The sequence below is a fragment of the Commensalibacter sp. Nvir genome (assembly GCF_963921845.1).
In the GTDB taxonomy this organism is placed as follows: Bacteria; Pseudomonadota; Alphaproteobacteria; order Acetobacterales; family Acetobacteraceae; genus Commensalibacter.
The window spans coordinates 1-45265 of sequence record NZ_CAWUGZ010000137.1; the positions used below are offsets into that span (position 1 = coordinate 1).

Sequence of the window (45265 nt, forward strand, 5' to 3'; positions counted from 1 at the left end):
GATTAAGGGTATTAAATTAATTTACAATTATTTTTAAAATATTTTTTTAATTTTGATTTCATAATTTACGATGCTTTTCATAACTCGGTAGGGCATCAAAAGGTTTGATTTTATTTAAGAAGAATACAAGTCATGAATGGACAAGATGAAACAAAGAATACTCGCTCCAAAGCATGGATTTTTGGTGGTACCTCGGACATAGGTCGGGACATTATTACCGCACTTAGCGCACAAGGGTTTAATGTAAACTTTACTTGGAACAGTAATGAAGAGCAAGCATCAAGAATAGTGCAAAAATACCCTAATTCAAAGTCATATAGGCTGGATTTAGGGAATAAAATGGATGTGAATGAATTTTGTATTCGGTATGAGAAATTGCTTTATGGAAATTTATTTGTTTATTGTGCTGGAGTAAATAATGCAACGTTGTGCGATGAAATGGAACCAGAAAAACTCGAAGTTGTTACGCACATCAACTTTATTTCAGCGGCTAAGATATTTAATGTTATAGCTAGGCAGTCAAAATCAGACAAATCAAGTCCCACAAAGTTAATTTATATTAGCTCTGTAGCTGCACGAAAAGTTAAGCCTGGAAACACATTATATGGTGCAACCAAAGTGGCAATGGAGCGATATATGTCTGGGATGACGGCTGAACTTTCCCGATTCAATATTCGAACACTTTGCATAAGTCCTGGCTACATAAAAACCAAAATGTTGGACGCGTATTGTAAGGATAGAGGTATTGAAGTAAGGGATATTTTAAAGAACATTCCTTTAAGAAAAATTTTAACCGTAGACGATATAACAAATGTAGTTATTGCATTTCAGAAAGGCAATATTACTACAACCGGAACAGTAATTGCACTGGGTAATGGAGAGGAATTTGTATAATGACGACACTTGAAAAAACGATATCCGTATTTAAAGAGGTGATGTACCTCGATGAAAATGAAGAAGTAGATGTAAATAAGTCGCTTTTCCTCGATTACGATATGAATTCGATAGATTTTATCGATTTTGCTTTTGAAATTAAAAAAGCATTTTCTTTGTCTGTAGGAACGGATGATCTCTGGCCTGTTGGAAAATTGGCTACGATGTCAGAATACTATGATGGCACTAGCCAAACTTGGACGGAGGAAGGGATAAAGCAACTGAAACTTGTGTTAGCTTGCTCTGGACAGCCAGTCGAACTGGATCCAAAAACAAATGTGCGTTCGCTGTATAAATATTTTTCATTAGAATTTGTCTCGCGAAAGATTAAGGAACTCCAAAATACGGAGGCTGTTGGATGAGTGGGGTTTTTCTAAAGAGTATAGGAGTTTACCATCAGCATGCCAAAAATTTTCAAGAATTATCTGAGCTCGTCGCATTAGGAATTGCTCTTGATCCGGAGGAAAATGATTTATATCAGGTTATAGCGCCGGAAATACTTAATAAAAAAATGATTAAAAGGGAAGATCGTGCGGTACTGAACTTTAATTCAAAAATAGTATTGAATGCACTTTCAGATTTGGGCGAAAGACAAGCTTTAGACGCTTTGTCCAAAGCAACCCTCTACTCTGTATGCGATCCTTCAGAAAGTGATTATTCTGATATACGTGAGGTTCTTACTAAATATCCTGGCAAGTTCATGGAAAATCTTTCAGAATTAAAGTTACTCAACAACCCGCTTGACTTGTTACGTCTCCTACCAACCAATCCTCTATATCACGTATCAAAAGTACTTGAGAATCATAGTGAAGGTACACCACTCCGTGCAGCATCCTCGGGTGGACTTACAGCATTAAAACTGGCGCACGCTGATATTTCCTATGGTACAGCCCAAAATGGGGCTTTGATCATTAATAGCGCGAATATGCTTGCTTTTAACAAAATCGTAATGTTTAAAAAGTTTGGTGAGCTTAGACAAAAGAAAGCACAGCAATCTGGTATAATTCCTACTTGGGGAGGGGTGGTTGCTTATCTTGATCACGATTGTGAGCACTCCTTGGCCGAAGTGCTTACCGTAACTCAAATTTATCAACCCGCGCCAAGATATGAAAAACATGAATGGCTTAGGTTGTTTGGTCAAATAAGCGATGCCTATGGGATTCCAGATGTGGTTATAAGTTACGAGAATGGTATTTTATCTCAAGGTAAGGCTGAACGAGAAGCAATAGCTGTTGCTTTTCCCGATGTACCAGTGTTCAACTATAAAGCGCTTACGGGCTATGGTGGCGCAATTAATAATTTTACCGATATTGCATGTGCAGTAAGCGATGCCCGGATTCCTGCGGGCGCTCGGGTATTGTTCAATGGGGCTGGTGTAATGCATGGTCTTGGGGGAGCACTCTTGAAAATAAACAGGGAATTTAAGTAATGAAAACTGCTGATTACACTGATCGCATTTGTATTACTGCATATGGTGCCGTTACACCTTTAGGCAATACCATCAAAGATATTTTTGAAAATCTTCGGGATTCTAAAAGTGGAATAACTGAGATAAAAAAATTTGATCATTCTTCTTTAAAAACCAGTCATGCAGGTGTTCCAGTCGAAGGAAATGATCTGATCCATTGGCCAAGAAAGAATCGCTTTCGTAGTGGTGATATCACGTATGCTCAAATTGCCGCTCGCCGTTTGCAAGAGCAGCTAAATATCAACGAAATATATCGACCTGAGGAGATAGGGTGCATTGTTGGAGTTGAAGAGCCCGCACCTGATGTTGATCATATATTAGAGTTGAACAAAAATAAACCTATAAAGGCCGATCGGTGCTCTCAGATTGACGAAGCTATTTCCTATTTTCGCGTTGTTGATTGTCTTGATACAGATACTATTTCCATAATCAATAGTGTTCATGACATTATTTCATTTAGTGGCACAACGTATGGACATCTTGGCCTTTGTTGCGCATCAACTCAAAGTGTTGGGTTGGCAATGCGTTCGATTGCCCGGGGTGAAATAAAAGCAGCAATATGTGGAGGCATCGGAGCAAAAGTAACCCCAGTAACTCTGGCTCGCATGGAGGGTATAGGGGTAATATCAACAGACGAACAATTTATGTTTAAAAATCGTTCTCGGCCTTTTGATAGAAGGCGTAGTGGGTTCATGCTTTCAGAGGGTGCAGTGCTATTCACTTTGGAAAAAGAATCTAACATTAGAGCTAGAAAGGCAAAACCGCTTGCTCTTTTGAAGGGGTACGGGGGGGCATTATGTGCTCAGAATATTTTAACTCCGCATACCGACGATCTGGAAATGATATTATCAATGCAGCGCGCGATTGATGATGCGGGATTAGAGCCAGCAGATATTGGTATGATTAATGCTCATGCAACATCCACTGTGCAAAATGATTTTCATGAAGCACGAGCTATTTCACGAGTGTTTAATAAACCTTCCCCTCCAGTGACAGCAACAAAATCCAATCATGGTCATATGATGGCCGCTGCAGGGGCGATGGAAATTCTTACCATACTGGCAAGTTTCCAGAATAATTTTATTCCTGCCATTATTAATCTAGATGAACCAGATCCTCTATTTCCTCAAGGGGTCTCGTTCGTCAGGTCGACAACATATAAACCAATACGATATGTTTTAAAAAATTCTTTTGGTATGGGAGGTGGTGCTGCATCGTTGATTCTGGAAAATCCTGATTTTTAGGAGGGATTTAACAAATGATACGCTTTGATTCATTGTTGCAAAATTCTTGGAGAGTTAAGGATGCGCGAAAAGAAATGGCTGCGAAAGACGTATGCGTTTTGGTAAAAAGATTAAGCGATGAATTAACTCTTCTTTCCTATCAACAAAAAATTAATTCAACTAGGCTTTTTGTGTTTTTGATTAGCAATAATATGGAGGGGGTTCTCAGTTATTTTATTGCTTCCAGACTAAAATTGCGTGCAATTTTACTTGGTGTTAATGCTTTAACATCATTATTTGAGACCATGAATACAGAGCATTTCGCTGCATTTATAAATTTTGATCGTTTTCGAAGGCTGGAAGGACATGAAAAGGTTAAACTAATTTCTCTCACTGGAAAGGCTACTATTACAAGTGATCCTGTGCCAGTGTTGGAAACTGGGCTTTATAAAGAGGCACTTTTTTTCTTTATGACATCAGGTACAACTAGTCATCCAAAATTGGTTCAGTATAGAGAGTCTGTATTGGTCGAGAATGCTATAGCTGTTACAAAATACTTGGCTCTTAGCCCAGAAGACAAAACGCTTTGTTTCTTTCCCGTACAGTACATGTATGGTCTTTCATCTATGCTTTGTACTTTTGTTAGTAATGGTCTAATTATATTTGAAAATTTCCAGCTAAGTTTTGCGGTCGATAGTATTGAGCAATACAATATTACAACGTTACCACTGATAGGTGATTTAATGATTCCCCTTAGTAGAGCATTGAAGGGAAGAAGCTTTCGATTAAAACGTATCCTTAATGCTTCGGATCGCCTTCTAGTCTCCCAAGCATTAAGTATAATACCGCATTGTGAAACGCTCTGGAATAATTTTGGACAAACAGAATCGGGTCCTCGTATATTTTGCTTATGTCTTGATTCAGTAAATGATGTTGAAAAATACAGTCGATATGGGGTGGTTGCACCTGGCTTTTGTATGACACCAGATATTAAGATTGAACTGAAAGCTCCGGATAGCGAAAGTTGTTATAGTGAAATGTACTATAGAACACCTTATGCCGCTGATGGATATGTAGATAAAGATTTTACTCTAAAAAAAATGGATGTATGGCAACAATCTGGTGACTTATTTGAAACAGATGGTAATGGTTGTTATTACTGGCTGGCAAGAACTGCTAATGAATTCAAATATAAGGGTCGTTTTGTACCTATTCAAATGATATCCGATCAAATCATGAATCAGACAGGAATTCGACATTTCTTTAGCCGTTGCGAGGCGGGAGGGATTAATGTCAACGTGTTAGAATTTACGGATGAGTCTTCGCTGGAAAATATACGTTTTCTTTTGTCAGAAAACTGGAATATTTATTCATGTAAAGTCAAAATTGTTTCTGAATTTCCACTAACACCGAGTGGTAAAATAAAACTGGTATCAAATCCGGCATAACCGTTCACTTTAATATCTGATTTAGTAATGATGCTATGATTTCATTATAGACTAATATTATTTATAAAAAATGAGATAAAAAATTATAAAAGTGATGACTAATTATAAGAAAAAATTAACATATTTTACCATATGCTCTTCCTTAGCTATTGATCAAAACAGTAAGGGAGCTGTAGCAACAATATCACCTGAAAATTGGTTATTTAGTCATAATCACTTGACTGAAATGGTCATGCTTGAGGGTATGAATCAGTTCGCATCCAGATTGGTGGAAGAACTTTATCCTCCTGATAATTTGTCATTTTATTTGCCAGGAATGATTGAGCATTTTCAGACTACCCTGAATAAAACGTCGGCTAAGATGATTATTTTTGGCAACTGTGAGTTAATAAATAATAATTTCAGAGTTACAAGTAGTGTAACAACTGAAAGTGGTGAAATAATAGCAACATCAATTAATATCGTCACCAAATCACTTTACTCTGGGATACAAAAAGTTCTTCGTGGAGCAGATAATCCAAATGTTCCAGTTTGGGAGATAGACTGTGGCTCACAAAATGCATCAATTGTTCATCCTGTTCAAGTCCGGTTTTATAAAGACCATCCGGTGTTTGATGAACATTTTTTAAATCTTCCGGTTGTTCCTGGTGCTATTCAGACCGAAATCGTACTAAAGCGACTATTATCATTTTTCCCCAATACTCATACGGTTGTGTTTGAAAAGGTAAAATTTATACATGCTATGCGCCCTGATATGTCGTATTTGCTGTGCCTACTGAGTTTGCCAAAAACATCAACAATGTCATTTTCATTTTCTTTTATGAGGGATGAAACCCGTGTAACTACGGGAAAAATACGGCTGGATCAGGCAGGATCAACTTGATTGGGATAATTAAAAACATAGGAGTCCCTCATATATAAGTTGCTGAGAGGAAATATCGCTGAATTAGAAAAACAGGCCGAAGACCTTATACCAGTCATTTTTCAACATGCACCAAACGATCATCGACGAAATGAGTGGCTGGCTGGAAGGGTTTTGCTTAGTCAGGCCCTTTATCCTCTTTCTTTACCAGAGATTACGTATAACCGATATGGAAAACCGGAGTTTAATGGTGGATTATCTTGTTGGTTTAACATTAGTCACAGTGGCAATCATATAGCTCTTTTGCTCAGTGATGAAGGGGCGGTGGGATGTGATATTGAAATTCTCCGACCAAGAAATAACTGGCAAAGACTAGTTGAAAAAATATTCAGTAAAGATGAAAAAAAAAGAATATATATGGAACCTGACGATAGAAAGTTGGCTATATTCTGGCGTATATGGACGCTTAAAGAAGCGATGTTGAAACAAAAAGGGGAATCTTTGTCTCGAATAATTAATAACGATACTAGCCATCCTGAAAAAGTTTTTCTCGAGCATTGTTATCTAGATGGATTAAGCTTAGCGATTTGTACACCAACGTACTGTTCTTTGCTATTGTGATGGTAAGTTAATACTATTTATCCCACAAAATTATACTATAAAAACAGAACTTTAGATTGGTTTGGCGCTAGATTGTGATTAATACCATTTAAACTAAACGCTGTTGTAATATCCTGTGATGTTGGGGGTAATTGTGAGTTGGGCTTGCTGGTTAGTCTTTCATCGCTATTTATTCAGTCTTCATGCTCTGCAAGAATCGTTTAAGGTTATAAAAATAAAAAATATTTTATAAATTTATTTACTATAGGAGTGGCTGCCAGAAGCGCAATATTGATGAATGGTAAAGTCATTAATGATAATAATTTTTAAAAAATTTATTCATTTTTCAAATATGTGTGTTTAGTTAGGTAATCTAAATTTTTAGGAAATTGTTGAACTAAATCATTATTATTTTGGTGTCTATTTTCTGTGGTATTATAAGAATTTAAGATCATCAATTAGCCTGGCCTACTTACAACATTTCTCTGAAACAATGTGGTTTTTTGACTATATAGCTTAATGAATTAGTTATTGCTGCATGGAAAAAATGTTCTGTGAACACCAAGGGTGCCACTTTAACTACTTTGATACACAACTAGTATTATAGTGTTGATAGTGAAGTGCTTCTTAGTTTATTGTTAAAACATCGTAAAAACTTGTGGACTTGATTTTTACACTCATGCAATTGTTGTATTGTGCTATATAGCTTACTACTTAGCTAGTGGATAGGCAAAAAATATCACTATAAATACACTGATTTAAGGTAAAATCTTGCATCGGGTCATCAATAGTGGTGGTTTAAAAATCTTTGGCGTAAACGTGATACAATTTCGATAGATTAAAAAAGTGTGGCACAAAGTTAATCTGAAAGCAGACAAGTGCAGCATGTAAGATTGATCGTTTGTTGTTCAGCGGTAGGACGAATGCATAAGCAACATTAAAGCTGATTAAAGTAGGTTTATGGTAAAATCATGTAGTGACTGTTTAATTATGTAGGACCATGAGGTAAAAATGGTAAAGCTATGAAAAGGATTAATATGTTGGACTGAATGGCAGTATTAAGTATGCTGAAATCCCCTTATTGTATTGAAAAAACTCCATAGGAGTAGCTTATTAGCTTACGCTTATTTATTTAATAAATATCGAAAAATAAGAAAATTTTTTAAATATAGAATTTTATTTTTAAATTAAACACATTTCATATTGTTTTATTGATAAGAACGCACGTATGTTCTCAAATATGTTAAAAAAATATTGTAATTCAAAAATTAGTTTACCGATAGTTTATGTTGAAAGATCTTTTATAGAAACGAGTGCTTTTTATGCTAAAAATCGAGACGAACACTATAATTTGATTTGTGCCTACGTAAATGATTGTGAGGATCTAATCCGGACGCAGCGCTTTATTGGTATATGAGAAGAGTGGAAAAAGAGAAGATTTAAATTATACCGATAGATAAATAATCCGTTTTGCCTCTGAAGATGTAGGTTTGGCTTTATTAAGTTTACTCACACTGGCAATTGCAGCCTGGCAAACTTATGAGCGTTTGAAGTTTCCCGAAGGAATTGCATTGTCAGAGCAGGTAGTATACTTAGCTACCTATTTTAAATTAATTTCTGTCTGTAAAGCTTGTGACATTGTAAAACAATGAAAAGCCTCATGCCATCAAAGCATATTTTAAATGCATAACTGCGATAATGAAAAATTTAAGATATAATAAAGGGTATCAATATAATCATGATATAAAAGAAGGTGTTTCAGGTCAAAATTACTCTTCATAGGCTTTGGGAAAGCAAAAGATTTACTCTTTTTTTTAAAAATATGGAGGAAGCTATTTTTCAAGAGGTAAATTATTGGAATCAGTTAAGGAATAAAAAGTCGTCATGAAAATTTTAACACTTCGCGTAGAAAATGGCGATGGTGAAGTACGTCTAGATCGCTGGATTAAACGACAAAATGCTCAATTTACACAAGGAATCATTCAAAAACTTTGTCGTACAGGTCAAATAAGAGTAAATGGTAAAAGAGTTCAAGCTTCAGTGCATTTGTTTCCTGAAAATATCGTTCGTTTTCCAGAAATAATGAATGACCCATCCTCGTCATTAGCGCATAAAACTAGACCTATTCCCAATATTTTACAAAATGAAATTGCTCAGTGGATACTTTATGAAGATGAGGACGTATTTGTTTTAAACAAACCTTCAGGTATAGCGGTTCAGGGAGGGAGCAATATATTACACCATGTAGACGGCGCCTTAGAGGTGCTGCAAGGTAGAAGTAAATTTAGACCAACCCTAGTCCATCGTCTTGATAAAGATACTTCTGGTATATTGCTTATTGCGAAGCATCCTGCTGCTGCTTCTAAGCTAGCGGCTAGCTTTAGAGGGAGGAATGTAAAAAAAACCTATTGGGCTGTCACTATAAGACGTCCTTCTCCTTTGTCTGGTCGTATTGTATTGCCTTTGGTCAAAAAAGAATCTCAATATGGATCCTTTATGCAACCAACCAGCCAAAAAGACAAAGATGGACTTTATGCGGAGACGGAATACCAAGTTAAAGAGTTTGCCGCACGAAAATTCGCATGGGTAGAACTTTATCCTTTGACAGGGCGGATGCATCAGTTGCGCGTACATTGTGCAGAAATGAATACTCCTATTTTGGGAGACAAGAAATATTGTAAAGATGTGACTGTGATTGATGGATTTCCAGATAAATTACATCTTCATGCACGAATGATTGAAATTCCTCATCCTTCAGGGGGACGGTTGATTGCCGAAGCCCCTTTACCTCGACATATGAAAGACACGTTCCGTTGTCTTGGGTTTACCTGTCCAGAACTTAAAAAAGCCTACAGAGTAAACAGATGAAAAAAAAACGCATTATTTTTTACTTGTTTCTGGGAATTTTAGGAGCATTTGGAATAAGTTTGGTTTTGACTAATCATTTTATTGATCAAAAACTAGTGCTTTCACGATTATACGATTCGGTTGAAAAGCAAACAGGAAAAAAGTTAATTTTGAATCAAGTTGAATTTCATCTTTTTCCTTGGCCGCAAATTACAGCTCAGAAAATTTTTTTGTTTAATTCTGCAAACATAAAAGAGATTCCTTTTATGACGGCGGCACGATTGAAAACCACAATTAATTTGGTGTCGTTACTAAAAAAAGATGTTCATTTTGACTCACTTTATCTTGATAACGTCCAAGTGCACCTCGAGGTTGATGAAAAAGGGAATAAAAATTGGCTTTTTTCAACTTTAAAAAAAGATAATTTTATACCGATAAAAATCGAGGAAAAAAAAGATAAAATGAAATGGCAGATGCGTCTAGATGCGATTCAGCTGACGAACGTAAATTGTACATTTGATGATAGGGTTCGACATAAATGGGCTCAAGTGCATTTTAATAATGTAAATATAAATCTTTCTGATATTGGCAAAACGCATTTCGACTTAGAAGGAGATAAGCATCAAGCTTCATTTAAAATTACAGGTAGATTAAATTGGCAGGATGAAGAAACTGTATCGAAATGGACACCAAACCATGTGCCTGTTAAGTTACAAATTAATTTAAATGAATATATTCATAAACAAAATGTTGCAAGTTTGCACCTTAATGGGTATGTTAAAGATTTTTTTAATTTTAAAAAATACGATTTGTTTTTACGGGGCACCGTATTGGATTTAAATGATATTAATTTTTTATTCCCCCGTGCAAAATTGCCCCCAATCCAAAATGTTACCTTTACTTCAATGGTAAACGATACCTACTTTGATAAAGATGGAAAAGCTCATCCTCAATTTCAAAACCTTCAATTTAATTCTGGGCAACTGACAAATCAACTTAATTATAAAGTCGAAAATATAACTTTGTCGTCAAATTCTCTAAAAGGCCCATTGACTGCTAATGTTAAGGGAAGCATTGATAATCGACTATTTAAAGTAAAAATTCAATTTGATTCATTTGAAAAATTTCAGCAATTGTTATGGCCTGGTACATCTGTGTATACCCCTGTAGCTGGGAGTGTTGAGTATGGTAATATTTTGACTGATGTAAAAGGGATTTTATATAAAGATAAAATAAAATTGGTTATAGATTCCCATTTGAATAAATTTACATATTTTTCGAATTCGTTAGGGATATTAAAAGGGGATTGTACTGAATTTAAAGGTAAATTTTTATTAAATCTTTCATCCTATAAAAAACTTTTTTTGTATACAAAGGCTAATTTTTTACAAAATGTAAATTTAAGCGGAACCATAAAAAGTTCAATGATCGCCATTGATACTTTTAATTTTGATCGGTTTATTGCCCCTATAAAGCTTGAAAATGGAATTTTATCCTTAAAACAATTTGCTTTAACCAATGCCCACGATAAAATTTACGCTTCTATTGTTTTCCCTTTATTTCCATCGAATGGACAAATTTTAATTCAAATTCATCAATCTCTTATTCCAATGAAATGGATTGAAAACTATCTCAATCTACCCTCGCTTTATTCTGGACATGTAGAGCTTTCCGGTAAAATTATTGCTAAAAAAGGCAGTCCCAAACAAATTGCTCCTAGAATAGATGGGCAGTTGGCGTTTGTGGGTTCAAAAGGAAAGTTAAATGTAGCAGGAATTAAACATTTTATAGGAAAGACATCGGAAAATTTGCCTTTTGGTGAAGGAGTTGATGCAAAGTGTTTAGCCATTTTGACCACAGTTCAAGGAAATCTGATTAAATTTGAAAATTTTATTTTGGATACTGATCAATTTACCTTGAGCGGTACGGGCAAAGTAAACATGGATTATCACACTCTTAATTTTCATTTTATACCTAGGGTATATTTGGGACTATTTAACGTTTCTACTCCTATTAATTTAACGGGAACCTTTTCAAACCCTATGGCTAAATTTGAGAAAAATAAAGAGAAGATGTTTTCTTTAATGATAAATAGTATGCAAAAGGCAAAGCTTAATAGACCAGACTATTGCTCAGATGCGTTAACTAAGGAAAGAGCTTTAGGTCAATAAGCATTAGGCTTAATTACTTGATATTGAAGATTATAAAGGCATTACAGTGGTTATAACGTTGAAAAAATTTTGGGAAACCGTGCATGTTGAAAAAGTGCATAGTTGTTTTAGAATATTGTTGGATAAAAAACCAATTGTCTTGCCAGGAAAAACAATATTGGAGGTTGATACTCTTAAAATGGCCAATTGTATTGCGCAAGAATGGAGAAATGTAGCTAAAACCAAAGGAGATGTTGTTAGTTATCAAAAATTGCCGATGACAAGAATTGTTGGTACAATGATTGAAAAAATATCTCCAAAGCGAGACATTTACATTAACGCCTTGATTCCTTATTTTAACAGTGATTGTCTTTGTTATTTTTCGGACAACTCTGCTCAATTATTAGCAAGACAAAAAGAAGCATGGTTACCAGCCATAAAGTTGTTTGAAAATAAATTTGGATTTAGTGTTAAAACAACCTTAGGTGTTATGCCTATTATTCAAGATTTCGAAGGTATAAAACAAATAAAAAACTATCTTATGAATTTAAGTGATGCTAAGTTAACTGCAATGACTCTTTTGGTACCGTCACTTGGTAGTTTTATTCTCTCAATACTTATTGTTGAACGAGTATACTCTCCGAGTGAAGCCTACACCATAGCTTTTTTTGATGAATTGTATCAATCTAAAGTTTGGGGTCAAGATCGTGAACAAGAGAAAAAGCACACGGAAATAAAAACAGATATAGAAGACGCTTATAGTTTTTTGTCTATACTTTGTTAGTTTCCTATTTTTTGAAATGATGTGTAAAGTAAGATCAATTCACTTAAATAGATTTCATCCATTTTAATTTGAGATAAAAGTAAAATTATGTATGGTTAGTTTTTATTCTAAAATTATAAGCTAATGGATAGTGTAATAAACGGAGATGTTGTAAAATTAATTTGTGTTGTCAGGTATAAGAATTGATGCGATAGCATGGCAAGCTATGCCTTCCTCTCTACCAGTAAACCCAAGTTTTTCTGTTGTTGTAGCTTTAATCGATACCCGGCCAATGTTTATTTTTAATAAATCTGCGATTTTTGTTCTCATTCCATCCACATAGGGTCGCAATTTTGGACGTTCGCATATAAGCGTTATGTCTAAATTAATAATATTGCCCTCTCTTAGTTTAAGTCTCTCGCGGGCATGTATTAAAAACTGTTTACTGTCTGCATTTTTCCACTGTGCATCCGCAGGAGGAAAATGTGTACCTATATCGCCCTCAGCTAAAGCACCATAAATGGCATCACAGAGTGCATGCAGCCCTACATCTGCATCAGAATGCCCCATTAATCCTCGTTCATAGGGTATTTTTATTCCGCATAAATAAAGAGGTCTGTTGTCAACAAAAGCATGAACGTCAAAACCCGAACCCATTCTTGGATATAATGATTTTTTCATAAAACATTCCAATCTTTTTAAATCATTTGGATAGGTTAGTTTAATATTACTTTCGTCACCTTCTATAATCTTTACCGGTAAACCAGCTTGTTCAAACAAAGAAGCATCATCCGTGGCATTCAAACCTGTGACTTGGCGATGAATGTGTAATAAAGGTTTAAAGTGAAAACCTTGTGGGGTTTGAGCTCTAAATAAATTTTCCCTAATAATGGTACAATCAATAAAACCATCTCGATTTCGTTTTAATGTTTCTGCAACTGGGACTGCCGGAATAACAGCTGAAACGTTTTGTAATGTTTTAATTATATTTTGAATAAGGTACGGGGGTACGTTTGGTCTGGCCCCATCATGTATAAGTACAATATCGGGTTGCTGTAAACGGGGTAGTTTAGAAAGGGCTTCTACTCCTGCATAGACGCTATGTTGTCGTTCAATTCCGCCGCAAACTGTAGGTAAAATTTTACTACTGCTTAACTTGGACATTAATTTATTAAGGATAGTGGTATCGCCTACAGGTTGTATGCAATCTACATGCGGCAAAAAAGCTTGAGCGGCATGATAAATTACCGGGTGCCCAAGTAAGTTAATAAACTGCTTGGGAAGCTCTGAATTTTCACTAAATCGTTTGCCTGAACCGGCAGCAAGAAGTATAACGGCTATACGCATAACAATTGGAAATGCGATTTATTTACTCTTACGTCAAGTGTTTTTTCCAAAAACGACTTAAAAGTGTTATTTTTGTTACTTAGTGTATGTAAATTGTTTAATAATTTTTAAATTTGGATCGTTGTGAAAGAAAATAACTCTAAACCTTTAAGAATAAAGCCAATTATTCTTGAAAATAATAAAATTATAGAAGTGCCTATTATGTTGGCCCCTATGGCAGGAGTAACAGATTACCCTTTTCGTCAGTTGGTAACTGACTTTGGCGTAGGATTGGTTGTCTCGGAGATGATAGCCTCTTGGGCAATGATACGTAAAAATAAAACTACGTTACAGATGGCTGAGCCGATTACTGCTGGACTTAATTCTATTCAATTAGCAGGCTCAGATCCACAGGCTATGGCAGAAGCTGCCAAAATTGCAGAGGGAAGAGGAGCAGATATTATCGATATCAACTTTGGATGCCCAGTAAAAAAAGTTGCGGTTGGTCAACAAGCTGGCTCTGCATTGATGCAAAATGAAGCCAAGGCAGCTTTAATTCTCGAAGCTGTTGTCAAAGCCGTTAATATCCCTGTTACTTTGAAAATGCGTATGGGGTGGGATTATGATCATTTGAATGCTCCTCATCTTGCGCAAATTGCCCAGCAAAGTGGGATTAAAATGATTACGGTTCATGGCAGAACTCGGAATCAACTTTATAAGGGTGTTGCAAATTGGGCATTTGTTAGAAGAGTTAAAGAAGCTGTTTCGTTACCTGTGATTGTGAACGGGGATATTGTAGACGTTAAAACGGCTACGATTGCTTTAGAACATTCTCAGGCAGATGGGTTTATGGTTGGGAGAGGTATTTATGGAAAACCTTGGCTGTTGGGGCAGCTAATAAAGTATTTTCAAAAAGGTACATCGGTTCAAGAGCCAAGTTTATTAGAGAAAAAAAATACGCTTTTACTTCATTTAGAGGCTATATTAAATTATTATGGTAATGAATTCGGCCTTCGTTTAGCTCGTAAACATATTGCTTGGTATTCATCTGGTTTGTCGGGTTCTGCATCATTTAGAGCGGCAATTAATTATATGAATAATTCTATTGAAGTTAAAAACGCTATCCATCAGTTTTTTGATTCCAAAATAGAATTGGATACTCCTATCTAACTTTTTTTAATAATATTATAGTAAGAAAACACTTTTTTACGTAATCTTAATCGCATTAATCTCTTAGATTTTGCGTCTATACTTAATATGTGATTCATCGACCAATTAATAGGATTTAGGTTAACAATTAAGTGAAACAAAATCAGAAAAAAATTGTTTTTGTTAATTTTAAATAAAGATAACGATGATGGTATTGAAAAAATATTAAATTAAAAATCATTTATTTTTTTTGCCAGCATGATGCTCTTTGTAAAAAATTAAGCTTTGTTTTGAATGCAAAAATTACTAATAACTACAAGGATACCATTAATAGTGTCAGTAAAAATAATAAAATGAATGCTAATATTTATCTTTCTTTGAAAGTTTAAAGTCTTAAAAATCATAGGGAATTAATGACCAGTCGAGCTAAAATTCTTCTCATCATAAATGATGATCGTTCTGTTCGTATTTTATTAGAACAGGCATTAACTCAGGCTGAATATCATGTACTTTTAACTGATAGTGCAATCGAGTTGTGCGATTGGATAGAGGCTGGGCAAGGTGACGTGGTTATAACAGATGTGAGTAAGCCTGAGATTATATTAAAAATCAAGCGTTTAAATCCATCACTTCCCATTCTTACCCTTAGAGCTTTATCGAATTTTGCAACGGATTTAAGAATAGAAAAAGAAAATTTTCTTGAATATATGTCAAAGCCTTTTGACCTTGATAAACTTATTCTAGCAGTCCGTCATGCAATTCACAGTAGACAAGAAAAAAATAATTTGAGTTTAATAAAAGATTTTGATGAGAAATTACCTTTGATAGGTAAATCATTATTTATACGAAATATTTATCAAATTATCGCCAGATTAACAAATTATGATTTAAATGTTCTTTTGTATGGGGAGGGTGGCACAGGTAAACACTTTATTGCTAGAATATTACATGATCATAGTCCTAGGAACTCCTATCCTTTTGTATCTATTAATCTATCTGTTCTAGATGAAAAAGAGGTTCAGCAATTTTTTTTTCCGGATACTCATAAAAATTTAATTCAATCTAATATATTTGAGCGGTGTGAAAATGGAACTTTGTATTTAGAAAATATTGAATTGCTGCCATTGATAACACAAAAAAGAATAATACATTGGATCGAAAATCAGTCAAAATTTAATAGACTGAGAAGAAATGAATTTTCAACTCGAATTATTTCAGCTACAGAGGTAAACTTACTTCATCTTGTGCAACAAGGAAAATTTAGAGAAGATTTATATTACCATTTGAACAGCGTTCCTATTAATGTTCCTTCTCTGCGCGAGCGCACTGAAGACATTCCATCACTAGTGTGTTTCTTTTTATCAAAATATAATTTTATCACAACGGTTACAGATGGGGGTATTGATGCTCTTAAACGGTATTCATGGCCAGGCAATATAAAAGAGCTCGAAAATTTTATTCGACGTTTATCGATATTATACCCTAATCAAATCATTTCTGAAGATTTGGTTAGGACTAATTTAAATATTAAGTTATCTTTAAATTGTGATAGAGATATTAATAAATCCTTGCCACTTTCTCTATTGATAGAGCGCTACATTCGTCGCTATTTTTTGGAAAGTAAGGGATTGCGTGTGAGCAAACTATATGCACAAATGATCGCTGAAATTGAAAAACCATTGATTGAGCAAACGTTATTAGAAACTCAGGGTAACCAAATTAAGGCATCTGCTATACTGGGCATTAATAGAAATACGTTACGAAAAAGAATAAGAGAACTTAACATTTTATTTAAGTAAGAGTCTTCATTCTGTGTTTAGGCAGTTTAAAAAAAATAAATTAAAAAATTTTATTGAGAAGCTTTCAGGTCCAAAATGTACTTTGAGTTTGGTTGCGCTTGCTCTTTTTTTTGGTATTGCAACCTTTATCATTCTTTCAGGGGGAATTGTTACCTCACACAATCATTTGATACAGCTGATTATTCCTTTAATTAACTTTGTCGTTCTTATTCTTTTAGTCTCGACCTTATTTATGCGTATCATGCGTTTAATTTCAGAGCGAAGACGAGGATTGGCTGGTTCGAAAATTCATATCAAATTAGTCATGTTGTTTGGAATTATTTCTACTATTCCAACAGTATTGGTAGGTATTTTTGCAACCGTTTTGTTTCATTATGGCATACAAATTTGGTTTAGTAATCGGGTCAGTACTGCATTGAGCGAAGCGTTACAAGCCTCGAAAGGCTATTTACAGGAGCACAATGCTAATATTCGTACAGAAGCCTTTTCCTTAGCGAATTATATTCAAAGTATGCAAAATAATTTAGCTCAGGCTGGTCAGGATTTGCTTGATGATCCTAATATCTTGGATCAAATTTTGGATTCTCAGGCAACTTTAAGGGGATTGAATGCTGCAATTATTTACAATCCGTCAACACAAAATATTATTGCTTCGGGTGGTTTGTTAAATAACATTTCTTACATCAAACAATTACCTAGAGCGACGCCATCATTAATGTCCCATAATGATGTGGCTATATTAGACTCGTCTGATGAACAAACTGTGCGTGCTGCTATATGGTTAAGCGATACCCCACCCTTAATGTTGTTAATTATAAGACCTGTCGATTCAACTATACTTGATCATATGTATAAAACTGAAAAGGTTGTGGACCAGTATAATCAATTAAGTAAAAACCGTTCAAAAATTCAAATCATGTTTGTTATCATTTTTACGTTAATAGCATTATTAGTTCTAGCTGCAGCAATTTTGCTAGGTTTGTATTTAGCAAATCAAATTGCCCGACCCGTTGGTTTATTAACGTTAGCCGCCCAAAAAATAAGTAGGGGTAATTTAAAGGTTATGGTGCCTGAACGTCATCAGGATGATGAAATCACTGATTTGTCCAGAGCATTTAATCGAATGACTAATCAATTGTCTGCTCAGCGTGCGGAATTAATCCAAGCAAATAAGAAAATTGATGAAAAAAGACGTTTTACTGAGGCCGTTTTATTTGGTGTTTCAAGTGGGGTGATTGGTTTAGATAAAAAAGCTAATATTGAATTACCTAATCGTTCAGCCAATCAACTGCTTGGTATTGATTTAACACAATGTGTTGGTTTAAAAATTACAGATGTTGTTCCTGAATTTTCGAGTTTGCTGGAAAAAAATATTAATCATCCTCACGATATACAACATGAAGAAATTAAAATTAAGACTAGTGAGGGGGTTCGGATTCTATCGGTACAAATTGGTCCTGAAATTAGAGGTAATATCATCGAAGGGTTTGTTGTTACTTTTGATGATATTACCGAATTACAAGCAGCACAACGTAAAGCCGCTTGGGCAGACATAGCGAGGCGAATTGCTCATGAAATAAAAAATCCTCTTACTCCGATACAACTTGCCGCGGAGCGTTTGAAACGCCGGTTTTTAAAAGAAATAAAATCTGATCAACATACGTTTAGTTTGTGTGTTGATACAATTGTTAAACATGTATGCGATATTGGGAGAATGGTTGATGAATTTTCTTCATTTGCTAGAATGCCTCAACCAGTAATGACATTAAATAAACTTCAACCAATCATTGACGAAGCATTAATTTTGCAACGTAATGCGCATCCAGAAATAAATTACTATGTTAATTTTCCTGCTGAATCTGTTAACATAATGTGTGATCAACGATTAATTAATCAGGCATTAACTAATTTATTTCAAAATGCTGTAGACGCCATACATATGGCGGAAAGAAATAGCAATAAGGTTTCAGGAAACCAAGGTAATATTTGGACAGAGTTAATAAAAAAAGAGAATAAAGTATGTATTTACGTTATTGATGATGGTGTTGGATTGCCTAGAGATGATCGGTTACGTTTGACAGAGCCTTACGTTACGCATAAATCCAAAGGTACGGGATTAGGGCTTGCGATTGTAAAAAAAATTATGGAAGATCATAATGGCGATTTACAATTAAAAGACCGTATCAAAGGAAAAGGTACAATATCAATTTTGACTTTTCAATTACGAGGAAAATATGGGGCATGAAATTTTAATCGTTGATGATGAACCTGACATCAGGTTACTCATTGAGGGGATTTTACAAGATGAAGGATATTCTACACGTCTTGCAGGGGATGCCGATTCTGCGATTAATGCTTTTCACGCTCGAAGACCCTCCTTGGTTATTTTAGATATTTGGCTTCAAGGATCAAAAATGGATGGGATCGAGATTTTGAAGTTAATTCAAAATGAAAAGCCTGCTGTTCCGACGATTATGATTTCTGGGCATGGGACAATAGAAACTGCGGTTTCAGCGTTACAACATGGTGCTTATGATTTTATTGAAAAACCCTTCAAAACAGATCATTTGCTTGTGGTTGTTCAGAGGGCTCTTAAATCCGCAAAGTTGGCCCAAGAAAATGCGGAATTACGTTTTCGTAGTGGCTTGGAAACTGAATTGGACGGACAAAGTCAAGCGATTAATATTGTTAAAAATCAAATTGATAAAGTAGCCCCAACGGGTTCTCGGGTTTTAATTTTTGGTGCGCCCGGTACAGGAAAAGAAATAGCAGCACGATCGATACATAAGCTATCAAAACGTGCGGATGGTCCTTTTTTAATATTAAATTGTGCAACATTGTCGCCCAGTCGATTTGAAGAGGAATTATTCGGCCTTGAAGGTCGTCCTGATGGAAGTGTTAACCGAAGGACAGGAGTGCTGGAAAGAGCACATGGGGGTACTCTTATACTTGATGAAGTTGCTGATATGCCTTTAGAAACGCAAGGAAAAATTGTTAGAGCTTTACAAGATCAAACGTTTCAAAGGGTGGATGGAGAGCATAGAGTAAAAGTTGATGTGCGTATTATCTCTACAACGAATAAAGACCTGCAACAGGAAATTACTTTAGGTCGTTTTCGTGAAGATTTATATTATCGTTTAGCGGTTGTACCTTTGAAAATTCCCAGCCTTAAAGAGAGAAGAGAGGATATCCCTGAATTAGCCCAGATTTTCCTGAAGAGATGTTCTGAATTGACTGGATTGCCTAAAGTTGAGCTTTCAGCAGATGCTTTAACAACTTTGCAAACTTATGATTGGCCAGGCAACATAAGAGAATTGCGTAATTTGATGGAGCGACTTATGATTATGATGCCACCAAATGTTTCTGAAGCTATACGAACCGACATGCTACCTTCAAATATTGGCCAAAATGCGCCTGGATTATTGAAAGTTGACACGCAAACTGATATTATTAGTTTACCTCTTAGAGAAGCTAGAGATTTGTTTGAAACTCAATATTTGCAAGCGCAATTAATGAGATTTGGTGGAAATATAAGTCGAACAGCTGGATTTGTAGGTATGGAACGAAGTGCGCTTCATAGAAAGTTAAAACAACTAGGAGTTACTTCTTCAGAAGAAAAAAATAACAACATTTAAATGCTCATAGTAATCATTTAAATTATCAAGCACAATAAATTAACGAAGGGCTAGTTGTGTCAAAAGAACCATATCAAAATATTCAGGATGTTTTTTTAAATCAATTAAGACGTTCAAAATTATCGGTCACAGTATTCTTGGTGAATGGGGTCAAACTTCAAGGGATTATTTCAGGTTTTGATAATTTTTCCATTCTACTAAGGAGGGATAGTCATTCTCAACTTGTTTATAAACATGCTGTTAGTACAATTATGCCTTCGACACCGATACAGTTACCATCTAATTCATCTGATGAAACCAAAGCTGACTAAATAAACTGTTAAATCTGGAGAAACTCAATCGAAAAAGCAGCCATTATAGTTCCGTGGAACAGTCATATACATCGTAGTGGTAAAAGGACTTCTCAATCAAGACTTGAAGAAATAGTTGGATTAGCTTCCTCAATTCAGCTTGATATTCGTCATCAGGAAATTTTTAATTTAAAAAGTTATCGTTCTTCTACTCTAATTGGTAAAGGCCAAATAGCATATTTAAAAAATGTTTTGAAAGAAAAACAAGTAACAATTACTATATTTGATACAAAACTTAGCCCTATTCAGCAACGGAATCTTGAAGAAGAACTTTTGTGTAAAATTATTGATCGAACTGCTTTAATTTTAGATATTTTTGGTGAAAGAGCTCAAACTAAAGAAGGGGCCTTACAAGTTGAACTTGCTCATTTACAATATCAAAGAAGTCGATTGGTTCGATCTTGGACGCATTTAGAACGTCAAAGAGGAGGGTTCGGCTTTTTAGGAGGACCTGGAGAGACGCAAATTGAAGCAGATCGGCGCTTGATTGATGAACGTATTATCAAATTAAAAAAAGATTTAGAACGCGTGCGTCGTACACGAGGTTTGCATCGAGATGCAAGACGACGATTACCCTTTCCAATTATTGCCCTAGTGGGGTACACGAACGCAGGGAAATCTACACTTTTTAATAGACTTACGCATGCAGATGTTTATGCACAAGATCAACTTTTTGCTACTCTAGATCCGACCATGAGAAAAGTAGTATTGCCATCGGGAAGAAACGTTATTTTTTCTGATACAGTAGGGTTTATAAGTGATTTGCCCACTGAACTTATAGCGGCATTTCGTGCAACCCTAGAAGAGACAGCAGAAGCAGATATTATTTTACATGTGCGAGATATTGCACATCCAGAATCTAATGAACAACGCTATGATGTAAATCAGGTACTTGAAACTATGGCCAAAAATGGTATTTTAAAGCCAGATTGGGAAAAAAATACCATTGAAGTGTTGAATAAGATTGATAAAGATTTCTCGCACGATTGGTCAAATTCAAGTAATCACATAATCGGTTTATCTGCTTTAACAGGTCTTCATGTGGAAAAGTTACTGGATCTTATTGATCAAAAACTATCCGTGATGAGAGAGGAATTTCATTACACCATTCCTTTGAACAACGGGGCTGCTCTTTCTTGGCTCTATCGTCATGGAGAAGTTATCTATCGAAAAGATAAAAATACATCGTTTTGTTTAACGGTTCGCTTATCAGCTTCTGATCGTTCTCGTTTTGAAAAACAGTTTATTTTAAAAATTAATTAAATATTTTTTTCATAAATGCGGTGAACTTTGCAAGGTTCAGGAGCAATACGTTCAATCAAGTGTCTCATTCCTTTATTGGTTTCCAAAATCCAGCCTAATTCGACCATTTTATAGGGCAAATTTTCTCCTCGGTTGAAAAGCTCAGAAATAATAAGTGAAGGCATTAAAGCTCCCATGGCGGTATTACGAATGGATTGACTAATGCCAAGCAATATAACTCTTGCAGACTTGAATTGATGACATTTTAGTTTTGTGATTATTTTTAACCAACCTAAGGGCGAAGGGGTTGGGCCTGTAAACTTAATAATGTCATATAAATTAGGTACAATTAATGCTACAGCAACCGGTATTTTGTTATATTCAATCAAAACGTAATCGTCTGGCTTTAGCATTGTTTTTAGATCTTTTACCAAATGAGTCATTTCAATAGGGGTTATGGGCACAAATCCCCAATTATCTTGCCAAGCATCGTTATAAAGTTGTCTGACAATTTCACCATCGCGAATAGTGTGTTTCTTGTCCCATTTGCGTATAGTAATATTTTCTGAATTTTTCCTAGTTAATGGTATAGTCGAGGGAACTTTATGTAGTTTTTTTACTTTATTAGTTAACTTCATTTGATAGCTGACCAAATCCATTGCTTTTGTAAGGCCAACTTTTTCAATATGTTCAGAAATCCACTTAGGATGCCACGGCATTCCAATCATAGGAATGCTTGATTGGCCCTCAATCATAGTACCAATTTCTGAATTAGTACTGAGGACATAAGGGCCTCTTATTTTTTCCATTCCACGTTTTTTTAACCATTCGCAAGCTGCATCAATTAGTTTTTTTACCACAATTGGATCATTAATTGTATCGAGAGCTCCGAAAAATCCAATAGGTTTTTTCCATTGTCTTAAAGCTGTTGGATCAATATGCGCTGAAATTCTTCCTACTACTTGATTAGATTTGCAAGCTAAAAAATAATGTACGATACCGTATCGAAAAAAAGGGGATTTTTTTGGATGCAATAATTCCTTTGATTGATAATCCAATGGGGGAACATATTCAGGGCATTGATGGTAAAGCAGTCGAGGTAAACGAATGAATATTGAAAGTTGCTTATGGCTTGTTACAGATTTAATGGTTACGTGCTCGGCTTGAGGACTGTCTAAAGTCATTATTTTAACCAACAATTTTTAATAAAACGTATGAATATGAGCTTAGTTTGAAATTAGCATAAAGTAAGCTAGTTTTAAAAAATAGTTATATAAAGAGTTTTTATTCTGATAGATAGAGAATTCTCCTAGTTGCAATAAGAAATTAATAAAATGTTTAAAGTATTTAATCCAAAATCGATTTTAATTACGGGAGCGTCAAGCGGTATTGGTAAAGCGCTTGCCTTATATTATGCCAAGTCAGGGGTGACGCTGTTTTTGTGGGGTCAATCAGAAAAAAGATTGCAAGAGACAAAAAAATATTGTGAACGTATAGGAGCAACGGTATTTATTTGTGCGCTCAATTTGTCCATCCCTTCCAATGCTTTGGAGAAATTGAATGAGATTTTGGCCCATACTTTTTTAGATTTAGTTATTCTGGCAGCTGGTTCAGGAGATATAAAAAATCAAAAATATATTTTAGAAGAACCCAGTCAAATTTTTTATATGGCACAATTAAATTACGTTACGCCTTGCCTAATGGCAACCGAAATAGCTAATCAAATGATACAAAAAAAAATAAATGGACGAATAGTTTTCTTAGGCTCTGTCGCTGGATTCCATTCTTTGCCTTTTGCTTCTGCTTACTGCAGTTCCAAAGCAGGCCTTTGGCGATTTGCACAGTCTTTACATTTATCTCTTAAAAAACACAACGTATCAGTTACTTTGATTACACCAGGTTTTATTGATACTCCTTTAAGTCAAAGATTAGAATGCAATAAATTAGGGATGTTAAAGTTAGAAAAAGCCATTCAACGTATTACGAAAGCGATCGAAACCAATAAAAGGGAATTGATTATTCCTAAGTTTTTTATTCTTTTAAAGTGGATTGATTTGTTATCACCCAATTGGCTCAAAGATTATATCTTTTTACATTTAAAGGTAAAACAAAATGATAGGGTTTTGTAAACAAGGTCCGGGAGGGAATTGAACCCCCGTAAACGGATTTGCAATCCGCTGCATGAGCCACTCTGCCACCGGACCCTAGCTAGTGATAGTTAGTAAATGTCTATATCATCTACAAATGATAAAAGGTCAAGAAAAAAATAGACACAATCTTTTCTTTTCATCTTAAGTGAATTCGTGATAATTAATTTAAACTACACATTGAATTTTGGGAAATTAATGAATTTTTCGTCGTCTTATTACCAACAATTTAGACAAAATATGGTTGAAAATCAGTTACGTCCAGCTGGGGTTAATCATAGACAACTTATTGAAATTATGCGTGTTTTGCCAAGAGAACAATGTGTTGAGCCGTTGTATCAAGATATGGCTTATGCGGATATGAGTTTGCCATTAGGTAAAAATCGAGTGTTCACTGAACCAAGAGTGATGGCTCGAATGATTCAGCTTGCAGAGATAAAATTAGATCAAAAGATTATGATTTTAGGTGGTTCAACAGGTTATCTAGCCTCAGTCCTATCTTTATTGGGTTCTCAAGTGATTTCCGTTGAAGAAGATGAGGATCTTTTAGCAAAAGGCAAATTGTTTTGTCTCGATTATGCGTTGAATGTTGTCTGGCACCATGGTTCTTTTTCTCAAGGCTGTCCTCAGCATTCTATGTATGATAGTATATTGATTGATGGTGCTATTCGAGAAGTGCCAGAAGAAATTTCCGAGCAATTGTTAGTTAATGGTTGTATTATATCTGTAGTAAATGAAGCAGGGCGAGCTCCTGCAGTAGCGCGTTTTGAGAAAACAATAAATGGCTTAACAAAGCGGTATAGCTTTTATGCAGATTTACCTATTTTAGGTGATTTTTAATTGCGCCAAATGCTATTTGATTAAAATAATATTAAGGGATTAATACATTAAGGTGGTTGCAATGAGACATTTTAGATATTTGGCAGTACCCTTCATTACTTTTTTAGTAAGTTCAACTGCATTTGCACAAAATTATGATGGCACGGGTTCTCCAAAGTTCATTCCTCATACATTAGAAGAAGCTTTGGCAACGGCTTACCTTACCAATCCTGATTTGCAACAAGAACGCGCTACCTTACGAGCTACGGATGAAAATGTCTCTACAGCTCGTGCAGGATGGCGTCCTACGGTTCAAACATCTCTTGCGGGCTTTATCACGCAAGGAAATAGTACAGGAAGTTCTCAATACGAAAGTTATGGACAAATTATCACGAGTCCAAAATCAATTCAAAGTTCAAATGGTCAGTTAGGTTATGCTGCTCAAGTTAGTATAACACAACCTATTTATCAGGGAGGTAAAACCACAGCAAAGACTCATCAATCAGTAAGTCAAGTTATGGCTGAGAGAGCAAAATTACTTTCTACAGAACAACAAGTTTTTACCAAAGTTGTTGATGCCTATATTGCAGTTATTGAAGGCGAGCAACTTTTACAAATTAATATTAATAACGAGAAAATATTAGCTGAACAGGTTAAAGCAACCAACCAACGTTTTATTTCCGGTGAGATTACCCGGACGGATACTGCACAAGCTGAAGCTGCCTTAGCAACAGCTAGAGCACAACGACAAACAGCCGAGGGTGCTTTAAGAGAAGCACAAGCTACTTATACCCAAGTCGTAGGCATTGCACCAGCACCCAATTTAAAACCTCCTCAACCTCTTGTTCTTCCGGTTAAAACCGAGCAGGAAGCAATTGCCAAAGCAGCCTCTAATAATCCTGATGTTATAACTGCTTTATTCACCGAAGCAGCACAAAAAGCAGCGGTAAATGTTGCTATCTCTGAAATTATGCCAAAGATTAATGCAAATTTGGCCTACATGCGGTTTAAAGATCAAGGTGTGGGTCAAAATATGCAAGACAGCAAAATGGGGACGTTACAGATGACACTCCCAATTTATCAAAGCGGTTCCGAATATTCTGCTATACGTCAAGCAAAACAACAGGCCCAAGCAGCTCATCGTCAAGTTAGTTCGCAAAGACGAACAGCTATGCAATTGGCTGCATCAAATTGGCAAAAGTTACAGGCGGCTAGAACTTCCATTGCTAGTAATCGTGCGGCGATTGCGGCTAATATAGTTGCTTTGGCTGGAGTAGAAAAACAAGCCGTTGTGGGGACGAGTACAACCTTAGAAATGTTGCAACAACAACAAACTTTGTTAAGTTCTCAAAATGCGCTTATACAGAATTTGGGTAGTATGGTTGCTTCTTCTTATGCAGTGGCTGCCGCAATTGGTCGATTAACTGCTCAAGATTTAAAATTAAATGTACCGCATTATGATTATACAGCATATTACAATGCTGTTAAAAATAAGTGGTGGGGTATAAGCGATTATGCCCAAGATCAACCAGGTCGTTAGCACATTAGTAATTTTCTATAATCTAAAATTAATTTATTGAGTTTATGTTAAACAAATTTTTTTCCCCAGCGTCTGTTGAAGATGAGATTTATAAAATTTGGGAGCAGTCTGAGTATTTTGCCGCTCATCCTGAATACGTAAGTAAAACACCTTTTACCATTATGATTCCGCCACCTAATGTCACTGGTACTTTGCATATGGGGCACGCGTTAACCATGACATTACAAGATATCGTTGTTCGGTGGAGAAGGTTGCAAGGCTATGATGTGTTGTGGCAACCTGGAACCGATCACGCAGGTATATCAACACAACTTGTTGTGGATCGCAAATTATCGCAGCAAGGAATTGATCGAAAAAAAATCGGCCGTGATGCGTTTCTTGAGCATGTGTGGCAGTGGAAGAAAGAGTCAGGCGGGGAAATTACCAAGCAGTTAAGACGATTAGGTGCTTCTTTAGATTGGAAACGCGAACGGTTCACCCTTGATGATGGTTTATCCGAAGCGGTAAAAAAGGTATTTGTGACGCTTTATCGAGAAGGGTTAATTTATCAGGATAGACGCTTGGTAAATTGGGATCCTCATTTTCGCTCAGCTGTTTCCGATTTAGAAGTTGAGAATAAAGAAATTAATGGGCATCTTTGGTATATTCGATACCCTATTGAGGGATCAAATCAGCATTTTATAACCGTCGCGACCACTCGACCTGAAACGATGCTGGGGGATGTTGCAGTGGCTGTGCATCCTAGCGATGAACGGTATAAACAGTGGATTGGTCGTTATGTACGTTTGCCGCTTACAGAACGCGTTATTCCTATTATCGCTGATGAATATTCAGATCCAAGCAAAGGTACAGGGGCGGTTAAGATTACACCTGCACACGATTTTAATGATTTCGAGGTTGGCCGACGTCATAATCTAGAGCTTATAACTATTTTAGATGCAGAAGCAAATATTGATCTTCATGAAATTAAAGAAGGTGACAAAACAGTTTTTCTTTCTAGTCTGCAAGGTATGTCGCGGGAGAAAGCCAGAAACGCAATTATTGAAAAACTAGAGCAATTGGCGCTTTTGGAAAAAGTAGAAACTTATCGTCATCAAGTTCCTCATGCTGAACGAAGTGGAGCTATCATTGAGCCAAGGCTAACGACGCAGTGGTATTGTGACGCGGCAACCCTTTCAAAACCTGCTATCAAAGCGGTGCAAGATGGTCGTATACAGTTCGTTCCCAAGCAATGGGAAAACACGTATTTTGCTTGGATGAAAGAATTAAAACCTTGGTGCATTAGTCGTCAGCTTTGGTGGGGGCACCAAATACCTGCATGGTATGGGCCAGACGATACTGTTTTTGTTTGTTATGATGAAAAAGAAGCAGAAGAACAGGCACTTAAGCACTATGGTTCCACACAGGTTTTGCGTCGAGACGATGATGTTCTTGATACGTGGTTTTCTTCAGCATTGTGGCCATTTACAACCCTAGGATGGCCAGAAAATACTCCCGAATTACAACGATATTATCCGAGCAATGTGCTCATCACGGGATTTGACATCATCTTTTTTTGGGTTGCCCGCATGATGATGATGGGAATGCATTTCAAAAAAGATGTTCCTTTTCATACGGTTTATCTGCATGGGTTAGTTCGAGATGAAAAAGGGCAGAAAATGTCCAAAACCAAGGGAAATGGTATAGATCCCTTGGAGATCATTAACGAATATGGTGCCGATGCGATGCGTTTTACCGTTTGTGCATTAACGGGTCCAGGTAGAGATATAAAGTTAGGGAAGAAAAGAATTGAAGAATACCGTTCTTTTATTACCAAAATATGGAATGCTGCTCGCTTTTGTGAGATGAATACTGTATTTCTTAAGGAGGATTTTTCTCTGGAAGGGATAGCTTTTCCTTTAAACCGTTGGATACTTAATGAACTTTCCAACGTTATTCTTAAAATTGATCAGTCTCTAGAAGCTTATCGATTTGATGAATATGCTTCGCTTTGTTATCATTTTACGTGGGATAAATTTTGTGATTGGTATTTGGAATTTGCTAAAATAGCTTTCAAAAGTGATGATGTTCATTTAGTTTCTGAAACTCGATCGGTAAGTGCTTATATTTTAAAGAATTTATTGATTGTTTTGCATCCGATTATTCCTTTTGTTACCGAGGAACTATGGTCAGCGTTTTCTTTTGGCGACAAGGGAACGTTAATGATTGCTCAATGGCCCGACTTCAAAAAATGTGGAGGTTTGGACAATCAGCAGTCCGTTCAAGAAATTAATTATATCATCACTCTTATCTCTCAATTAAGAGGGTTGCGATCGGAAATTGGGGTTCCATCAGCAAAATTTATTCCATTGTTGATCAAAGATATTCAATCTGAATTCTTTGTTATTATACAACGATGGTCTGAAACAATCAAACGCATGGTTAAAATTGCTTCCATAGAAGTAGTTCAAGATTTTTCTTCAAAAAATTCTATACAGACAAGCATTCATGGAGCAACATTTATTTTTCCTCTTGAAAATATTGTTAATTTTGACAAAGAAAAGAACAGACTCTCTAAAGAATTATTTAAGTTAAGCCAAGAATTAGAAAGAATTCAAAATAAGTTATCAAATGAAAATTTTATGAAAAAGGCCAAAGCTGAAATCATTCAAGAGACGCGAGAGAGAGTAGTTAAACTCCAAAGCGAAGAAAATCGTTTAAAGCTAGCTTTAAATCGTTTTCAATAAAATAAGGATAAGTATGTTATTGTATTAAAAAATACTGTGGAGCTGCTAGGCACATATCGTGATTTAAATAGTTGGGGTCGTTGTTATTAATGGAGGAGGTACAAATTGGTTCAACCTGACGAAATTAATAAAAAACTAGAGACCATTGTTTTAGGAGGCGGCTGTTTTTGGTGTTTAGAGGCAGTCTATAAAAATTTTAAATTTATTTGTAAAATTGAACCGGGTTATGCAGGGGGTCATTTTGTATCGCCTACATACGAGGAAGTGTGTAAAGGACAAACAGGTCACGCAGAAGTTGTAAGAATTACTTTTGATTCTTCCTCTATATCCTTAGAAGAAATGTTATACATATTTTTTCTCATCCATGATCCTACGACGGTTAATGCTCAAGGTATGGATATAGGATCACAATATCGTTCTATAATTTTACCTTCAACCCTTGATCAAATGAAACGTGCATTTGCCGTTAAAAAGAAGATTGAAGAAGAAAAAATATGGTCTTTGCCTATTGTGACTGAGTTTAAAATGCTTGAGCAATTTTATCCCGCAGAATTCGAGCATCAAAATTATTACGAGTTGCACCATGAAGCAGCTTACTGTCGTGCTGTAATTGCTCCAAAGGTGCTAAACGCTCGTAAAAAATTTTTTAGGTTTTTAAAGAATTAACTTTAGTCATGTATGGTCTTATCATCTTTGTCTAAGAAAAATTGATCCGCTTCTTCATCAAAATCAAAGATCTCAGCATAACGTGCCCATCCAATAATGGTGGAGAGGGTTTCTCTGGCGTAATCGCGTGACATATTGTCTTGTAATTCGTCTCTAAAACGCTCTGCACTTGCTTTATGGTTAGGTCGTTCATCCAATACATCTCGAATAGCACGCATCAAAGGCACATTTTTAAAAACGCTATGCCTAAAAATTCGTTTTCGATCTTCGTTCTCTGCGTTGACCAATTGTTTACCCAAATCACTGAGAACGATGTCCCCTTCAGCCATCACTGCAAATTTTAACATTTGCAGTGCCTCACCAATTGGAAGCAAATCGTCTAGCTCCATTTGTAAACTTTGTGCAAGTTGAGGCATATCAGCTTTTCCGGAGTAGGGTTCAGCTAATAAAGCTTCCAACATTCCCATCATTAAACTCATCGATATTAAAGGCAAGGCAGTAAAAGGAGATTGATTATTTACCGTATTTACATTTTTTTCTTCAAAGTTGTTTGAAATTGTTTGTGTAAGCAACGTATAGACGCGGTCAACAAATTGACGAAATGCTGGGGCTTCTCTATTGCGTGGGCGGGGAAAGGGTACAGCAATCTCTTTGACAACGCGACCAGGATTTGATGAGAAAATTAAGATTCGATCGCACATTAATACGGCTTCTTCAATACTATGTGTTACCATAAGGATTGATTTAACGGGTAATTTTTTTTCTACCCATAAATCAATGAGATCGGTTCTTAAATTCTCTGCGGTCAAAACGTCTAAGGCAGAAAAGGGTTCATCCATTAGCAGCAAATCAGGATGTACTACCAATGCTCTGGCTAATCCAACACGTTGACGCATACCACCCGACAATTCTTTTGGATAAGCTTTTTCATATCCGCCAAGTCCAATCAAATCAATGGCTTCTTCTGCTAAACGTTGGCACTCTTTTTTAGGAACGCGCTTGGCTTCTAAACCGATTTGCACATTGTCTTGCACGGTTAGCCAAGGAAAAAGTGCAAACGATTGGAAAACCATTGCAATTCCTTCAGCTGGTCCTTGCAATAATTTATTCCTCCAACGAATTTCACCTTTTGTAGGAGAAAGTAGCCCAGCCATTATGCGAAGTAGAGTGGATTTCCCTGACCCAGAGCGTCCGAGTAACCCTACAATTTCGCCACTTTTAATGGTTAGCTCAACGTTGTCCAGTACGATTAGTTGAGAATTATTGTCTTTAGGATAGGATTGTTGACAATTTTTGACATCGATAAGGATTTCTTGGTTTGTATTTGTATTCATAGGATTTTTCTCTTAAGCGATTGCAAAACGACGTTTTGAGTAATTGTATAGGGGCTGCCATAAGATGTGATTAAATAAAATTACATAGGCGGACATAACGACCATGCCTAAACCTAGTTTGAACATGTCACCACTACTGGTTGCGAGCGATATATATGCACCAAGTCCATCAGCAACTAAGGTGGTTTTTCCCCAACTTGCTAATTCTGCAGCAATTGTAGCATTCCATGCCCCACCGTAAGCGGTGAGAGCACCAGTTACGTAGTATGGAAATACTGCTGGTATTATAATTTTAAACCACCAAAGTTTGCCTTTGATGTTAAAGTTTTTGGCAACTTCGCGTAGATCACCGGGAAGCGTAGAAGCCCCCGCAATGACATTAAACAAAATATACCATTGTGCCCCTAGAATCATAAGAGGTGTTAACCATATGTTGCTATTTAGATTGTAATGTACGATTGCCATGACAAAAAATGGAAACAATAAGTTGGCTGGGAAAGCGGCCAAAAATTGGCTGATAACTTGGCTTTTTTTTGCCCATTCTGGACGTAACCCGAGCCAAATCCCTATTGGTAACCAAATAATACTCGCTACCACTAATATAATGGCAATACGAACGAGTGATAAAATTCCTAACCAAAATACATGCAAAGCCTCAGCCATGGTCCATTGTTGATGCAAAGAATTATAGATGTAATAGGCAAACCCGACGGTCAATACAATGACAAAAGGAATATAGAAAATATCGATTACTTTAGAAGGAACTTTGTATTTATTGACAGAAAAAGGGCGCTTACCGATGGGTAACATAGCTATAGCGTGATTCATCATAGCTATATGATCGTTTAACCAACGAATAAAACTCGTGCGTTGGAAAAATTTTAATAGCCATGGCGTTTTAGAATAATCGCTTTGGGTGGTTTCAAATCTAAATTTTTCAGCCCAAGCAACCAATGGACGAAATAAAAGCTGATCGTATACTAATATAACTAAAAACATGGCAATTATTGCATAGTATATAGCATTAATATTACTTTGGCTGATGGCTTCTGCGGCATAAGAGCCTATGCCAGGAAGAACAATATCTTTGTTGTTGACCGTTACGGTTTCGGAAAAAACGATCATGAACCAACTGCCAGACATAGACATCATGGTATTCCAGATAAGTCCAGGCATTGCCGCAGGGGCTTCTAATTTCCAAAAACGTTGCCAACCGGTAAGGCCAAAGCTTTGGGCAACTTCACTCATATCTTCGGGAATTGTCTTTAATGTTTGATATAAACTTAACGCCATATTCCAAGCTTGAGCAGTAAATATTGCAAAAACTGCAGCTAATTCTACGCCCAATATTTTGCCTGGAAACAAATTCATGAAGAAAACGATCGTAAAGGTCAGAAATCCTAAAACAGGTACAGACTGCAATATATCGATAATAGGAATAAGTATACGTTCTGCTCTTTTACTTTTTGCTGCAAGTACACCGTAGGTAAATGTAAATATTAACGACGCTATTAAAGCAACGAACATACGTAACGTAGTTAATAATGCATAGCGTGGAAGATATCTTGGTTCTAAGTGTATAACTTCTGCCGTAGGCATATAAATGTGCCGCGTTGCGGATGCAATTGTAATTCCTGTAGCGATGATGAGCAATATGGTGAACACATCAAAGAAATTAGGTTTTGCACGTATGGCAACGCTGGCGGGGATATTTTGGTTTGCCATAAGACCCGCCTCTATCCTTGTTTATAATAGATTATTAGAGAACGAAAAATGATTTCGTCACGAAAAAAAGGTAAGTATTATTTGTGGAGATTTCGGGGAATCTATATTCCCGTACTGCCGAAACCGCTACACGATCGTTCGGTAGCGTCAAGATTTTCGACTTCACACCAATTATATTTGACTACAGGGATTAAAATTGCTTGAGCAATACGCATACCGCGCTCAACAATGAAACTGTTATGATCTGTATTTATAAGAACAACTTTTATTTCGCCACGATAGTCTTCGTCAATCGTGCCAGGTGTATTTAAAAGAGTGATTCCATAATTAAAAGCAAGACCAGAACGAGGGCGAATTTGTAGTTCAAACCCAGAAGGTAAAGCAATTTGAAGCCCAGTAGGTATTAAAGCCCTGTCGTAAGCTTTAAGAATTACAGGTTCAGTAACAGCAGCACATAAATCCATACCGGCTGAACCAAAAGTAGCATAAGAGGGTAAAGGTAAATTTTTGGCATGTTCCAAACGTTTTACCATCACAGTAGTATAGGGTGTTAAGGTCATAACGTACCCCTTATGATTAAGCGAAAAAATTTATTATTTCTTGAGTTATTAATCGACCAATATGTTTTTTATCGGCCCGACATAAATGTTGCATACCAGAGGAAGTTATGATTGTCACCTCATTTTCTACTCCTCCCATAATTTTTGTGTTTTCTTTCACATCGTTAACGATAATCCAGTCACATTTTTTGCGCTCTCTTTTAGCTTTAGCGTTCTCAATAATATCATGCGTTTCCGCCGCAAACCCAACCACAAGTCTAGGGCGTTCAAGGGTTTCGCTGGATATCCAAGCTAAAATATCTTTGTTAGGGGTAAGTTCTAAAGCTGGTGGAGGATTATTAAAATCCTTTTTTATTTTTTTAGAAGAATAATTTTTTATTTTCCAATCACTTACCGCAGCCGTCATAACAGCAATATCTACTGGCAGTACTTTGGAACAAGTACTTAGCATCTCATCGGCTGTATTTACTGGAATTACCGCTACGCCATTTGGAGGGGAGAGGTTTACAGGACCAGAAATCAAGGTAACTTCGGCTCCAGCTTTTTGCAAATATTCAGCAATAGCATAGCCTTGCCTGCCTGAAGAGCGGTTCCCTATAAAACGTACAGGATCAATAGGTTCGTAAGTAGGACCAGCGGTAACTAAAGCTTTTTTACCGCTCAGCACTCCAGTGTTTGCAAAAGCAAATTTTATGTTTTTAATGACAGTTTCAGGAGAAGATAATTTGCCTAATCCTTGTTCACCACAAGCAAGGTCCCCCGAATCGGGACCAATAAAATGAATGCCTGCGTTTTTAAGGCAAATGATATTACGTTGAGTTGCCTCATTTTCCCACATTTTATTATTCATTGCGGGGGCAATATACAGAGGAGTCGTGGAAGGTTTTGCAAGTAAAAGTGTTGATGCCAGATCATCAGCCATACCATAAGCAAGTTTTGCTATTAAATTTGCGCTTGCAGGATAAATAACAATAATATCCGTTTTACGACTTAAGGTTATATGATCAATTGTGCTTTCAGAATCCAAAGAAAATAGATCTTGATGTACCTTCTTACCGCTCAGTGTCTGTAGGGATAAGGGGGTTACAAACTGTTCCCCGCCTTTTGTAAGTACACAGGTTACTGAAAAATCATTTTTTTTGCATAGACGAATGAGTTCAAGGGATTTATAAGCGGCAATACCACCGCTAACAATTAATAATATGTGTTTACTCATTTTCATTCTTTATTTTATATACGCCAGCCGGAATGTATGCACGCTATTCCTCCTGACAGGTTTTTATACGTAACGTTTTCCATCCCCGCTTCTTCCATCATAGATTTTAATTTTTCTTGGTTCGGAAAGGTTCGTATACTTTCGGCTAGGTATTGATAGCTATCTCTATCATGAGCAACCAATTGACCAATGCGGGGTAACGCTTGAAAGGACCATACATTGTAGAGTCGTTCCAATGTTGGTAAGGTTACTTTAGAAAATTCTAAGCAGAGAAACCTGCCCCCTGGTTTTAAAACTCTTTTGGCTTCAGATAAAACTTTTTCTTTGTGTGTACAATTTCTTAATCCGAATGAAATGCTAACACGATCAACGGATTGATCAGATAAAGATATGTGTTCACCATCGACACAGAATAGGTGAATATTGTTTATGAACCCCTGATCAAGTGATCGAGTTTGTCCAATTTTAAGCATATTGTAATTTATATCTGTCAAATAGGCTTTACCACCACCATTTTTTAACCAACCAAAAGAAATATCCCCTGTTCCACCAGCAAGATCCAAAAGCGTTAGGCTTGGTCGTGGAGATAATTCTTTCAAGAAAATATGTTTCCAAATACGATGTATACCGAGTGACATTAAATCGTTCATAATGTCATACTTGTAGGCAACACTGTCAAAGACAGCTTTCACAAGCGTTGGTTTTTCTTTGCTTTTAACCGTACGAAAACCAAAATCTGTATTTAAATTTTCTTCCTCATAAGAAGAAGGATGTGTGCTATCGTTCATGATTTTATACTACACAGAGAAAATAATGCCAGAATTACCTGAAGTGGAAATAGTCAAGAAGAATTTAGAGGATAAACTTAAAAAACAGACCATTGTGTTTGCAAAATGTCATCGTGAAACACTCCGTATCCCTCTATCTAATTCTTTGTCTACTCATATTATTGGGGCAAGGATGATGATTTTTACCCGACGGGGTAAATATATATCAATAGAGTTAAATAACCAACTGACAATTTTAATTCATTTAGGGATGTCTGGGAAAATTATAATAAACTCTATGGAAAATAGGGATAAATTAACACCAGCTAAACATGAACATTTTACCCTTTTAACCAAAGAAGGTTATTCTGTACACTATATAGATGCCAGACGTTTTGGTTTAATTGATTTATATAACAGCTCTGAAGTTCATCCCTTGTTGAGAAAGATGGGGCCAGAGCCTTTAGTATCCAGTCAAGCATTAGATAAACTTTGTTCTGAATTGAAAAAAAGAGCTAATGCCTCTAAAGTTCCTATCAAAAATTTGCTTTTAGATCAGCACATTATTGCTGGATTAGGAAATATATACGTGTGTGAAGCTTTGTTTTTAGCTAAAATATCTCCGTTAAGACGCTTTAACACGTTGTCTGATCTCGAGATATTAAAATTAATCAAGGCAATACAAAGTGTGCTTAAGCAAGCTATTCATGCAGGAGGATCAAGCATGCGTGATTATGTGCACGCTGATGGTAAAAAAGGGAACTTTCAATTTTGTTGGTATGTTTATAATAGAGAAAATCAGTTTTGCAAACGGTGCTTAAAATTTGGAAAATCCAATTTTATCAAACGTGTGAAACAGTCAGGCAGGTCAAGCTTTTATTGTGAATATTGTCAGCATTAACAGTGATTATTTTCTTGACGAAGCTTTATTAAATCAGTAAGAACCAGTTAATTGCATGTCTAGGTAACAAATATTATTAATGAGGTAATGGGAAATCAATGGCGAATATCGCATCTGCGCGTAAACGCATACGTCAAACTTTAAAACGTACTGAACGTAACAAAGCGCGTCGTTCAAGAGTGCGTACGTTTATAAAAAAAGTAGAGGAAGCTGTTTTGGCTGGAAATAAAGAGGAAGCCAATATAGCCTTTAAAACTGCTCAACCTGAATTGCAAAGAGCATGTTTAAAAGGAGTGATGCATAAAAACACGGTTGCACGTAAACTGTCACGCTTGTCACAGAAAATAAAAAAATTAGCATCTGTCTAATAGCGTCTTTTGTCTTAATTTAATGTTGTTTCCATAAACCGTTGAGTTTATTAAGGTATTGTTTAAAACGTTATCCGTTCCATTTGGATAGCTCTAACGGTAATTGGTTCTTTATTAAATGTAAGAAGGGGTATATTATCCGCTATAACACTTAACCTATATCAATGAGCCTCTGAAAAGATGTCCGAATTCCCAAAAGAATCTGAACAAGTCAATTTGTCTTTGCAAGATGCTGATCCAACGACGTTAAAATCAATTTTGAGTATTCATTGGAATCGTATTTGCAATCGATTGAAATCTGAGGTAGGGGACGTTGAGTATCGTACGTGGCTTCAACAGATAATTTTAGGTGAAATAGAAGAAGACGAACTTACACTTTATCTTCCCACACGCTTTCTTCGGGATTGGGTTAGAGCGCAATATAATTCTAAGCTTAATCAACTATGGAATATGGAACTTCCACAAATACGACGTGTTGAGTTAAGTTTATTAGAACAAACTGGATCTTCTGATACGAATCTTGAAGATTCTCTTACGAAGTCCAGTGAAAAAAAATCACTTCACATTCCTACAAAAAGTAAGTTGTTTACCAATTCTGCCGTGAGCAAAAATTCATCAAATTCTGCGTCAAGCGAAGAGGAAGTGAAGACAGGATTACAACATCAACTGGATCCACGTTTTACTTTTGATAATTTTGTTGTAGGTAAACCTAATGAATTTGCATATGCATGTTCAAGGCGTGTCGCCGAAAAGCCATCCAGCCCTGGTTTTAACCCGTTATTTTTATATGGCGGAGTTGGGTTGGGAAAAACACATCTTATGCATGCTATTGGATTTGAATTAGCCAAAGTTGGAAATATATCTGTATCTTATATGTCGGCAGAAAAATTTATGTACCGATTTATAGCTTCGATACGATCGCAATCTACTATAGAATTTAAAGAAGAATTACGTTCTGTCGATGTATTGATGATTGATGACCTTCAGTTCCTTATTGGTAAAGATAATACCCAAGAAGAATTCTTCCATACATTTAACGCGTTAATTGATGCGGGTAGACAAATTATTGTTTCTGCTGATAAATCGCCTTCTGATCTTTCAGGTTTAGAAGATCGATTGCGTACCCGTCTTGGGTGCGGTATGGTGGCGGATATCCACGCAACCACATACGAGCTTCGTATATCCATACTTGAAGCCAAAGCAGCATGTGCGAATGCAATTATTTCTTCGAAAGTAATGGAATTTTTAGCGCATAAAATTACGTCAAATGTTCGAGAGCTCGAAGGAGCGCTTAATCGATTGATAGCGCATGCCAACTTGTTTGGTAGACCTATAACCTTGGAAGCAACTCAAGAGGTTCTGCATGATATCTTAAAGTCCCATGAACGACGTGTTACTATTGAGGAAATTCAACGTAAGGTTGCTGAACATTGTAATATAAGACAAACCGATATGACTTCGGCAAGAAGAGCCCGTGCTGTGGCAAGGCCCAGGCAGATTGCTATGTATTTGGCTAAACTGCTTACAAGCCGTTCACTTCCTGAAATTGGCCGGAAATTCGGAAATCGTGATCATACAACTGTCATGCATGCGATCAGTCGAGTTTCGGATCTGATGGAAAAAGATAGTAGTTTTGCGGAAGATGTTGAATTATTGCGCAGAATGCTTGAGACTTAACGATATTTTTGTCAAGTTATTTTATTAAGTAAATTCATTGCTTTAAAGTTTAAACTATTGAGTAGGTAATAAATCCATGAAGCTAAAAGTTGAACGTGCAATTTTACTCAAGGCACTTGCCCATATACAGAGCGTGGCTGAAAAACGTAATACAATACCTATTCTTGCAAACGTCCTTATTGTGTGTGGCGATAATCAGTTGACATTAACGGCCACGGATATGGAAATTGCTATTGTTGAAACTATAGCGGCTGAGATTCTCGAAGAGGGATCAGTAACCGCTCCGGCTTCGGTTCTTTATGAAATAGTCCGTAAACTTCCAGAAAATGCTATGATTGAGCTTTATCATACCAGCGAGGATACACCGTTGTCATTACGTGCTGGTAAATATGCCACCAGTTTAAATGTCATAAGTGTTGAAGATTTTCCGAGTATGACCTCGGATATGTTTCCTCATCGTTTTACTTTAAGCGCAGAGATTTTAAAAAAACTTATAGAACAGACACGATTTGCGATTTCGACAGAGGAGACACGTTATTATTTGAATGGAATTTATATTCATATAAAGCAGGACGATGGTGGGGAGAGCAAATTGTGTGCGGTAGCAACTGATGGTCATCGACTAGCTCGGGTTGAGTCGCAAGTTCCTGAAGGTGCTTCAACAATACCGGGTGTGATTATTCCTCGTAAGACGATCTATGAAGTTTATAAGCTGCTTGAAGATTCAACAGAAACTGTCGAAATTTCCTTATCTGAAACCCGTATTCAATTTAAATTGGGTAAAGTTACCTTAACTTCTAAATTGATTGACGGAACCTTTCCTGAGTATGAAAGAGTTATTCCTAAAAATAACACAAAAATTTTAAGGGTGGATAAACAGGATTTTTCAATGGCCGTTGCTCGTGTTGCGGCAATCAGTATGGAACGATCAAGGCCTGTTAAGTTATCATTGGACAATCAATCTCTTATTATATCCGCTTCGAGTGCTGATCAAGGTAATGCTAAAGAAGAGCTTGATGAAAATCAAATACATTATGACTCTGGTCCTTTGGAAATAGGATTTCAAGCACGTTATTTGAATGATATTACCGATCAAATTGATAGCCAAGTTGAGTTTATAATGGCGGATAATGCATCTCCTACAATTGTTCGCGATGTTGAAGATCTCTCCGCATTGTATGTTCTTATGCCTATGCGGGTATAAGTATGAATAGGTAAAACATATTAGCAATTTGCATGACGAGTTTAAATGGGCTTTCCTTAATTAATTTTAGAAATTATGAACGATTTATTTGGGAGCCTAAACGACAGAAAGTTGTAGTATTTGGACCTAACGGCAGTGGTAAAACGAATTTATTAGAGGCACTTTCATTATTAGTTTCAGGAAGAGGACTAAGACGAAGTTTAACGGAAGCGTTTATTAAAAACGATAAACAAGATTGTGGTTGGGGTATTCAGGCAAATATTCATAATGATTTGGTTGGTACTTATACTATTTCTACTGGATGCTTACCAAATAGCATAAAAAGACAATTTCGTTTAAATGGCCAACCTTTAAAAAATCAACACTCACTTTCTAAACATCTTTCGATCGTTTGGTTAACGCCACAGATGGACCGTTTATTTTTAGAAGGATCATCTGGACGAAGACGTTTTTTAGACCGTTTGATTTTTAGTAGTGAGTCTTATCATTCGAAAGAAATTGCTGCTTATGAAAAATCAATGTCACAGAGAAATAAATTGCTGGCAGAAAAATGTTACGATCACTTATGGTTAAATGCGATAGAAGAATCAATGGCTTGCCATGCTGTAGCAATTGCTGCAACACGTAATTTATTTGTAAAACAATTGAACCAGTTATCTTCTTTTTCTTTTCCGGACACCGAACTTGTTTTAAACTGTCCTATTTCAGAGAATCTTGATCATAATCCTGCTTTAATTGTAGAGGATAATCTACGCGAGTATTGGAAAAATAAAAGATTTGAAGATGCCGAGCATAAATTGACGCGTTATGGTGTCCATCGATCAGATGTTGTTTTTCGAGATAAATATTCCTTGTTCAATGCCAATTTAGCAAGCACGGGGCAACAAAAAGCTTTATTGGTTGGGATAATTTTAAAGCTGTGTGAATATATCAAGATAAAAGAAAAGACACTTCCTTTTTTACTTTTGGATGAACCCTTAGTTCATTTAGATGTAAATTATCGAGCTGCTCTTTTAAATACCCTTGATTGTTATGAAGGATTTGTTATTTCAACGGGTACTGATAAAGCACCTTTTGAAACTTCTGGTCAGGATTTTGAGTTTCTGAATATTGATCAAGGCATAATCGTATGAGTATTAGTTTTTCTTAGTTAAACCTGCTAAGATCAGTTTGTTTTTAATTTAGATTATCAATTAAAAAGACACATGGTAAAATGTTGCTTTGGAGCCTAACAAAATATGGATACACCTAAAGATTTTTCTCTGCACTCTTCGCCAAATTTTATTGGATCGAATGTTGAGGAAGGGTATGACGCTTCATCAATTTCTGTTCTAAGAGGTCTTGAAGCGGTTAGAAAAAGACCTGGAATGTATATTGGTGATACAGACGATGGCTCTGGTCTTCATCACATGGTTTTCGAAATTGTTGATAATGCTGTAGATGAAGCACAAGCAGGTTTTGCCGATCAATGTTTTTTGTTCCTTAATAAAGACGGTAGCGTAACCGTAAGGGATAATGGCAGAGGTATACCAATAGATACGCATTCGGAAGAAGGAATAAGCGCTGCTGAAGTCGTTTTAACGAAGCTGCATGCTGGTGGAAAATTTAATCAAAATTCCTATAAAGTTTCTGGTGGGCTTCATGGGGTTGGGGCAGCAGTAGTGAATGCGCTGTCAGAGTGGATGGAAGTTCGCATTTGGCGAAATGGTAAAGAATATTATATTCGCTTTGAAAACGGTGAAACCATACAAGCTCTTATTGAAGTAGGAGAAAGTGGAGAGCCTACAGGTACTGAGGTAACTTTTAAACCCAGTGAGGCAGTATTTACCCATATCATGTTCGAATTTAGTATCCTTACCAGGAGACTAAGAGAATTGGCATTTTTGAATTCTGGTTTGAAAATAGTATTGACGGATAATCGGGAAGAACAGCCCTTAGTTGAACATTTTCATTATCAAGGCGGATTAGAAGAATTTGTTAAATGGTTAACAAGGGCAAAAAACAATCTTATTGAGCCAATTGTAGGAAGTATTTATCACAAGAAAAGTAATATAAAAGTTGAATGCTCGTTAGTCTGGAGTGATAGTTACAATGAACACGTGGTTTGTTTTACCAATAATATTCCTCAAAAAGATGGTGGAACCCATCTGGCTGGGTTTAGACAAGCATTAACTCGTATTGTTACAAAATATTCTGAAAATATTATTAATAAAAAAGAAACTTTAGCACTTTCCGGTGAAGATATGCGCGAAGGGCTAACGGCAGTATTGTCTGTAAAAGTTCCTGATCCTAAATTTTCATCGCAAACAAAAGACAAATTGGTTTCTTCAGAAGTTCAACCTGTTGTACAAAGTTGTATTACTGATGCGCTGGGTCATTGGTTTGAAACACATCCTAAAGAAGCAAAAATTATTATTAGCAAGGCCTTGGAAGCTGCCTCAGCACGAGAAGCTGCCCGTAAAGCAAGAGAACTAACCCGTCGTAAAGGTGTTTTAGATGTTTCTTCTCTACCTGGAAAATTAGCCGATTGTCAGGAAAGAGATCCCTCAAAGTCAGAAATTTTCATTGTAGAGGGAGATTCTGCTGGCGGAACCGCTAAGCAAGGAAGAGACAGACGTTTTCAAGCTATTTTGCCTTTAAGAGGAAAAATTCTTAATGTTGAGCGTGCACGTTTTGATAGAATGTTAAATTCCGCTGAGATTGGTACTTTAATTACAGCACTAGGCACTGGTATAGGTCGGGGGAGTATTGAGCAAGGTGGTTTTTCAATCAATAAACTACGTTATCATAAAATTGTTATTATGACGGACGCGGATGTTGATGGTTCCCATATTCGTACTTTATTATTAACCTTTTTCTTTAGACAAATGCCCGAACTTATTGAGCAAGGATACGTCTATATTGCTCAACCTCCATTATATCGCGCGAAAAGAGGTAGTGACGAACGTTATCTTAAAAATGATTTTGCTTTGGAACAGTATTTGCTTGATAAATCTATCCAAAATTGCGTTTTAACACTTTCAAATAATAGAGAAATTACAGGGAGTGAATTAGTAAAAGAGGTCAACAATTATTCATTGATTATACAAAGGTTAAAGGAATTGGAAATATATGTGCCTCTATGGATATTAGAGCAGGCCGTAATTTGCGATACATTAAAATTAGATCATGAATTAATGGCCCAACATATTTTCAGTCTAGAGGAAAAGTTAGATGCTCTTTCAAAAGCGAATGAACGTAATTGGAAGGTAACCATGAACGCTGCTGGGTTAGAAATTGCTCGAACGGTAAGGGGTATTAAAGAAGTTTATTTTTTACCTCAATCCATCTTGGCTGGTAAAAATATTCGTTGGATTTATGAGCATCAGAATGTGTTGATTAGAGACTTTAGCAGTCCAGCAATGTTAAAGATTGATAATAAAGAAGAAGTTGTAAGTGGACCCAGTGACATTTATGAAAAACTAATTAACAGTGGAAAGAAAGGATTAGTTATTAATCGATTTAAAGGATTGGGTGAAATGAATGACGATCAATTATGGGATACAACGCTTGATCCAGCAACTCGAACGTTACTACAGGTTAAAGTTGGCGATAGTGAAGAAGCGGATCAAGTTTTTACCACTTTAATGGGAGATGTCGTTGAGCCAAGGCGTGACTTTATTGTAGATAATGCCTTGAAAGTTTCTAACTTAGATATATAAATGCTGGTATATCAAACAGAATATAGTAGAACTGTATTTATTAATAACAATGGAATTATTCAAACTTAATCACTATATACAGTTCATAATAGGTGTTTTTAATAAAGGGTAACGATGTTCTGTCCTTATTGTGGGAACGAGGAGACCATGGTTAAAGATAGCCGTCCTACAGAGGATGGAACGGCGATTCGTCGTAGACGTGAATGCACTAAATGTCACGAACGATTCACAACTGTTGAGCGATTACAACCTTGTGAAATTATGGTTATGAAACGTAACGGACATAGGGTTCCCTTTGAAAAAGAAAAACTTATAAGATCAATAGAATTAGCCGCTAGAAAAAGACCTATACAGGCAACACAAATAGATCAGATAGCCTGTAAAATTGAAAAACAATTTATTGATCTGGGTGAAAATGTAGTTTCTTCAGAAAAAATTGGTGAAACGGCTATGCATATGTTGAAAGACATTGATAAGATTGCTTATGTGCGTTTTGCAAGCGTTTATTGTGACTTTAAAGTAATCAATGACTTTGCCGAAATTTTACAGCAAATGGAACATCACGAAAAATAAAAATAAACTACTTACAGATTTTCATTTTTGAAAGCTTTTAAAATTAATATGACTAACGCCGAAAAAAATATATATAGACCACGCACGTTAACTCGTATAGCTTCTGTACAAGCATTGTTTCAATGGGATCAAGACAGTGAATGTTCAATGACAACCCTTATAGAGCAGTTTTTACTTTATCGGTGTAGCAATAAAAAATGTAATAAAAACGATTATGAGGATGGCAAAACCCGGATACCTAATATTGAATTATTTCGTTGTGTTGTAGAGCATTTTTATTTAAATCGTAAAAAAATTGATGAAGCTATAGTTAAAGTTCTTCCAAAAGATTGGCCTTTTGAACGTATTGATCCCATTGTTCGATCTATTCTAAGATCAGCAACCGCCGAAATGATTTTTCATGAACAAAATCCGCCTACAGCGGTTATTATTAATGAATATCTTGACGTTACTCATGCTTTTTGTGAAGGGGATGAATCTACACTGATTAATGGAGTTTTAAATCGACTGGGTAAAGAAGTAAGATTATGTTTAGATTGAGTTTTAATACTTCTAATGAGAATATTTTTTGAAAATAAAATTAGCCGCTGAATTTGAAATGATTGAAAATTATTTCAAGCCTCTTGCTGGACAAGCGGCATTGGGACTATCAGATGATGCTGCGGTATTAAATTGTGATAACAAATACGAGTTAGTCATGACAACCGATGCTATGGTGTCGGGTGTACATTTTTTCCCTGATGACAGTGGTTATTTAGTGGCTAAAAAGCTATTGAGAAGCAATTTATCTGATCTGGCTGCAATGGGGGCACAACCCTTAGGGTATTTAATGACATTATCTTTACCTGAAAATTGTTTTAAAAAATTTTGGTTTGAAAGTTTTGTCAAAGGATTGAAAGAAGATCAAGAAGAATTTGGTTTTTCACTTTTCGGAGGGGATACAACTAGAAACTCAGTGCAACAAGTTTTTTCTTTGACTATGATAGGTAAAGTAGAGAAGGGGAAAGCATTGCGACGGAATAATGCAAAACCAGGGGATGGATTATGGGTGACGGGCACTCTCGGTGATAGCGCGCTTGGACTTCTTGTTTTACAGGGTAAGATAAAGGATGAGTATAAGGAATTAGTTGATCGTTATCATATACCACAACCTCGAATAAACCTTTTTGCTAATGATTTTGCCTCTGCAGGTTTAGATATTTCCGATGGGTTCATACAAGATTTAGGTCATCTTTCTCGACAAAGTCAAGTTGGAGCTTACATTGAAGTTGATCGAATTCCTTTTTCTAGACAAGCATTAAAGCTCAAGCATGATTACTTAGAAACTTGCTTAACAGGTGGTGATGATTATGAATTGTTATTATCTATTCCACCAATGTTTGAAGAAAAAGCATTAATTTCCAGCGAACGTTCAGGAATTCCTTTGACTAAAATTGGTTGGTGCACAAAAGAACCTGAAGTAGTCATTTTTAAAGATCATTTCGGTAATTCTCTTCATTTTGAAAAAACAGGGTGGAGCCATATTTAATTTTTTATGGTTTAAAAT

The 45265-nt window shown here is 36.1% G+C and carries 38 protein-coding genes and 1 tRNA gene; 31 read left to right on the plus strand and 8 right to left on the minus strand.

Going from position 1 to position 45265, the window contains the following annotated elements:
• Positions 1–132: 132 nt before the first annotated feature.
• The 11 genes from AABE15_RS08670 (at position 133) to AABE15_RS08715 (ending at position 12315) form a co-directional block, all read left to right on the plus strand.
• Positions 133–894, plus strand: a complete 762-nt coding sequence (locus AABE15_RS08670) for an SDR family oxidoreductase (RefSeq protein WP_338330899.1) — start codon at positions 133–135, stop codon at positions 892–894.
• Entirely contained in the window at positions 894–1295 is a 402-nt protein-coding gene (locus tag AABE15_RS08675; RefSeq protein WP_338330900.1) for an acyl carrier protein, read from the plus strand. The genes AABE15_RS08670 and AABE15_RS08675 overlap by 1 nt, the downstream gene beginning before the upstream one ends.
• A complete protein-coding gene (locus tag AABE15_RS08680; RefSeq protein ID WP_338330901.1) occupies positions 1292–2362 on the plus strand; it encodes a hypothetical protein in 1071 nt (356 codons plus the stop codon). The genes AABE15_RS08675 and AABE15_RS08680 overlap by 4 nt, the downstream gene beginning before the upstream one ends.
• Positions 2362–3645 (plus strand): beta-ketoacyl-[acyl-carrier-protein] synthase family protein, encoded by a 1284-nt coding sequence (locus AABE15_RS08685; protein ID WP_338330902.1) that lies wholly within the window; start codon positions 2362–2364, stop codon positions 3643–3645. Before AABE15_RS08680 ends, AABE15_RS08685 begins: the two co-directional genes overlap by 1 nt.
• 14 nt (positions 3646–3659) lie before the next feature.
• Positions 3660–5072 carry an AMP-binding protein gene (locus AABE15_RS08690; protein WP_338330903.1) on the plus strand — a complete coding sequence of 471 codons (1413 nt, stop codon included), beginning with the start codon at positions 3660–3662 and terminating at the stop codon, positions 5070–5072.
• Positions 5073–5166: 94 nt separating this feature from the next.
• Positions 5167–5955 (plus strand): hypothetical protein, encoded by a 789-nt coding sequence (locus AABE15_RS08695; RefSeq protein ID WP_338330904.1) that lies wholly within the window; start codon positions 5167–5169, stop codon positions 5953–5955.
• A 39-nt stretch (positions 5956–5994) separates the two neighbouring features.
• Entirely contained in the window at positions 5995–6555 is a 561-nt protein-coding gene (gene acpT, locus AABE15_RS08700) for a 4'-phosphopantetheinyl transferase AcpT (RefSeq protein ID WP_338330905.1), read from the plus strand.
• A gap of 1442 nt (positions 6556–7997) precedes the next feature.
• The gene (locus AABE15_RS09285) at positions 7998–8186 is read left to right on the plus strand and encodes a hypothetical protein (protein WP_408870272.1); all 189 of its coding nucleotides are present in this window, start codon (positions 7998–8000) and stop codon (positions 8184–8186) included.
• 232 nt (positions 8187–8418) lie between these two features.
• Positions 8419–9402 (plus strand): RluA family pseudouridine synthase, encoded by a 984-nt coding sequence (locus AABE15_RS08705; RefSeq protein ID WP_338330906.1) that lies wholly within the window; start codon positions 8419–8421, stop codon positions 9400–9402.
• Positions 9399–11552 carry an AsmA family protein gene (locus AABE15_RS08710; RefSeq protein WP_338330907.1) on the plus strand — a complete coding sequence of 718 codons (2154 nt, stop codon included), beginning with the start codon at positions 9399–9401 and terminating at the stop codon, positions 11550–11552. The genes AABE15_RS08705 and AABE15_RS08710 overlap by 4 nt, the downstream gene beginning before the upstream one ends.
• A 46-nt stretch (positions 11553–11598) precedes the next feature.
• A complete protein-coding gene (locus AABE15_RS08715; protein WP_338330908.1) occupies positions 11599–12315 on the plus strand; it encodes an ATP12 family protein in 717 nt (238 codons plus the stop codon).
• Positions 12316–12471: 156 nt separating this feature from the next.
• On the opposite strand, the gene ispF is transcribed toward AABE15_RS08715, so the two are convergent.
• Positions 12472–13641 carry a 2-C-methyl-D-erythritol 2,4-cyclodiphosphate synthase gene (ispF, locus tag AABE15_RS08720; protein ID WP_338330909.1) on the minus strand — a complete coding sequence of 390 codons (1170 nt, stop codon included), beginning with the start codon at positions 13639–13641 and terminating at the stop codon, positions 12472–12474.
• 201 nt (positions 13642–13842) lie between these two features.
• Between ispF and dusB the strand changes: the two genes are divergently transcribed.
• From dusB to hflX, 6 genes are all read left to right on the plus strand, one after another.
• Positions 13843–14790, plus strand: a complete 948-nt coding sequence (gene dusB / locus AABE15_RS08725) for a tRNA dihydrouridine synthase DusB (RefSeq protein WP_338330934.1) — start codon at positions 13843–13845, stop codon at positions 14788–14790.
• Positions 14791–15182: 392 nt separating this feature from the next.
• Positions 15183–16568 carry a sigma-54 dependent transcriptional regulator gene (locus AABE15_RS08730; protein WP_338330910.1) on the plus strand — a complete coding sequence of 462 codons (1386 nt, stop codon included), beginning with the start codon at positions 15183–15185 and terminating at the stop codon, positions 16566–16568.
• A gap of 13 nt (positions 16569–16581) precedes the next feature.
• Positions 16582–18813: a PAS domain-containing sensor histidine kinase gene (locus tag AABE15_RS08735; RefSeq protein ID WP_338330911.1), complete on the plus strand. Its 2232-nt coding sequence runs from the start codon at positions 16582–16584 to the stop codon at positions 18811–18813.
• Positions 18803–20203, plus strand: a complete 1401-nt coding sequence (locus tag AABE15_RS08740; RefSeq protein WP_338330912.1) for a sigma-54 dependent transcriptional regulator — start codon at positions 18803–18805, stop codon at positions 20201–20203. The genes AABE15_RS08735 and AABE15_RS08740 overlap by 11 nt, the downstream gene beginning before the upstream one ends.
• Positions 20204–20259: 56 nt before the next feature.
• Entirely contained in the window at positions 20260–20514 is a 255-nt protein-coding gene (hfq, locus tag AABE15_RS08745; protein ID WP_338330913.1) for an RNA chaperone Hfq, read from the plus strand.
• Positions 20515–20526: 12 nt separating this feature from the next.
• Positions 20527–21816: a GTPase HflX gene (gene hflX, locus AABE15_RS08750; protein WP_408870273.1), complete on the plus strand. Its 1290-nt coding sequence runs from the start codon at positions 20527–20529 to the stop codon at positions 21814–21816.
• Here the strand turns inward: hflX and AABE15_RS08755 are convergent.
• Entirely contained in the window at positions 21813–22979 is a 1167-nt protein-coding gene (locus AABE15_RS08755) for a hypothetical protein (protein WP_338330914.1), read from the minus strand. The two genes, hflX and AABE15_RS08755, sit on opposite strands and share 4 nt — an antisense overlap.
• A gap of 150 nt (positions 22980–23129) precedes the next feature.
• Between AABE15_RS08755 and AABE15_RS08760 the strand changes: the two genes are divergently transcribed.
• Positions 23130–23924 carry an SDR family NAD(P)-dependent oxidoreductase gene (locus tag AABE15_RS08760; protein ID WP_338330915.1) on the plus strand — a complete coding sequence of 265 codons (795 nt, stop codon included), beginning with the start codon at positions 23130–23132 and terminating at the stop codon, positions 23922–23924.
• A 3-nt stretch (positions 23925–23927) separates the two neighbouring features.
• On the opposite strand, the gene AABE15_RS08765 is transcribed toward AABE15_RS08760, so the two are convergent.
• A tRNA-Cys gene (locus AABE15_RS08765) sits at positions 23928–23999 on the minus strand.
• Positions 24000–24140: 141 nt separating this feature from the next.
• On the opposite strand from AABE15_RS08765, the gene AABE15_RS08770 reads away from it, so the two are divergent.
• The 4 genes from AABE15_RS08770 (at position 24141) to msrA (ending at position 29693) form a co-directional block, all read left to right on the plus strand.
• Positions 24141–24782, plus strand: a complete 642-nt coding sequence (locus AABE15_RS08770) for a protein-L-isoaspartate O-methyltransferase (protein ID WP_338330916.1) — start codon at positions 24141–24143, stop codon at positions 24780–24782.
• A 61-nt stretch (positions 24783–24843) separates the two neighbouring features.
• Entirely contained in the window at positions 24844–26301 is a 1458-nt protein-coding gene (locus tag AABE15_RS08775; RefSeq protein WP_338330917.1) for a TolC family outer membrane protein, read from the plus strand.
• A gap of 44 nt (positions 26302–26345) precedes the next feature.
• The gene (locus AABE15_RS08780; protein ID WP_338330918.1) at positions 26346–29027 is read left to right on the plus strand and encodes a valine--tRNA ligase; all 2682 of its coding nucleotides are present in this window, start codon (positions 26346–26348) and stop codon (positions 29025–29027) included.
• Positions 29028–29132: 105 nt separating this feature from the next.
• Entirely contained in the window at positions 29133–29693 is a 561-nt protein-coding gene (msrA, locus tag AABE15_RS08785) for a peptide-methionine (S)-S-oxide reductase MsrA (RefSeq protein WP_338330919.1), read from the plus strand.
• A 2-nt stretch (positions 29694–29695) separates the two neighbouring features.
• Here msrA and AABE15_RS08790 read toward each other — a convergent pair whose 3' ends face one another.
• From AABE15_RS08790 to AABE15_RS08810, 5 genes are all read right to left on the minus strand, one after another.
• Positions 29696–31027: a nitrate/sulfonate/bicarbonate ABC transporter ATP-binding protein gene (locus tag AABE15_RS08790; RefSeq protein ID WP_338330920.1), complete on the minus strand. Its 1332-nt coding sequence runs from the start codon at positions 31025–31027 to the stop codon at positions 29696–29698.
• Between the two features lie 12 nt (positions 31028–31039).
• On the minus strand, positions 31040–32752 hold the full coding sequence (locus tag AABE15_RS08795) for an ABC transporter permease subunit (RefSeq protein WP_338330921.1): 1713 nt from the start codon (positions 32750–32752) through the stop codon (positions 31040–31042).
• A 101-nt stretch (positions 32753–32853) separates the two neighbouring features.
• Positions 32854–33312: a dUTP diphosphatase gene (gene dut, locus AABE15_RS08800; protein ID WP_338330922.1), complete on the minus strand. Its 459-nt coding sequence runs from the start codon at positions 33310–33312 to the stop codon at positions 32854–32856.
• 16 nt (positions 33313–33328) lie between these two features.
• Positions 33329–34528, minus strand: a complete 1200-nt coding sequence (coaBC, locus tag AABE15_RS08805) for a bifunctional phosphopantothenoylcysteine decarboxylase/phosphopantothenate--cysteine ligase CoaBC (RefSeq protein WP_338330923.1) — start codon at positions 34526–34528, stop codon at positions 33329–33331.
• A 14-nt stretch (positions 34529–34542) separates the two neighbouring features.
• Positions 34543–35316, minus strand: coding sequence for a class I SAM-dependent methyltransferase (locus tag AABE15_RS08810; RefSeq protein ID WP_338330924.1), 774 nt, complete (start codon positions 35314–35316; stop codon positions 34543–34545).
• 25 nt (positions 35317–35341) lie between these two features.
• Between AABE15_RS08810 and mutM the strand changes: the two genes are divergently transcribed.
• The 9 genes from mutM (at position 35342) to thiL (ending at position 45247) form a co-directional block, all read left to right on the plus strand.
• A complete protein-coding gene (gene mutM, locus AABE15_RS08815; protein ID WP_338330925.1) occupies positions 35342–36196 on the plus strand; it encodes a bifunctional DNA-formamidopyrimidine glycosylase/DNA-(apurinic or apyrimidinic site) lyase in 855 nt (284 codons plus the stop codon).
• 98 nt (positions 36197–36294) lie between these two features.
• Positions 36295–36564, plus strand: a complete 270-nt coding sequence (gene rpsT, locus AABE15_RS08820; protein WP_338330926.1) for a 30S ribosomal protein S20 — start codon at positions 36295–36297, stop codon at positions 36562–36564.
• 180 nt (positions 36565–36744) lie between these two features.
• A complete protein-coding gene (gene dnaA / locus AABE15_RS08825) occupies positions 36745–38241 on the plus strand; it encodes a chromosomal replication initiator protein DnaA (protein ID WP_338330927.1) in 1497 nt (498 codons plus the stop codon).
• Between the two features lie 76 nt (positions 38242–38317).
• A complete protein-coding gene (dnaN, locus tag AABE15_RS08830; protein WP_338330928.1) occupies positions 38318–39445 on the plus strand; it encodes a DNA polymerase III subunit beta in 1128 nt (375 codons plus the stop codon).
• A gap of 32 nt (positions 39446–39477) precedes the next feature.
• Positions 39478–40578 carry a DNA replication/repair protein RecF gene (recF, locus tag AABE15_RS08835; RefSeq protein WP_338330929.1) on the plus strand — a complete coding sequence of 367 codons (1101 nt, stop codon included), beginning with the start codon at positions 39478–39480 and terminating at the stop codon, positions 40576–40578.
• A 105-nt stretch (positions 40579–40683) separates the two neighbouring features.
• The gene (gene gyrB, locus AABE15_RS08840; protein WP_338330930.1) at positions 40684–43146 is read left to right on the plus strand and encodes a DNA topoisomerase (ATP-hydrolyzing) subunit B; all 2463 of its coding nucleotides are present in this window, start codon (positions 40684–40686) and stop codon (positions 43144–43146) included.
• A 114-nt stretch (positions 43147–43260) separates the two neighbouring features.
• Entirely contained in the window at positions 43261–43719 is a 459-nt protein-coding gene (nrdR, locus tag AABE15_RS08845) for a transcriptional regulator NrdR (RefSeq protein WP_338330931.1), read from the plus strand.
• Positions 43720–43767: 48 nt separating this feature from the next.
• Positions 43768–44259 (plus strand): transcription antitermination factor NusB, encoded by a 492-nt coding sequence (nusB, locus tag AABE15_RS08850; protein ID WP_338330932.1) that lies wholly within the window; start codon positions 43768–43770, stop codon positions 44257–44259.
• A 28-nt stretch (positions 44260–44287) separates the two neighbouring features.
• The gene (gene thiL, locus AABE15_RS08855; protein ID WP_338330933.1) at positions 44288–45247 is read left to right on the plus strand and encodes a thiamine-phosphate kinase; all 960 of its coding nucleotides are present in this window, start codon (positions 44288–44290) and stop codon (positions 45245–45247) included.
• The last annotated feature ends 18 nt before the right edge of the window (positions 45248–45265 follow it).

Excerpts from the sequence above, each read along its gene's own strand:
- AABE15_RS08810 (WP_338330924.1), bottom strand. The coding sequence starts at position 35,316 with ATGAACGATAGCACACATCCTTCTTCTTATGAGGAAGAAAATTTAAAT.
- dusB (WP_338330934.1), top strand. The coding sequence starts at position 13,843 with ATGTTGGCCCCTATGGCAGGAGTAACAGATTACCCTTTTCGTCAGTTG.
- nrdR (WP_338330931.1), top strand. The coding sequence starts at position 43,261 with ATGTTCTGTCCTTATTGTGGGAACGAGGAGACCATGGTTAAAGATAGC.
- AABE15_RS08760 (WP_338330915.1), top strand. The coding sequence starts at position 23,130 with ATGTTTAAAGTATTTAATCCAAAATCGATTTTAATTACGGGAGCGTCA.
- AABE15_RS08790 (WP_338330920.1), bottom strand. The coding sequence starts at position 31,027 with ATGAATACAAATACAAACCAAGAAATCCTTATCGATGTCAAAAATTGT.
- AABE15_RS08730 (WP_338330910.1), top strand. The coding sequence starts at position 15,183 with ATGACCAGTCGAGCTAAAATTCTTCTCATCATAAATGATGATCGTTCT.
- AABE15_RS08705 (WP_338330906.1), top strand. The coding sequence starts at position 8,419 with ATGAAAATTTTAACACTTCGCGTAGAAAATGGCGATGGTGAAGTACGT.
- AABE15_RS08755 (WP_338330914.1), bottom strand. The coding sequence starts at position 22,979 with ATGACTTTAGACAGTCCTCAAGCCGAGCACGTAACCATTAAATCTGTA.
- AABE15_RS08770 (WP_338330916.1), top strand. The coding sequence starts at position 24,141 with ATGAATTTTTCGTCGTCTTATTACCAACAATTTAGACAAAATATGGTT.
- rpsT (WP_338330926.1), top strand. The coding sequence starts at position 36,295 with ATGGCGAATATCGCATCTGCGCGTAAACGCATACGTCAAACTTTAAAA.
- AABE15_RS08690 (WP_338330903.1), top strand. The coding sequence starts at position 3,660 with ATGATACGCTTTGATTCATTGTTGCAAAATTCTTGGAGAGTTAAGGAT.
- AABE15_RS08675 (WP_338330900.1), top strand. The coding sequence starts at position 894 with ATGACGACACTTGAAAAAACGATATCCGTATTTAAAGAGGTGATGTAC.
- AABE15_RS08710 (WP_338330907.1), top strand. The coding sequence starts at position 9,399 with ATGAAAAAAAAACGCATTATTTTTTACTTGTTTCTGGGAATTTTAGGA.
- AABE15_RS08685 (WP_338330902.1), top strand. The coding sequence starts at position 2,362 with ATGAAAACTGCTGATTACACTGATCGCATTTGTATTACTGCATATGGT.
- coaBC (WP_338330923.1), bottom strand. The coding sequence starts at position 34,528 with ATGAGTAAACACATATTATTAATTGTTAGCGGTGGTATTGCCGCTTAT.
- AABE15_RS08695 (WP_338330904.1), top strand. The coding sequence starts at position 5,167 with ATGACTAATTATAAGAAAAAATTAACATATTTTACCATATGCTCTTCC.
- AABE15_RS08795 (WP_338330921.1), bottom strand. The coding sequence starts at position 32,752 with ATGGCAAACCAAAATATCCCCGCCAGCGTTGCCATACGTGCAAAACCT.
- AABE15_RS08680 (WP_338330901.1), top strand. The coding sequence starts at position 1,292 with ATGAGTGGGGTTTTTCTAAAGAGTATAGGAGTTTACCATCAGCATGCC.
- ispF (WP_338330909.1), bottom strand. The coding sequence starts at position 13,641 with ATGCGTATAGCCGTTATACTTCTTGCTGCCGGTTCAGGCAAACGATTT.
- nusB (WP_338330932.1), top strand. The coding sequence starts at position 43,768 with ATGACTAACGCCGAAAAAAATATATATAGACCACGCACGTTAACTCGT.
- dut (WP_338330922.1), bottom strand. The coding sequence starts at position 33,312 with ATGACCTTAACACCCTATACTACTGTGATGGTAAAACGTTTGGAACAT.
- AABE15_RS08775 (WP_338330917.1), top strand. The coding sequence starts at position 24,844 with ATGAGACATTTTAGATATTTGGCAGTACCCTTCATTACTTTTTTAGTA.
- gyrB (WP_338330930.1), top strand. The coding sequence starts at position 40,684 with ATGGATACACCTAAAGATTTTTCTCTGCACTCTTCGCCAAATTTTATT.
- AABE15_RS08670 (WP_338330899.1), top strand. The coding sequence starts at position 133 with ATGAATGGACAAGATGAAACAAAGAATACTCGCTCCAAAGCATGGATT.
- dnaN (WP_338330928.1), top strand. The coding sequence starts at position 38,318 with ATGAAGCTAAAAGTTGAACGTGCAATTTTACTCAAGGCACTTGCCCAT.
- dnaA (WP_338330927.1), top strand. The coding sequence starts at position 36,745 with ATGTCCGAATTCCCAAAAGAATCTGAACAAGTCAATTTGTCTTTGCAA.
- AABE15_RS08740 (WP_338330912.1), top strand. The coding sequence starts at position 18,803 with ATGGGGCATGAAATTTTAATCGTTGATGATGAACCTGACATCAGGTTA.
- mutM (WP_338330925.1), top strand. The coding sequence starts at position 35,342 with ATGCCAGAATTACCTGAAGTGGAAATAGTCAAGAAGAATTTAGAGGAT.
- recF (WP_338330929.1), top strand. The coding sequence starts at position 39,478 with ATGACGAGTTTAAATGGGCTTTCCTTAATTAATTTTAGAAATTATGAA.
- AABE15_RS08780 (WP_338330918.1), top strand. The coding sequence starts at position 26,346 with ATGTTAAACAAATTTTTTTCCCCAGCGTCTGTTGAAGATGAGATTTAT.